This window comes from Vibrio sp. 10N.261.55.C5 (genome assembly GCF_041470505.1).
GTDB lineage: Bacteria > Pseudomonadota > Gammaproteobacteria > Enterobacterales > Vibrionaceae > Vibrio > Vibrio crassostreae_C.
In genome coordinates, this window is sequence record NZ_JBFRMS010000048.1 from 1 (window position 1) to 57,671 (window position 57,671).

General features: G+C 44.6%; 47 protein-coding genes, 4 pseudogenes and 1 riboswitch (1 of these 52 running past the window's edge). Of the genes and pseudogenes, 30 read left to right on the plus strand and 21 right to left on the minus strand.

Features of this window, described 5'->3' with window-relative positions:
- Nucleotides 1-45: 45 nt before the first annotated feature.
- The gene (locus tag AB4263_RS16805) at nucleotides 46-720 is read right to left on the minus strand and encodes a glutathione S-transferase family protein (RefSeq protein ID WP_102333929.1); all 675 of its coding nucleotides are present in this window, start codon (nucleotides 718-720) and stop codon (nucleotides 46-48) included.
- 497 nt (nucleotides 721-1,217) lie between these two features.
- On the opposite strand from AB4263_RS16805, the gene AB4263_RS16810 reads away from it, so the two are divergent.
- The 10 genes from AB4263_RS16810 (at nucleotide 1,218) to thiM (ending at nucleotide 9,986) form a co-directional block, all read left to right on the plus strand.
- The gene (locus tag AB4263_RS16810) at nucleotides 1,218-2,315 is read left to right on the plus strand and encodes an ElyC/SanA/YdcF family protein (RefSeq protein WP_372098576.1); all 1,098 of its coding nucleotides are present in this window, start codon (nucleotides 1,218-1,220) and stop codon (nucleotides 2,313-2,315) included.
- 107 nt (nucleotides 2,316-2,422) lie between these two features.
- Nucleotides 2,423-2,674: a DUF2999 family protein gene (locus tag AB4263_RS16815; protein WP_004731647.1), complete on the plus strand. Its 252-nt coding sequence runs from the start codon at nucleotides 2,423-2,425 to the stop codon at nucleotides 2,672-2,674.
- A gap of 245 nt (nucleotides 2,675-2,919) precedes the next feature.
- Nucleotides 2,920-3,648 carry an AraC family transcriptional regulator gene (locus AB4263_RS16820; RefSeq protein ID WP_102394459.1) on the plus strand — a complete coding sequence of 243 codons (729 nt, stop codon included), beginning with the start codon at nucleotides 2,920-2,922 and terminating at the stop codon, nucleotides 3,646-3,648.
- 89 nt (nucleotides 3,649-3,737) lie between these two features.
- The gene (locus AB4263_RS16825; protein WP_017061917.1) at nucleotides 3,738-4,655 is read left to right on the plus strand and encodes a DMT family transporter; all 918 of its coding nucleotides are present in this window, start codon (nucleotides 3,738-3,740) and stop codon (nucleotides 4,653-4,655) included.
- Nucleotides 4,656-4,753: 98 nt separating this feature from the next.
- Nucleotides 4,754-4,865: riboswitch (TPP riboswitch) on the plus strand.
- Between the two features lie 96 nt (nucleotides 4,866-4,961).
- Nucleotides 4,962-5,855: a bifunctional hydroxymethylpyrimidine kinase/phosphomethylpyrimidine kinase gene (gene thiD, locus AB4263_RS16830; protein ID WP_372098577.1), complete on the plus strand. Its 894-nt coding sequence runs from the start codon at nucleotides 4,962-4,964 to the stop codon at nucleotides 5,853-5,855.
- Nucleotides 5,845-6,603, plus strand: coding sequence for an ABC transporter ATP-binding protein (locus AB4263_RS16835; RefSeq protein WP_102428984.1), 759 nt, complete (start codon nucleotides 5,845-5,847; stop codon nucleotides 6,601-6,603). The genes thiD and AB4263_RS16835 overlap by 11 nt, the downstream gene beginning before the upstream one ends.
- Nucleotides 6,596-7,411 carry an ABC transporter permease gene (locus AB4263_RS16840; RefSeq protein ID WP_136978322.1) on the plus strand — a complete coding sequence of 272 codons (816 nt, stop codon included), beginning with the start codon at nucleotides 6,596-6,598 and terminating at the stop codon, nucleotides 7,409-7,411. The genes AB4263_RS16835 and AB4263_RS16840 overlap by 8 nt, the downstream gene beginning before the upstream one ends.
- A 114-nt stretch (nucleotides 7,412-7,525) precedes the next feature.
- A complete protein-coding gene (locus tag AB4263_RS16845; RefSeq protein ID WP_108203193.1) occupies nucleotides 7,526-8,482 on the plus strand; it encodes an ABC transporter substrate-binding protein in 957 nt (318 codons plus the stop codon).
- 8 nt (nucleotides 8,483-8,490) lie between these two features.
- Nucleotides 8,491-9,171, plus strand: a complete 681-nt coding sequence (gene tenA, locus AB4263_RS16850; RefSeq protein WP_017061912.1) for a thiaminase II — start codon at nucleotides 8,491-8,493, stop codon at nucleotides 9,169-9,171.
- A 29-nt stretch (nucleotides 9,172-9,200) separates the two neighbouring features.
- Nucleotides 9,201-9,986 (plus strand): hydroxyethylthiazole kinase, encoded by a 786-nt coding sequence (gene thiM, locus AB4263_RS16855; protein WP_017064406.1) that lies wholly within the window; start codon nucleotides 9,201-9,203, stop codon nucleotides 9,984-9,986.
- A gap of 123 nt (nucleotides 9,987-10,109) precedes the next feature.
- Here thiM and AB4263_RS16860 read toward each other — a convergent pair whose 3' ends face one another.
- Nucleotides 10,110-12,053 (minus strand): methyl-accepting chemotaxis protein, encoded by a 1,944-nt coding sequence (locus tag AB4263_RS16860; protein ID WP_017071986.1) that lies wholly within the window; start codon nucleotides 12,051-12,053, stop codon nucleotides 10,110-10,112.
- Between the two features lie 261 nt (nucleotides 12,054-12,314).
- Between AB4263_RS16860 and thiE the strand changes: the two genes are divergently transcribed.
- Nucleotides 12,315-12,932 carry a thiamine phosphate synthase gene (thiE, locus tag AB4263_RS16865; protein WP_372098578.1) on the plus strand — a complete coding sequence of 206 codons (618 nt, stop codon included), beginning with the start codon at nucleotides 12,315-12,317 and terminating at the stop codon, nucleotides 12,930-12,932.
- Nucleotides 12,933-13,032: 100 nt separating this feature from the next.
- On the opposite strand, the gene AB4263_RS16870 is transcribed toward thiE, so the two are convergent.
- Both AB4263_RS16870 and AB4263_RS16875 read right to left on the minus strand, forming a co-directional pair.
- Entirely contained in the window at nucleotides 13,033-13,377 is a 345-nt protein-coding gene (locus AB4263_RS16870; RefSeq protein WP_372098594.1) for a thiamine-phosphate diphosphorylase, read from the minus strand.
- A gap of 418 nt (nucleotides 13,378-13,795) precedes the next feature.
- A complete protein-coding gene (locus tag AB4263_RS16875) occupies nucleotides 13,796-14,698 on the minus strand; it encodes a LysR family transcriptional regulator (RefSeq protein WP_372098579.1) in 903 nt (300 codons plus the stop codon).
- 137 nt (nucleotides 14,699-14,835) lie between these two features.
- On the opposite strand from AB4263_RS16875, the gene AB4263_RS16880 reads away from it, so the two are divergent.
- The 5 genes and pseudogenes from AB4263_RS16880 (at nucleotide 14,836) to AB4263_RS16900 (ending at nucleotide 18,563) form a co-directional block, all read left to right on the plus strand.
- Complete coding sequence (locus AB4263_RS16880; RefSeq protein WP_017066716.1) at nucleotides 14,836-15,264, plus strand: PACE efflux transporter; 429 nt, start codon at nucleotides 14,836-14,838, stop codon at nucleotides 15,262-15,264.
- Between the two features lie 274 nt (nucleotides 15,265-15,538).
- Nucleotides 15,539-16,219 (plus strand): annotated as a pseudogene (locus AB4263_RS16885) (PAS domain S-box protein); the annotation flags it as partial.
- Nucleotides 16,208-16,780, plus strand: a pseudogene (locus AB4263_RS16890) (hypothetical protein); the annotation flags it as partial. The pseudogenes AB4263_RS16885 and AB4263_RS16890, both read left to right, overlap by 12 nt.
- Before the next feature lie 22 nt (nucleotides 16,781-16,802).
- Nucleotides 16,803-17,903 carry an AI-2E family transporter gene (locus AB4263_RS16895; protein WP_017061901.1) on the plus strand — a complete coding sequence of 367 codons (1,101 nt, stop codon included), beginning with the start codon at nucleotides 16,803-16,805 and terminating at the stop codon, nucleotides 17,901-17,903.
- Nucleotides 17,904-18,563, plus strand: coding sequence for a potassium channel family protein (locus AB4263_RS16900; protein ID WP_017064414.1), 660 nt, complete (start codon nucleotides 17,904-17,906; stop codon nucleotides 18,561-18,563).
- 112 nt (nucleotides 18,564-18,675) lie between these two features.
- On the opposite strand, the pseudogene AB4263_RS16905 reads toward AB4263_RS16900, so the two are convergent.
- Nucleotides 18,676-18,885, minus strand: a pseudogene (locus AB4263_RS16905) (hypothetical protein); the annotation flags it as partial.
- Between the two features lie 343 nt (nucleotides 18,886-19,228).
- On the opposite strand from AB4263_RS16905, the gene AB4263_RS16910 reads away from it, so the two are divergent.
- A complete protein-coding gene (locus AB4263_RS16910; protein WP_017061898.1) occupies nucleotides 19,229-19,822 on the plus strand; it encodes a hypothetical protein in 594 nt (197 codons plus the stop codon).
- 230 nt (nucleotides 19,823-20,052) lie between these two features.
- Here AB4263_RS16910 and AB4263_RS16915 read toward each other — a convergent pair whose 3' ends face one another.
- Nucleotides 20,053-20,262 (minus strand): hypothetical protein, encoded by a 210-nt coding sequence (locus AB4263_RS16915; protein WP_004731601.1) that lies wholly within the window; start codon nucleotides 20,260-20,262, stop codon nucleotides 20,053-20,055.
- Between the two features lie 928 nt (nucleotides 20,263-21,190).
- Here AB4263_RS16915 and AB4263_RS16920 point away from each other — a divergent pair.
- From AB4263_RS16920 to AB4263_RS16945, 6 genes are all read left to right on the plus strand, one after another.
- On the plus strand, nucleotides 21,191-22,123 hold the full coding sequence (locus AB4263_RS16920; protein WP_017061897.1) for a siderophore ABC transporter substrate-binding protein: 933 nt from the start codon (nucleotides 21,191-21,193) through the stop codon (nucleotides 22,121-22,123).
- A 100-nt stretch (nucleotides 22,124-22,223) separates the two neighbouring features.
- Entirely contained in the window at nucleotides 22,224-23,177 is a 954-nt protein-coding gene (locus AB4263_RS16925; RefSeq protein ID WP_017061896.1) for an ABC transporter permease, read from the plus strand.
- Nucleotides 23,170-24,120: an iron chelate uptake ABC transporter family permease subunit gene (locus AB4263_RS16930; protein WP_136978264.1), complete on the plus strand. Its 951-nt coding sequence runs from the start codon at nucleotides 23,170-23,172 to the stop codon at nucleotides 24,118-24,120. Before AB4263_RS16925 ends, AB4263_RS16930 begins: the two co-directional genes overlap by 8 nt.
- Nucleotides 24,121-24,132: 12 nt before the next feature.
- A complete protein-coding gene (locus tag AB4263_RS16935) occupies nucleotides 24,133-24,897 on the plus strand; it encodes an ABC transporter ATP-binding protein (RefSeq protein WP_372058138.1) in 765 nt (254 codons plus the stop codon).
- A 309-nt stretch (nucleotides 24,898-25,206) separates the two neighbouring features.
- Nucleotides 25,207-26,232 (plus strand): HD-GYP domain-containing protein, encoded by a 1,026-nt coding sequence (locus AB4263_RS16940; RefSeq protein ID WP_372098580.1) that lies wholly within the window; start codon nucleotides 25,207-25,209, stop codon nucleotides 26,230-26,232.
- Nucleotides 26,225-31,204 carry an ATP-binding protein gene (locus AB4263_RS16945; RefSeq protein ID WP_372098581.1) on the plus strand — a complete coding sequence of 1,660 codons (4,980 nt, stop codon included), beginning with the start codon at nucleotides 26,225-26,227 and terminating at the stop codon, nucleotides 31,202-31,204. The genes AB4263_RS16940 and AB4263_RS16945 overlap by 8 nt, the downstream gene beginning before the upstream one ends.
- Nucleotides 31,205-31,298: 94 nt before the next feature.
- On the opposite strand, the gene AB4263_RS16950 is transcribed toward AB4263_RS16945, so the two are convergent.
- On the minus strand, nucleotides 31,299-32,189 hold the full coding sequence (locus AB4263_RS16950; protein WP_017061891.1) for a LysR family transcriptional regulator: 891 nt from the start codon (nucleotides 32,187-32,189) through the stop codon (nucleotides 31,299-31,301).
- 251 nt (nucleotides 32,190-32,440) lie between these two features.
- Between AB4263_RS16950 and AB4263_RS16955 the strand changes: the two genes are divergently transcribed.
- The gene (locus AB4263_RS16955; protein WP_017064421.1) at nucleotides 32,441-33,616 is read left to right on the plus strand and encodes an MFS transporter; all 1,176 of its coding nucleotides are present in this window, start codon (nucleotides 32,441-32,443) and stop codon (nucleotides 33,614-33,616) included.
- 213 nt (nucleotides 33,617-33,829) lie between these two features.
- Here AB4263_RS16955 and AB4263_RS16960 read toward each other — a convergent pair.
- Nucleotides 33,830-35,293 (minus strand): annotated as a pseudogene (locus tag AB4263_RS16960) (PKD domain-containing protein); the annotation flags it as partial.
- Between the two features lie 3 nt (nucleotides 35,294-35,296).
- On the opposite strand from AB4263_RS16960, the gene AB4263_RS16965 reads away from it, so the two are divergent.
- Entirely contained in the window at nucleotides 35,297-35,425 is a 129-nt protein-coding gene (locus AB4263_RS16965; RefSeq protein ID WP_372098582.1) for a hypothetical protein, read from the plus strand.
- Between the two features lie 107 nt (nucleotides 35,426-35,532).
- Here AB4263_RS16965 and tkt read toward each other — a convergent pair whose 3' ends face one another.
- Nucleotides 35,533-37,539, minus strand: a complete 2,007-nt coding sequence (gene tkt, locus AB4263_RS16970; protein WP_137001017.1) for a transketolase — start codon at nucleotides 37,537-37,539, stop codon at nucleotides 35,533-35,535.
- Between the two features lie 87 nt (nucleotides 37,540-37,626).
- Nucleotides 37,627-38,577: a transaldolase gene (tal, locus tag AB4263_RS16975; protein WP_009845571.1), complete on the minus strand. Its 951-nt coding sequence runs from the start codon at nucleotides 38,575-38,577 to the stop codon at nucleotides 37,627-37,629.
- 459 nt (nucleotides 38,578-39,036) lie between these two features.
- Here tal and AB4263_RS16980 point away from each other — a divergent pair, with 459 nt between their 5' ends.
- Nucleotides 39,037-40,041, plus strand: coding sequence for a sugar-binding transcriptional regulator (locus AB4263_RS16980; RefSeq protein ID WP_017064428.1), 1,005 nt, complete (start codon nucleotides 39,037-39,039; stop codon nucleotides 40,039-40,041).
- Nucleotides 40,042-40,213: 172 nt separating this feature from the next.
- Nucleotides 40,214-41,584: a glycoside hydrolase family 18 protein gene (locus tag AB4263_RS16985; RefSeq protein ID WP_372098583.1), complete on the plus strand. Its 1,371-nt coding sequence runs from the start codon at nucleotides 40,214-40,216 to the stop codon at nucleotides 41,582-41,584.
- A 91-nt stretch (nucleotides 41,585-41,675) separates the two neighbouring features.
- Here the strand turns inward: AB4263_RS16985 and AB4263_RS16990 are convergent, their stop codons facing one another.
- From AB4263_RS16990 to moeA, 7 genes are all read right to left on the minus strand, one after another.
- Nucleotides 41,676-43,970 carry a putative bifunctional diguanylate cyclase/phosphodiesterase gene (locus AB4263_RS16990; protein ID WP_372098584.1) on the minus strand — a complete coding sequence of 765 codons (2,295 nt, stop codon included), beginning with the start codon at nucleotides 43,968-43,970 and terminating at the stop codon, nucleotides 41,676-41,678.
- 385 nt (nucleotides 43,971-44,355) lie between these two features.
- Nucleotides 44,356-45,204 (minus strand): sulfurtransferase, encoded by an 849-nt coding sequence (locus AB4263_RS16995; protein WP_017065718.1) that lies wholly within the window; start codon nucleotides 45,202-45,204, stop codon nucleotides 44,356-44,358.
- A gap of 123 nt (nucleotides 45,205-45,327) precedes the next feature.
- Nucleotides 45,328-45,642: a hypothetical protein gene (locus tag AB4263_RS17000; protein ID WP_017061706.1), complete on the minus strand. Its 315-nt coding sequence runs from the start codon at nucleotides 45,640-45,642 to the stop codon at nucleotides 45,328-45,330.
- A 206-nt stretch (nucleotides 45,643-45,848) separates the two neighbouring features.
- On the minus strand, nucleotides 45,849-46,484 hold the full coding sequence (locus AB4263_RS17005) for a hypothetical protein (RefSeq protein ID WP_372098585.1): 636 nt from the start codon (nucleotides 46,482-46,484) through the stop codon (nucleotides 45,849-45,851).
- Nucleotides 46,485-46,495: 11 nt separating this feature from the next.
- Nucleotides 46,496-48,631 (minus strand): LruC domain-containing protein, encoded by a 2,136-nt coding sequence (locus tag AB4263_RS17010; RefSeq protein ID WP_372058133.1) that lies wholly within the window; start codon nucleotides 48,629-48,631, stop codon nucleotides 46,496-46,498.
- Nucleotides 48,632-48,886: 255 nt separating this feature from the next.
- Nucleotides 48,887-49,636: a molybdopterin-synthase adenylyltransferase MoeB gene (gene moeB, locus AB4263_RS17015; RefSeq protein ID WP_372098586.1), complete on the minus strand. Its 750-nt coding sequence runs from the start codon at nucleotides 49,634-49,636 to the stop codon at nucleotides 48,887-48,889.
- Between the two features lie 12 nt (nucleotides 49,637-49,648).
- A complete protein-coding gene (gene moeA, locus AB4263_RS17020; RefSeq protein WP_372098587.1) occupies nucleotides 49,649-50,884 on the minus strand; it encodes a molybdopterin molybdotransferase MoeA in 1,236 nt (411 codons plus the stop codon).
- 215 nt (nucleotides 50,885-51,099) lie between these two features.
- On the opposite strand from moeA, the gene folE reads away from it, so the two are divergent.
- The gene (folE, locus tag AB4263_RS17025) at nucleotides 51,100-51,753 is read left to right on the plus strand and encodes a GTP cyclohydrolase I FolE (protein ID WP_017061725.1); all 654 of its coding nucleotides are present in this window, start codon (nucleotides 51,100-51,102) and stop codon (nucleotides 51,751-51,753) included.
- A gap of 303 nt (nucleotides 51,754-52,056) precedes the next feature.
- Here the strand turns inward: folE and AB4263_RS17030 are convergent, their stop codons facing one another.
- The 4 genes from AB4263_RS17030 to AB4263_RS17045 form a co-directional block, all read right to left on the minus strand.
- Complete coding sequence (locus AB4263_RS17030) at nucleotides 52,057-52,710, minus strand: hypothetical protein (RefSeq protein WP_372098588.1); 654 nt, start codon at nucleotides 52,708-52,710, stop codon at nucleotides 52,057-52,059.
- Nucleotides 52,703-53,242 carry a YaeQ family protein gene (locus tag AB4263_RS17035; RefSeq protein ID WP_017061727.1) on the minus strand — a complete coding sequence of 180 codons (540 nt, stop codon included), beginning with the start codon at nucleotides 53,240-53,242 and terminating at the stop codon, nucleotides 52,703-52,705. The genes AB4263_RS17030 and AB4263_RS17035 overlap by 8 nt, the downstream gene beginning before the upstream one ends.
- Nucleotides 53,243-53,359: 117 nt before the next feature.
- Nucleotides 53,360-53,569 carry a cold-shock protein gene (locus AB4263_RS17040; RefSeq protein WP_010430417.1) on the minus strand — a complete coding sequence of 70 codons (210 nt, stop codon included), beginning with the start codon at nucleotides 53,567-53,569 and terminating at the stop codon, nucleotides 53,360-53,362.
- Nucleotides 53,570-54,017: 448 nt separating this feature from the next.
- Nucleotides 54,018-55,103: a PQQ-dependent sugar dehydrogenase gene (locus tag AB4263_RS17045; protein ID WP_104216139.1), complete on the minus strand. Its 1,086-nt coding sequence runs from the start codon at nucleotides 55,101-55,103 to the stop codon at nucleotides 54,018-54,020.
- A gap of 270 nt (nucleotides 55,104-55,373) precedes the next feature.
- On the opposite strand from AB4263_RS17045, the gene AB4263_RS17050 reads away from it, so the two are divergent.
- Together AB4263_RS17050 and AB4263_RS17055 are read left to right on the plus strand one after the other, a co-directional pair.
- On the plus strand, nucleotides 55,374-56,567 hold the full coding sequence (locus AB4263_RS17050) for a multidrug effflux MFS transporter (protein WP_017061729.1): 1,194 nt from the start codon (nucleotides 55,374-55,376) through the stop codon (nucleotides 56,565-56,567).
- A 478-nt stretch (nucleotides 56,568-57,045) separates the two neighbouring features.
- A protein-coding gene (locus AB4263_RS17055) for a crotonase/enoyl-CoA hydratase family protein (protein WP_017061730.1) crosses the window boundary here: on the plus strand, nucleotides 57,046-57,671 show its 5' portion. The gene runs 187 nt beyond the window's last position; only the first 626 of its 813 coding nucleotides appear in the window; its start codon is at nucleotides 57,046-57,048; its stop codon lies beyond the right edge, outside the window.

Genomic DNA, 57,671 nt, shown 5'->3' on the forward strand with positions numbered 1-57,671 from the left:
TGGGTTCATGGGGCGTTTACAGTAGAGCGTTAACTTTCAATTTTTCTACTTCGCATAATTCGAAGGAAACAGTGCTCGTTTCGCTTCTTCATCACGTTCGGTTTTAAACTCAATGCCTTTGCCGATTTCGCGAGCACGCAGTGCAGCAGGGCGAGTGTTGATTGCGTTAAACCAGCGCTTCAAGTTCGGGTAAGGTTCTAAGCCTTCTTCACCAAGCACGACTGGTGCTTTGTCAATCCAACCCCATGCAGCGACATCGACAATGGTGTACTCATTTCCTACGATAAATTCACGACCTTCCATATGCTTCTCTAACACTTCGTAGTGACGTTGTGCTTCACGTAGGTATCGGTTCACAGCGTAGTCTAAGCCTGCTGGTGCAGCATGGCGGAAGTGTACCGATTGGCCTGAATATGGACCAAGGCCACTCGCGATAAACATCATCCAAGAGAGTAGTTCAGCTCTGTCTTCTGGCTGACCGCCAAGCTTGCCTGTTTTCTCTGAGAGATACAGAAGGATAGCGTTAGAGTCGAATACACGTTGTCCTTCATCTTCAATCGCAGGCGTTTTGCCATTTGGATTGATTAAACGATATTCCGGTGAATGCTGCTCACCCTTTAAGGTATCGACAGGAACAAGTTCAAAATCTAGGCCTGTCTCTTCCAAAAACAGAGCGATCTTCATTGGGTTTGGTGTTTGGTGAAAATAGAACTTAAGCATGGGGTAACTCCTTGTATTGGTAATTTATTAAAGCACCACTTGAACGATCGTTCAATGGTTGATTTTGAATTATTTGAAGATCTTCTGACTCGCATTCCAACTCTATGTGTTGAAGACCTCGTTATTTGAGCGAGGGGTAAAATCGCGCGATTCAGTGTGTTGGATTTTAAGTTGTTGAAAAAATGAGCTTAAAGTGGTTTTTTTGATTCGTTGCTTTATGCGGAGTTCGGATTTGTGATGGGTGGTTTTTGGCGGGATAGGGCGTATGAAATCCGCAGTCAGATATTCCAACAAAAACGTTGAGCACTGGTTCAAACCAGAATTATCTGGATGCACAGGCTTATTGGTAAGTTCAAAATCGTGATATGCTGCCACACCTTATGCAACAAATGAATATAAACGTTAGAGATTAAGGTGTGCTTCACGGTTTTTTAATCTTGGCGGCTTACATTGGTGAGCAAATCTGATGTGAACACTTAACGACACAGGATCTTTCCATGAAAAAGAACATTATCGCCCTCGCTCTTGGTGGCATGCTCGCTTTTGGCGCAACACCTTATTCTTTTGCTGCTAACGATGGCGCAGTACAGGCTTCAGCGGATTACGCGCAGTTGGTGACTAAGCGACAAGTTGTCGACCAATTACTTCTTGATGCGTTGCAGGCGTTTAAGTCTCCGGCAAGAATTTCACACGCGGGCTTCACGGCTAAAATGCCAAGCAACATGGAAATTGTGACTAACCGATTGTTAGAAGCGTACCAGCTAGAACCTTACCGTACTGACTTGTTGATCTCGGCAGCGAACGCTCAGATCTACAACAAGAATGCGGAGCGCGCTATTGAGTTGTTTGAACAAGCACTGACGGTTGCGCCAGACGATGTTGATCTTCACGCTTACCTTGCGGTTTGGCAGAGATTTGAAGGCAATGATAGTGAATCCAACAAGCACATGGAGAAACTGGAAAGCCTGAATAAGGGCCAAGCAGAAGACATCAAACGTATTTTTGCAACGGTCGACCGCGTGTTAGAAACACCGCTGAAAGAGTCTGCAGATAAGGGGCTGTTGAGCGACCACGGTGCCATAGTCACTTTGGGCTACGCACTTAACCCTGATGGTTCTATGCATCAAATCTTGATCGAACGTCTTGAGACAACGTTGGCGATGTCTAAAGCGAACCCAGATGCGATGATCGTGTTAACGGGTGGCGTGCCCAAGAACCACAAGACTGAAGGTAAGTTAATGGCGGATTGGCTTATCGAGAAAGGGGTAAGCAAAGATCGCATCATCGAAGAGAATTACGCGACCAGCACGGTAGGCAATGCCTTATTCAGTAGCTACGCACTTGCTCGCCATGATATTAAGCACGCGACCATTATTAGCTCGGCAAGCCATGTTCGTCGTGGTCAAACTCTGTTTGAAATCGCTAGCTGGCAAACCGGCCCTCAGGGCATTACTTTTGATACGGTTTCTTACCCAGACAAGCCACTCGCAGATCTTAAGAAGGCGAGTGATGGTGAGCTACTAGGTATCTACCGAGATGCGCTTAGAACCTATGGTATGTGGAGCTACCGCTCTTACCCATTAGAGTCTCGCTAGGCTTAGGGTTACTTCACAGTAGGCAAAGTATAAGTTGCTAGTGCAATCGAGCACAGCTAGATGGTATGCTGTGCTCCTACTTAATTTAGTGTTTCAAAGGCAAAAAAATGAACCCGATTTTAGCAATGTTGAAAGAGAACAATATTAGCGACGAGCAGATCAGCGAGCTATTCAAGACGTTGACCGAGAACCCTCTTGCAGCAATGGCGACGATCAGCCAACTTGGCTTACCACAAGATAAACTTCAAATGCTGATGGGCCAGGTAATGCAAAACCCTGCGCTAATCAAAGAAGCAGTTGAAGAGCTTGGCCTAGATTTTTCTAAGGTTGAAGCCGCTAAAGAGCAACTTCAAAAATAATAGAGTCTGAATGAGCGATTTTGTTAGGAAGTGATAGCCGATTCGGTTAACTGTTCTTGAGATTGCGAATTAGACTTGAGTAAAAAGCCGTTTGAGTATCAATACTTAAACGGCTTTTTTGATCCGACTTAGAAAGGCTAGAAAGAGATACGACAAAAATACTAGTCCGATGTGACTCCCTCGCTTAAATCATGTAATTTCTTTTTAACACTCATGTTTCAATAAACTGAATTCCGGCGTTGCTCATGAAATCTAGCCTAAGCATTCGATCTTACACCAAGCAATTTAATACTCATGCCCATGATGGCTACCATCAACTCGTGCTGCCTATTCAAGGGAGTATTAGTATTGAAATGGTGGGATATGTCGGCAAGGTGGCCGTAGGCGAATGTGTGGTGATTCCGGTAACCACAGCACATGCGTTTAAAGCGGACGAAGCAGCGCGGTTTATTGTCGCGGATATGGCTGTGTTGCCTCAGCATTTGTTAGAGCACGAGCTCTCGGTTTTCACGATAACGCCACCTTTGATGAGCTTCTTGTTGTTTGTTGAGAAGCAGCTGGAATATCAGGTCGATAGCGGTATTGAGTCATCCATCTTGGATGTGTTTTCACTGCTGTTAGAGCAACAACAAGTGAGCAAGAGCATCGACCCAAGAATCCGCGCTGTACAAAGGCTGATAGCGGATAATTACACACAACCATTATCCATTTCGCAACTTGCAGAAACGGCTTGTTTGAGCCCCACTCAATTCAAAAAACGCTTCAAAGAGTGCCTGGGGATCAGTGCGCTTAAATACATCACTCGCTATCGTATGGAGAAAGCCCAAGCCTTGTTAACTCATACCGATTTACCGGTTCAATTGATTGCTGAAAATGTGGGCTATAGTGATGTGTCTGCTTTCAGTCGTCGCTTCTCTCAGCACTTTGGCATGTCTCCAAGGGCGTTTCTAGGCTCAATGAAAGACAGTCTTTAGAAACAACAATAGCGTCCTTTCGGCAAACTCAACTTAGTATATGTTCACTATTATCTATTTCAGAAATGAAAATAGACTAGGTAATAGAAATGAATCTTGCCATCAATCGCGTTAACGAATTCCAAACGGGCACTTTAGCCATCGTGTTTGCTTCTGTTTTATGGGGCACGACAGGCACCGCCGCAAGCTTTGCGCCTGATCTCAGCCCATTAGCGATTGGTGCTTTTTCAATGGGCGTCGGCGGCTTAATGCAAGCAGTCTTGGCGTATCGAAAGATCTTATCTTCACTTGATAAGCTTTTGCTCAACAAAAAGTTGTTAGCGGCGAGTGCGCTGGCTTTGGCGATCTATCCTCTGGCTTTTTACTCTTCGATGAAGTTATCGGGTGTCGCAATGGGCACAGTGGTGTCGATAGCTACTGCTCCTTTCTTTTCTGCACTTTTAGAGTGTCTTATTAGCAAAAAGAATAATATCAACAAACGTTGGTTAACGAGCTTTGCCATTGGCGTGGTTGGTATTGGGCTACTGGTATTTTCAGAATCATCATCAGCGAATGATTCTGGTGACGATCTGAAGCTTTTGGGCATTGGATTAGGGTTGATTGCTGGGTTGTGTTACGCCATTTATTCATGGGCGACAAAAGCTCTGATAGACGAAGGCATTAAGTCGCAAGCAGCGATGGGCAGCATATTTGGGCTAGGAGCGATGTTGCTACTGCCAACGCTTTGGTTTACGGGGGATAACTTGTTCGCATCGAATACCAATATATTGGTGGTGAGTTACTTGGTGTTACTTCCTCAATGTTTAGGCTATATCGCTTTCAGTTTTGGGCTACGCCATGTCACAGCGAGTAGCGCCAACTTGATTACCTTACTTGAGCCAGTCGTTGCCGCCGTGTTGGCCGTGTGTATTGTGGGTGAGCTTATTCCATTGGTTGGATGGCTAGGTATGTTCTTGATAGTGATGTGTTTATTCATCCAATCTCAGCCAACTAAAAAGCCATTATAAGTATTAGTTAAAACGGGATTAATTGAATTAAATTCATGCGTGATTCTTATAATTGAATAAAATGAGTATCTCAGTTGCGAGAGTGCTGTTACTATCGTTATCAATAGTCGGGGGGCATATACCTTAGTTGGTGTTTGCTGAGATCGTTATTCGAGACCCGTTGAACCTGATTCAGTTAACACTGGCGTAGGGAACTATAAGCACTCGATCTGCGTCTGCACCCATGAAAACTTTCATGTGTTTATTGCGACTTCTCCTTCGATCGGTGTTCGTTCTCCTACGTCTTGTAAGATAGTAGGAGCGACAATGACACACAGTTCTAATTCAAAAGATTTAACGCCCAAAGCCTCAGTTTCACAGCACTCTGCTGAAGGTTCGATTCGAACGAACACTCCGATTGTATTGACGATCGCAGGCTCAGACAGTGGCGGCGGTGCTGGTATCCAAGCGGATATTAAAGCCATGTCGGCTACAGGTAGCTTCGCTTGTTCGGTGATTACCGCTATCACTTCGCAAAACACCCAAGGCGTGTCAGCCATTTTTCCAATCCCACTTGAGCATGTCGCTAGTCAGTTAGATGCAGTGTTTACCGATCTCAATATCGTGGCAGTCAAAGTCGGCATGTTGGCGGATTCTCAAATCATCAAAGTCGTTGCCGACAAAATTAAGCAGTACCAACCTAAACACTTAGTGATTGACCCTGTCATGGTGGCGACCAGTGGTGACCTTCTTCTAGAGAACTCAGCCATTACCACGCTAAAACAAGAACTGATTCCGCTCGCAGACATCATTACGCCTAACTTGCCGGAAGGCGCAGCACTAACGGGCAAAGCTGTGCCTGAAAGCGAAGCCGAAATGCAGGATATGATTGAAGACCTGCGTGCACTAGGTGCTAAAGCCGTTCTTCTCAAAGGCGGTCATTTAGAGAAGGATGAGAACAGTAACGACTTACTGATTCTGCCAACCACGTCTGCTTTGATTAGTGCGAAGCGTTTTCCTACCAAAAACACCCACGGTACGGGTTGTACGCTTTCATCTGCTATTGCTTCTTTCTTAGCGCAAGGCAACACGCTGTCAGAGGCTGTTGAGCTAGGCAAACAATACATTTCGCGCGCGATTGCTCATGCTGATGAGTTGCAAGTCGGCCAAGGTCATGGGCCCGTAAATCACTTCTTCGCTGGGCACGGGAATGTCCGTTAATACGGTGGGTGTTCAGCTCAGCAATGCCTCTTTACGTTATAACGACAGTGAGCACGCAACCTTATCGGGATTGTCGCTTAGCTTAAACGCAGGTAAGTGGACGGTATTGCTAGGTCGAAGTGGCTGCGGGAAAACCACGGTATTGCGTTATCTGGCAGGCTTGTTGGACGACAAGGTGGAGTGGCAGGGAACATTGACAACCTCTGATGAATTGCCTTTAACGGATCGCATCGCTTACATGGCGCAGCAGGATTTGTTACTGCCGTGGCTGTCGGTTATCGACAATGTATGTCTGAGTCATCGTTTTCAAAATTCAGCTTCTGACAAAGCACTGCAAACCAATCAAGCACTCGAGTTGCTCGCTGCGGTTGGTTTGGCTGATTATGCGAATGCGATGCCGGATCAGTTGTCTGGTGGTATGCGTCAACGTGTCGCTTTGGCTCGAACTTTAATGCAAGACAAGCCAGTGGTGCTGATGGATGAGCCATTCTCTGCGCTGGATGCGGTAACGAGACACAAACTACAGAGCTTAGCGTGTGAGCTGTTGAGAGATAAAACCGTCGTGTTGATCACCCATGATCCACAAGAAGCGGTGCGTTTGGCGGACAATTTGTATGTGTTGCAAGGCACACCGGCGAACGCTCAGTCTTTATCTGTGCCTCTCACTGCCACACCAAGAGTGTTAGATGGTGAGTGTGCTGAGTTACAACAAGCGATCTTAGATCAGCTGGAGCGTGACTATGAATGATCTAACGCGGAGCGAAGCTGTGGCTCGTTCAACTAACACACAGATCACAACTACACGTCCTCGTCAGATGAATCCCGTTATGCGTTTGGTTATCAGCAGTGCTGTGATTCTCGGTTTATGGCAGTTAGTTGTGGTTGTCTTCGAGATGCCGAGCTTCATTCTGCCAGAGCCTGCAGAAGTCTTTATTAAACTATTCGAACGCTACGATGTGTTACTCAAACACACTTGGGTGACTGCGCAAGAGATCTTACTTGGCTTGTTACTCGGTTTGTCGATGGGGCTATTTTTCGCCCTGCAGATGTTGATGTTCGAACCACTAAAACGCTGGCTGTTACCTATCTTAATCGCTAGTCAAGCGATCCCTGTGTTTGCGATTGCTCCAGTATTGATGCTGTGGCTTGGTTACGGCATCGCCTCAAAAGTGGTGATGGCGGCGATCATTATCTTCTTCCCAGTAACCACTTGTTGTTACGACGGCTTACGTAATACTCCGACAGGCTATCTCGATCTTGCCAAAACGATGGGTGCATCGAAATGGCAATTGCTGCGTTATATCCAACTGCCTGCTGCGCTGCCAACATTAGCGTCTGGCATTCGTGTGGCTGTGGTTATTGCCCCAATTGGCGCGGTCGTCGGGGAGTGGGTGGGTTCGAGTGAAGGGCTGGGTTATCTAATGCTACAGGCCAACGCGCGAATGATCATTGATGAGATGTTTGCTGCCTTGTTCATCTTGGCGGTGCTGTCTATCTCGCTCTACTTCATCACAGACAAGTTACTCAAAAAAGCTATCCCTTGGGAGAACCAGTGATGGTTCGATAACACTTGTTTAATAAAGCTTCGCTCACGCTATTTATCTAAACAAAACTTCGTTAAAAATTAGCTCTATAAACACAATAATAATATTCAAAAGGAAAGGTTAACCGTGAAAAATACAAAATTGATAGGTGCAGTGGCACTGCTTGCTTCATTGGTTTCAGGTCATGCTCTAGCGGACTCTGAACAAAAGAAACTGACATTGATGTTGGATTGGTTTGTAAACCCGAACCACGGCCCGATTGTGATCGCTCAAGAGCGTGGCTACTTTGCTGACCAAGGCTTAGACATTGAAATTCAAGAACCAGCAGACCCAAGCACACCTGCAAAACTGGTTGCTGCAGGTAAGGTTGATTTAGCGGTAACTTACCAACCAAGCTTAACCATGGATGTGGCAGCGGGTCTTCCTTTAGTTCGTGCATCAACCCTTATCGCGACGCCACTGAACACACTAATGGTACTGGATAACGGCAAGAACGATTCGCTAGCGGATCTTAAAGGTAAAAAAATCGGTATTGCGATTGCTGGCAACGAAGAAGCGACTATCGGTACTATGTTAGCGCAAGAAAACGTTGCTTTTACAGATGTGCAAACCATCAATGTTGGTTGGGCACTTTCATCTTCATTGGCATCTGGCAAGGTAGACGCAATCTGGGGTGGCTTACGTAACTTCGAAACTAACCAGTTAGCTCTTGAAGGCTTTAAAGCCAAAGCGTTTTTCCCTGAAGAGCACGGTGTGCCTGCTTACGACGAGCTTATCTTTGTTGCGAACGCAAAGAAACACGACGACGAAGCAATCAAAGCCTTCAACAAAGCATTGGAACAAGCAACGACTTACATTGTGAACCACCCACAAGAGTCATGGAGTGAGTTTGTGGCGTATTCACCAGATACGTTGAATAACGAGCTTAACCAACGCGCATGGAACGACACATTGACTCGCTTTGCACTTCGCCCTTCTGCTGTAGATATGAAGCGTTACGACGATTACGCACAGTTCATGTTCGACAAAGGTATTATCAAATCACTACCAAAAGCCGCTGACTACGTACCGACTTTTGACTAAGGAATCTCATGAAATACCAAGACTTAATCCAAGCCTGTCAACAAGATTGGCAAGACTACACCGAGCATGATTTTGTTAAAACGCTGGCAAACGGCACACTCGCTCAGCCGTGTTTTCTGCATTACTTGAAGCAAGATTTTCTGTTTTTAAAGCAGTATGCCCGCGCTTATGCATTGGCAATTTACAAGGCTAAAACCTTGGCTGATATGCGTCGTGCACTGCCAAGTGTTCATGCGTTGCTAGATTCTGAAATCTCTCACCATGTGACTTACTGTGGTCAGTGGGGTTTAACCGAATCGGATTTAGAAAACGAACCTGAAGATTTCGGCACTGTTGCCTACACGCGCTACGTTCTAGATGCGGGTATGACGGGTGATCTTGTCGACTTATATGCGGCACTGGCTCCGTGTTCAATCGGTTATGCCGTGATTGGTAAAGCGCTGTTAGAAAGCAGTGATACTGTTTTGGAAGGCAACCCATACGCAAGCTGGCTGCAACTGTATGGCAGTGAAGAGTTCCAATCTGGCGTAGCAACGGGCGCGGAATACTTCAATCAGTTGCTTGCTGAAATTGATATCAACAGCGAACGCGGTCAGAACATCGTTCATATCTTCAAAACCGCAACGCGTATGGAAGTGGCTTTTTGGCAGCAAGGGCTGAACGCTCTTGATGATTCAACAGCGGCTTAAAAGCGACTTTCACGAATAAGGATTTACCCATGCTTACTGAACAAATTATTCAATCGCTACGCGCAGTACGAGAGCAAAAACCACTGGTTGTGAACATCACTAACTATGTAGTGATGAACAACACGGCCAACGCGTTATTGGCGATTGGCGCTTCGCCTATTATGGCGCACTCGCAACAAGAACTGGCAGAGATGATGTCTTTCTCTGGTGCTTTGGTGATTAACATCGGCACGCTCGACAGTGTTTGGACGCCAAGAATGTGTTTTGCTGTTGAGCAAGCGAACGCGAACAACAAGGTTGTGGTTCTTGACCCTGTGGGTTGTGGGGCAAGTACGTTGCGTACCGAGACTTCTCGTGAAATTGCACGCTTAGCCGATAAGTTGATCATTCGTGGTAACGCGTCTGAGATTATCGCGTTAGCGGGCGAACAAGCGCAGAGCAAAGGCGTTGATGCGCTTGATAGCAGTGATGCTGCGTTAGGTGCTGCACAGTGCTTAGTGGCTGAATACGGTGCAAATGTGGTGATATCTGGTGAGACAGATTACGTTGTCACCAAAGACAGCGTGGTGACGTTAAACAATGGACACCAAATGATGCCGTATGTGACGGGTATGGGGTGTACTTTAACTGCATTGACGGGTGCTTTCGCGGCTGTTGGTGATGATAGTGGTTTAGCTGCAGCAGCGGTATTAGGCGTGGTTGGTGAAATCGCGGCTGAAAACTCTCGCGGCCCAGGTAGCTTGCAAATTAACTTGCTTGATGAGTTGTATCAGTTAGACGAAGAGACTCTGATTCAACGCTTGAAGATTCAGTAGGGCTAATCTAACTCTAAGCCACAAGTTAGAGTTAGATTAACTTAAAAAAGCCCCCGACACTTATGTGTAGGGGGCTTTTTATTACTGGTTTGGAACTGTGTCAGCTGTGTATAGACTGGCTGGCTAGGTTCTAAATCGGTTAACTTGGCTCTCTAGGTGATGAGCAACCTCGGTTAAGTCGCTCGCTGCACCTGAAATGCTGCTTACCGACTCTTGGTTGCTTTGAGCAATAGTGTTTGCACCTTGCGCGTTTTCACCCAGTGATTTGGTAAGACGATCCTGCTCATCAACCGACACCGCGATTTGGCTGTTGGCTTGGTTCAGATCTTGGATGTGTTGATTAATCACATGTAAGTTCTGAGAAGCTTGCTGCGCCTGCGTTGAAGCGTCTGAAACCGTGCTGTGGCTCTCTTTGATAGACTCTAACGCATCTTTAGCGCCACGTTGTAGTGAGGTGATGAGCTCATCAATCTGGCTAGCAGAGTCTTGGGTACGTTTAGCGAGCGTTCTTACTTCATCGGCTACTACTGCAAATCCGCGACCTTGTTCACCTGCGCGCGCAGCTTCAATAGCCGCATTCAATGCCAACAGGTTGGTCTGCTCAGAAACGCCTTTGATTACTTCAAGAATGGCACCAATGTTCATCGACTCTTTGTGTAGGTCAGTCACTTTCTGGCTGCTGACCTGCATGCTTTCATCGGCGCTGCCAATTTCATGCAGTGTTTTGTCTACTTCTTTGAGTCCCATCGCCACATTCTCGGTTGCTTGGTTAGCAACTTGAGACGCGTGGTTAGCACTTGCAGCAATTTCTGATGTGCTGGAAGCCAATTGATCAACGGCAGAAGAGATATTTATCATCTCGCTATTCAATTGTGTTGCGTTGGTCGAGCTGTTATTGGTCACTTGATTGAGTGACTCCGACATCTCACCAATACGCACGCTAGAACGGTTCACTTGGCCAACAATATCGCGCAGAGATTCAATGGTGATCTCCATATTAGTCAGCAGTTCGCCAATCTCATTTTTGCTCTCAATGTTCACTTCCACATTCAGGTTGCCCTGAGAAAGCTCGTTGGTGATCTGTTTAACTTGTGCGATGCCTTTAGTAATAGAGCGAGTCACCAACACGGCGCTCGTCATGCCAATAACTAAAGCCACACCCGTCAGCAATATGATGATTTGAATCGAGCGCTTTTCGCTGGCTTGCAGTTCTGGTGTTAATGCTTGTTTCTGTTGTTCTAGAATGCTCTGAGCATCAGCTACCGAAATCGCTAAGCTGTCACCAATAGAGGCGAGGGTAGCGGTTCTTTGCGTGTTCTCAATCATCTGTTGATGAACTTGCTCAAAGCCTTTCGCGTACGCTTCCCGTTGGTTAGAGAAATCTTCAATCAATTCACTTTGATAAGGAGATGATTTAAGAGATTCAATATCGCCTTCTATACCTGGCAGAGCATATTCAAAAATGTCTTTACCCGCTTCATAGGTTTTGAGGTCGTTGTTGTTTGAGTAACTCAGCACTGTGATCTTGGCTGCGAGGAAGTTCTCCATCAACATGCCTGCGTATAAGCTCGCGTTTGGATCATTGTTATTGTAAGACTCATACAATAAGCTCTGAGCCGCTTTCAGTGCGTTGGTTTCTCGTGTGACCATCTCCACGTTCACTAACTGGTCAATGAGCAGTTGGCTCTGTTTCATTGATCCATAAGCCGCATCAAAAGCTGCAACGCTGTCTTGCACTAATTGCAGGCTCGACAAGCTATCAGTATTGGTGGTGGTTTGGATTAAGTTGTTCAGCAGTTCATCAATCGCAAGTTTGCTCGATTGATAATTCGCTTCGTATTGATCATCCAATGACTCTAAGTAACGTTCAGAAGCTAAACGCATCTGAAGAAAGTGCACTTGAATGTTGCCTGACAATGTCGCCTTGTGGCTGAGGTCACTGTACTGGCTAAAGCCGTTCGACAAGGTTTGAATACCTTTGTAACTCACAAGGCCTGAAATGACGAAAAAGAGCAAGCAGATGGCATAACCCAGCTTGATCTTGAGCGCTATAGAAAGGTGACGCATAACTATCCCTATATTTACCTGATTCCTTCATAGGGGAGTATTTCATAAAACAGCATTCTGGGCATGCTAAAGCGAATAGTTTGTGTAATAAGTAACGCTTTTGTTAGAAAAATCGGGTTTTTCGACATGCTTTCAACGAGTTGCGTATTTGAATTCAACCGCCTAACTTAAGGAATTAAGTGCTAACTTCCATGCATAGGATGTGATTTGTCGGTAAAATGGCAGAAAACCAATTTTAGAAATCGACTTCAAAGGTACGCGATGAACCCTTATAAACTTTATCTGGTGACTGACGACCAACAAGATCTAGAAACGCTTAAATTCGTGGTTGAACAAGCGGTTGCTGGTGGCGTCACTATGGTTCAAGTAAGAGAAAAACATGGGGACGTAAGAGCGTTCATTGAGCGTGCAGAGGCCGTTAAATCGGTTTTAGCTGGAACGGGTGTGCCGCTGATCATTAATGATCGAGTCGATGTGGCATTAGCCGTTGATGCCGATGGTTTGCATCTGGGGCAATCGGATATGCCCGCAGAGTTAGCACGTAAGCTGATTGGTTCAGACAAGATTCTTGGGTTATCAATTGAAACTGAACAGCAGCTACAACAAGCAGATAGTTTGCCGATTGATTACATTGGCCTTAGTGCGCTGTTTGCGACACCGACCAAGACAAACCTCAAGAAACACTGGGGTTACGAAGGTATTCAAATGGCGTTAGAAACGACCAAGCTTCCGATTGTGGGTATCGGTGGAATCAACGAGTCGAACATTCCGCAGTTGGTTAACACAGGTATTCATGGATTAGCCTTGGTCTCAGCGATATGTCACGCTGAAAGCCCAAAACAAGCGACGCAGGATTTGTTGTTTTTGATGGGAGAGTGAGTTTGTGGTGGCTAGAAAACAAATGAGACTCGTCATTTGTTTTCTAGTTAGAGCGCATTAAAGCGCTCGATGCAGTAGCCAGTAAAATTTGTGGTCTAACTTACTGAATACACAGAGCAACCGTGCCGATGACCATAAGAACGATCGCAGCGTACCAACCGTATTGTGCTGTTTTATCAGCAACAAACACCTTAATGTAGTTGAGCTCTTCATGTGCCATTGCGATGAAGTCCGTGTAGTTAATCGATAACTCACGGCTAGCTTCTTTCAAGTCTTGCTGAAGTTTGTTGAAAGCCTCATCGATGAAGCCTTTTGTTTCTGAAACAGACGGAGTAGCAACCAAAGTTAAGCTATTCCAAACTGCCATACGCGATTCATATTCGCTTTCACTGACACAATTAAGTACGCGTAAATCATACTCTCGTTTGTTACGCTCTTTGCCCATTTTCTCAGGGCAAATATTTCTTAAAACGTTCACGACAAATTTTCCAAAAGGTTCATTTAGATATAAAAAAGCACTCGAAGAGGGCTCATAAACTGGGTGCGAATCAATATTCAAAAAGTGATCTATTTGAAACCGATATAAGCAACGGCAAGGCTGAGCGCTTATCTGGGAGATTTGAAGTTGGGTCAGTGGTGTTAAAGAGCGATTTGGGTTTGTCGATATCAGTTTGATAAGACAAACCCTTTGGGATCGCATACTAGTTATGTCACTTTGGGATATCAACTAGGGTGTTTTATCCACACGACAAAGAAAATTATCGGCACGAAAAGCGGAAATGAGGTAGTGCTGGAGAAAACACCACCGTTATTGACTTAGGATTCAGTTGCTGAAATAGGCTGAACTCAAGAATTGGGGGAGGCTAGTTGGCTTGCCATTGATTGTTCTCTAATGAGTGGCCTTTTAGTTTTTCAAGTAAACTTGTTAACACTGGCCCATTGATGTGGCTGCGAGACACCAAACAACCCACTGGAGTAATCCAACCACCATGCTCGTGTGCCACTGGCAGTGCTACGAGATCGCCTTTTTGAATGCCTTCCATCACCATCATCTCGGGCACATTTGCCCAACCCACGTTTTGTTCAACGAGATCAACAATGTTCTTGTGGTTGTTCGCATACCAACGCATCGAGCTAATACCATAGGTGAACCACAGTTCGCGCTGCTTTGAGCTGCGATGCACACATTGGCGATAGCGCTTGAGGTCTGAGTCTTGTACTACCGACATTTGGCTGAGTTCGTGAGTGGCAGAGCTAACGGTTAGGAAACGCGCTTGGCCCAGTAAGAAGAAGTCCATATCCACTTTAAGTTCACCATCCGCATAGATGATGCCAATCTGTGCTTTTCCGCGTCTTACTAGGTCTTCAACATCAAAGGTTGAGGTGGTAATGATATCGAAGTGTGTGATTGGAAATTGATCGGCGAGTGAGCTGATTATCTTAATAAAGTTCTTATCTATGATGCTTTCATCAACCGCAATGATCAGTTCGTGCTCATCTTCTTGGGTCAGCGATTCTACTTTTTGATCGAAGTACTTTTGCTGGTCAAGAATGGACTTAGCCACAGGCAATAACGCTTTACCTTTGCTGGTTAAAACGGGGATGTTTTTCTCTCGGTTAAACAGCTCTTGGTCAATGGCAATTTCGAGGTTGGCTATCGATTGGCTTACCCCAGACTGAGCGCGTTTCAGTTTGCGAGCGGCGGCAGAGAAAGAGCCACTTTCACACACCGTGACGAAGACTTTTAGTTGCTCAAAACTGTACATGTTATCTCTCGCTCAATACAAAATGGGGTACTTATACTTAAGCTATCACTAAACGTGATGGCTGTTAACTTTCTCTTATTGTTTTCGGTGACATAATTTCGGTAAGTCCACCATGTTATAAATTGCTATAGGAATGTATGAGTACGTTAGAGAGAGTTTTCCACTCGGTGTTGTTTGAAGTATTGGCCGTCACACTGTCAATTATAGGTTTAGCGATATTTACTGATCACGATGTGAATGCCTTATCAGGAACCATGATAGTTGTTGCGACTATCGCGATGATTTGGAACTACTGTTTTAACCGTATTTTTGATCGTTATTTCACGGGTGAAAAATCAAAGCGTTCGCTCAAATTACGTGTTTTTCATGTCGTGCTATTTGAGGCTGGCTTGTTGATCGCGACAATCCCTGTGATGGCATACTTACTTAACGTGGGGTTATGGCAAGCATTTTTGATGGACATCGGCGTGACCATTTTTATTACCATTTACGCGTTTGTGTTTAATCTGATTTATGACCATGTTCGAGCATTCTGGGTACGCAGAGGGGAGCTAGCCGTTCAGTAATCTACCAAGTCAGTAAACACGAGCTTGGCCACTAACCGTTTGTTTATTCGTTATTTTGACGGAGATATTCGGTTAGTAGGCCTAGGTAACCCGGCACTGGTTGGCATTAAAAGTGGCGGTCTCGAATCTTTTCAATCTCTTCCGCTTAATAGTTAGTGTAACCCTATGCACTTATTGTTCGATATGTAATTTGAATTTGTATGTGTCGTAAAATGGTAAATATCTTAATTAAAACTTAGCCATCATAGTCATTCGCCCATCACCAGAGCAAACTATGAACAAGTTAAGTTATGACCGAAAAATGCCGCTATACGTGGTGTCTGCACTTGTCCTCAATATGGCATTTAGCTTGTGGTTGCTGAGTATTGCTTCTACGCCAGCCATGTTTTTTTCGGTGTGTGCGTTGTTTTTACTTAGCACTCTTATTACCGCACGCCTTTATCGACATGAAATGGCTCAAAGCAAGAATAACTTGTCGGAAGCGATCATTGATGGTGTCGCAGGTTTTATTGTCCTCGATAGTCAATTGAGGGTCATACAAGTGAATCAACAATTCTCTCGGGTTTCAGGTTATGCCTTTGACCAAGTCGAATCTCGTCCGATTTCTGATCTCTGTTTTATGAATAACAGCAGCCTAATCACGACCATTACTCGCTCACTGAAGGAAAACCAGAGATGGAAAGGTGAGTTGAGTGGCGTCAGTCGACTTGGTGAGCAGTTTACCGTAAACGTTGTGGTGGAAAAGCTAACTGAAATTCTGCCGCACAATAACAAGTACGTGGTGACCTTTACGGATATTAGCCGACGCAAGATATTGGAGCGTCGATTAAGAATGCTGGTGGAAACGGATTCACTGACAGGGTGCTGGAATCGACGCCGCTTTGATAACGACTTAAAACATTATTCTAACCTGGCAGAGCGTTATGGTTACACACATTCCTGTTTTGCGTTAGTGCATGTGTTTTTCCCTGAGCCTAAATCGGCGTTCTCTGGCTTCGCTGCTGCGCCACTCGAAAAGAAACAGCGTTGGTATGCGGCCTTTAGAGCGATGATTATCTCCTATCCAGTGGTGTGTTTTTTCTTTATTTTTCAAATATCTGAAGCTTTGCTGACAATGATGTTCATTGCGTTGTTATCGTTGATGATTACGTCAGAGAAGTCGATAAAGTTGAGCGCTTTTCTGGTGATAAGTAACGGTATCGGGGGATTGCTGGCGATTGCTGCTTTTTCAATTCTTTCTATAGTACCCAACATTGTCTTCTATTCTTTGTTTATAGGACTTATTGCCATTCTTATGGCTACCAAGATCTACACGGTTCCCGAAAAAGCACCTATTTTCGCCACTGCATTTAGTACTTTGCTCGTACTTGTTGGTAGCACATTGATGAGCTCCGGTGATATCGATAGCAACACCCTTATACGCATATTCCAATTAGTGTTAATTGGGATATATATGATTTTGGCTTCTCTATTCCTAGAAACACGGAATTGGAAGTTCCTACAAAATCAGCCTTAATTTTGTCTAACAAGGACGTCTCATGAAGTTAACCGATGATTTTTCAAAACAGGCGATAGACGCTGCCATCAAGATCGCAGCGATTGCCATGCTCGTGTATTGGTGTTTTTCGATTTTGCGCCCATTCATTCTTTTGGTGATATGGGGTGCGATCATTGCGACTGCGTTGTATCCAGTGGCGGTCGCCATTTCAAATAAAACCGGGATGTCGAAAGGTAAAGCCAGTGCATTGCTGAGCTTTATTGGTGTGATTCTTCTATTTATTCCTTTGGCGGCGCTTTCTTCTGGTATCTACACCAGCGCGACTGACCTGATGACAGGCCTTCAAGATGGCACATTGTCATTGCCTAAACCGAAAGAGTCCTTACAAGATATTCCATTAATAGGGGAAAAGGTTTATTCAACCTTGGTTGCCGCCTCGAACAATATTGAAGGCACTTTCATAAAGTATGCAGACGAAGTTAAACAGTTCGCGACGAAAGCCGCTTCTGTTCTTGGCTCGTTAGGTGGTGGCTTCATTCAGTTCATTATCTCTACCATCATTGCTGGTGCATTCATGAGCAATGCGGATAAATGCAAAACTGGTGTGACTCACTTAGTGGCGCGTTTAACGGGCGGTAAAGGTGAAGAATTGGTAGAGCTTTCTAAATCGACCGTGCGAAGCGTTGTGCAAGGTGTGATTGGTGTGGCTGTGATTCAATCCATGATGTCGGCAATCGGTTTGGTGATTGCAGGCGTTCCTGCGGCTGCGTTTTGGGCGCTAGCTGTTCTGCTCATTGCGATAATCCAACTGCCACCGATTCTTGCTCTATTACCTGCGATCATCTACATGTTCAGCGTTGAATCGACACTGGCGGCGAGCTTGTTCTTAGTGTGGTGTATTTTAGTGAGCGGCAGTGACGCTATCTTGAAGCCAGTACTGCTGAGCCGTGGCTCTCACATTCCAATGTTGGTAATTCTATTGGGTGCGCTGGGCGGAATGGCGATGTCAGGCATCGTCGGTCTGTTTGTCGGTGCTGTGATACTGAGTTTAAGTTATGAGCTGATGATGGCGTGGCTTGGACTTGAAGAGAAAAATCAACAAGAAACTGAGAAAAAACCTGCAGAGGTCGAGGGAAAATAGATGAAGCCAGTCTCTAAAGACGACAACTTCTACTTCTTATTCTATGCGCTGTTGGTGTTGTTTTTTGGTTGCGCGGTGATGCAGCAGTTTTATCCGCAAGGCCAGAAAACAATCCTATTTCTTATCATTATTACGTTGGCGAGTTCAATTGCCGGTATTCATAAAGAGCGAGCCTTGTATCGCTCTTGGTACGGGCTGTTATTGATTACGGCGCTCGTGTCTGGCGTGTTTTCATTTTTGGAAGGCTATAACCTGTCGATAGTGACGCTATCGGCGTTGGCTGTGTTCTTGTTTTCACACATTTACTCGGCGTTGAAGCAGGTGATGAAAGCCAAAACGGTGACACCCAATCACATCATCGGCTCAATCTGTATCTACTTGTTGTTAGGGTTTGCTTGGTCGACCATCTACTTGTTAATTTTAGAGATCTTTCCGAATGCCTTTAACGGGTTAGAAGAGCAAGTCTGGTTAACGAACTTGTTCAATGCGATGTACTTTAGCTTCATCACCTTGACCACAGTTGGTTACGGCGACATATCACCAGCTCTACCTATTGCTCAATTCTTCGTGTTTATGGAATCCATTATCGGCAGTTTTTACTTAGCTATCATGGTGGCGAGTTTGGTGAGCATTCGACTTGCACAGTCTCAGTCCCAATAGAGCATTTACAAATAATAGAGCACATACAAACAAGCCCGGCAATCGCCGGGCTTGTTCTATTTTATGAGCTTCAAAGTCTGTTTAAGTTTGAACTTTTTGTGGGCGATGAACCTTAAGCTTCAGTGCCTTGAATCTTCTCTAATTCAGCAATAGTCGTTTGCGATATAAGCTGACCATCCATGTAATAGGTAACGTTTTGACCGTCTTTGATGCCCGTTAGAGTCGCTGTTTCACCAGATGTATAGACGATGTCCATTTGAATCGTGTTTTCATCGATCTTAATCATCTCACCGGTTTCAATGGTGCGATTGTTCGAAATTGGGCAATGGATACCATTGCTTCTGAACCAATGCTCACGCACTTATGCAAATCGGATTCTTTGTATTCTGAATAGGTCATCTGTTTTCTCATTTCTCGCGCTTGTCTTTCATATGTAAGTAACGACTCCTGTCTGGCGATATCCCCTGAGCGCGTAATGTACGAACTTTCGCCGATAGAGATTTACCATTTTATGCCAAGTGGGTTAATAACTAGCCAAAAGATAACGTATTGAGAGAATTTAAGTACGCACCTAGATATAACCTATCAAGTTACCGAAAAAACGAGGTTATATAGTGGTATGATCGCGGGCTCAGCACCATAAGTGATAAAGAATAGGAAACAGAATGACTCACCTTACCGAACAGCAAGAAGCTGCAATGGCGACGTTTAAAGAAAACTTACACCTTCCAAATGGTGGTTTTCATAAACTGATTATCGAGCTAAGTAAGGAGTATCAGCTGCCTTTCCAAAAGGTGCGTGCGGTTTTAAAGAAAGCTCAAAAAGATGTTGAACGACAAATACGAGAAGACTTTACCAGCGTTGATGACACAGTACTGAGCCAAGCGAATTGGGTAAACATCATTAAGTCGAAGCTTGTTGACTTAGCGGAAGAAAACCAAACGGTCATGGATAAGCTGCAACAAAACCTGAAGTATCAAAAAGTGTTGTCGGCAACCGAGGGTTCAATCGCAAGCGAAGACGAACGTGACGAGTTGATTGAAGAGTTGATTCAAGCTTATGAGAAAGAGGTGTTCAAACCGTTACTGGCGATGTTGCATACAACGAAGCTGTATTGGAAGTTAATGCTGGTGGATGAGACATGTAAGATGAATGAGGAGAATCGTGAGAAGTTCAGTGATTACCCTCAACACATGCAAGCTGCAGAACACTTATATACTCTTGATCAGAAGTTAAGGTCGATGCCGTTAACTTATTAGTCCATGAATGCACTGATAATGACTCAATGGTGATTTAGAGTTTGATATAAGTTGGTTTCAATAGAAGTACGATAACCTAGCTAGCGTTAGCCGCGTGTGAAATGCAAAAAGGGCTAGGTTTCAGATCTGTTTTACTTCTACTCTATTTTGTTCTGCTAGAGCGAATTGAGGGTGACATCTTTTACATCTTTGGGACTAGATGGTGTTTCTTTTGTAGCCTTTGGGAAATGCTATAGGAGTGTGAAATGTCCTAGGGTGTTTCCGTTGCCTGAAACGATAGTTCCGATGCTTTCTCGTTCATTAAATTCAAAGTCGATGAGATAGCTGTGATGTTGTAGCTTGGGCAATATGTGGCGGTGGAGTATATCGCTATTGAGCTGTCGAATCTCGGTGACCCATGAAATCTCTTCTTTGTGTAAATCTATTTTAATCTTGAGCATTTATTACCTTTTAGTTTATTGACTGTTTTTTCGCGTGATAGTTGGTACCAATGGGTTTGTCGTGTTGTTCTGCGTGACATAACTGTGCCTTGTGTTTATTACATTTGTATTTAAGTGCTCGATCTATTCTGACTTCGCTGACAAAAGAGCAAATGACGATAGATCGGTAGTAGGATCGAATTTAAAAGCTATTGAATGACTATCTGGGTGAAAGCTGACGCAGAGATGGTGTAACGAGGGAATCGAGAACTGTCTATGTGGAACTTGGACTTACTTTAGCATTAACAGCTCTATAGATTAGAGCCAGGTGGCGAACTATACGCCTAGTTTTCAAAATTACAACCCTATTTTCAATTAAATTCAAAAATATTTTTGGGTGATTTACCATCGGTTACTGAAGGTTAAATGAGCGAAGGTCAGGGATTTGACCATGATATCTGACTGAGTCTTGTCTTTTCAGCTGTTCGTATTCGTTGTCATTAGTGGGTTTAATTGATCAGCTAATTTGGTGATGATTAAGTCTCTGTTGTATATGATCTTTACATTGTAAATTACAATCCATGATTTTGGGGTTCAGCGTTGTAATTACAGGGTTTTTGGGTGCTTTCCCCATCTGTTTTTTTCTTCAGGTTGATGAGTATTTTCCTCTTCGCGTCTTTTTGATATTTCTGATTCCTAATACCTCTCCTGACTACGCAAAATATGAATACTCACTTTTACATTTCTGAATAATAAAGTTGTTGTATCGCCAATTTAGTGCAAATATAATTGATAATAGTTCTCACTTGCGTTACAAGTTTGTTGTCAATCCAATGACAGACTTTAAATTATCGTTATTTAGCAGTTGTGTACGCCCCATGCTCGTCTATGAGTAATGTGACTTTCATTGTCATGAGTGGTGGTTTGTATCAATGGCAAAGGAAGAAACATGAAGAAAACAATCAATTCAGTTCGCCAGTTATTGAGCGGGCTTGCCATCGTTCTAGCATCATCATTCATGATGACCGCGCATGCGGAAACCGTCACCATTGAGCATGTGAAAGGCACAGCGCAGTTTACTGAAGTACCACAGCGAGTGGTGGTTCTAGGCCACGGTAGCTTAGACGTGCTCGATAAAATTGGTGTACAGCCAGTTGGCGCGCCTCATAGCTTGCTGCCTGATTACCTAGCTTCGTACAAAGATACGACGGCAAATACAGGCTCTTTAAGCGAACCTGATTTTGAAGCTATCTACATGTTGAAGCCTGACATCATCATCGCGGAAAACCGCATGCTTAAGGTTTACGACAAACTGGCACAAATTGCTCCTACTGTCATGTTTTCTATTGAAGGCGACAAGTACTGGGCTGATGCTCAGCAAAACTGGCGTGTGCTAGGCGACATCTTTGGTAAGCAAGCTGAAGTCGAAGCGATCATTAAAGAGACTCAAGCTTCTATCACAGCGGTAAACGACAAAGTAGCGTCTGACGAAACTTCAGCAATGATGCTAATGAACAACGGTAACAACATTGCGATGTTCAACAAAGGCAGCCGTTTCTCAATCATCTTTGATGACTTTGGTTTCGTGGAATCAAAGAGTGCAACTGTGGCTCCGATCAAAGGAACACACGGCAACCTAATCTCTTTTGAATACATTGCTGATGCAAAACCTGAAGTGCTTTACGTGCTTGACCGCGAAAAAGCGATTGGTAAATCAGAAGGGCGCGCACAACAACTGTTTGATAACCCACTGGTTGCGGCAACACCTGCAGCGCAGCACGGCAATATCGTTTACCTTGATTCAAGTGCTTGGTATTTGGCTGGTGGCGGTGTGACAGCGATTCATAGAATGCTTAGTGACATTGAACGTACGATTCAATAGTTACTAACCATCAGATTTTCGGGCTTATAAGAGTGTTCTTATAAGCCCTTTTTCACTTTTTTATACGGGCTACCCGAGACCTATCTTTAGTATTATTCCTATGTTGAAACCCATTGCAGCTGCTGTATTTCTTGTTGTGTTATGCGTTGCGTCATTGATGATTGGAGTCGCTGAAATCAGTTTTAGTGACTTCTTCAATGGCAACCAACACGCCAATTCTATTTATATTGTTAGTCGGATTCCTCGACTACTCGCGATCGTGCTTGCCGGAGCGGGATTGAGTGTTTCTGGCTTGATCATGCAGCAAATCGTACAGAACAAGTTTGCCGCGCCTTCGACGATGGGCACCATTGACTGTGCGATGTTGGGTTACATTGTCGGCATTCTAGTGCTAGGCAATGCTGCGCAATGGAGCTACTTAGGCTTTATCTTCGCGTTTGCAGTGTTTGGCACCATGCTATTGGTTCGCTTCCTACAACACCTCAAGTTTAAGAACGCGGTATTGGTGCCTTTGATTGGCATTATGTATGGCAACGTTGTTTCGTCTCTAACAACCTTTATTGCTTATAAGTACGACTTAGTACAAACCATGTCGGCATGGACTATGGCGAACTTTGCGAGCGTGTTGCAGGGCAGCTATGAAATCCTTTATCTCGCGGTGCCTGCTTGTGTATTGGCTTACTATTTCGCGAGCCAGTTCAGTGCGGCGAGTATCGGTGAGAGCTTCGCGAAAAACATCGGTTTGAATTATCAGAAGATCGTCTTCATTGGTGTTGCGTTAGTGGCTATCAGTGCCTCCTCTGTGGTGATGATCGTTGGTGTTATCCCATTCCTTGGCCTTATCGTGCCGAATATCGTGTCGCTGATGATGGGCGATAACATGAAGAAGATTCTGCCTTGGACTGCCTACTGGGGGGTGATCTTGGTGTTGGCTTGTGACCTGCTAGCTCGAATCGTCATCTTCCCTTATGAGATTCCAATCTCGATGGTAATCAGCATCTTTGGTGGCATGATTTTTATTTACCTAATCATGAGAGACAAGTCGAATGCGTGATTCAGTAAAAATTGCGATTCTGGCTATCGCGTCTTTGGGTATGACAGCGCTATTCATCGGGCAGGGGCTGACGTGGGATAACTACGAGTTCTTCTTGTCTCTGCGCCTACCAAAACTGCTGTCGATTGTGTTGGCGGCGGTGGCGATTTCGGCATCGTCATTGGTTTTCCAAACCATCACGAATAATCGGATTCTAACCCCTTCCATCTTGGGCTTTGACAGCTTGTATATGCTGGTTCAAACGGTCCTGTTGTTTGTGTTTGGCAGTGCTAGCTTCTGGGTGATTGACTCGATCGCAAACTTTTCGATGTCTGTGACTGTGATGATCTTGTTCTCGTTTGCTCTGTTCCATTTCTACTTTAAGAGCAAGCGAAACAACGTATTCACACTGCTGTTGATAGGCATCGTATGTGGCAGCGTATTCTCGAGTTTGTCTAACTTCTTGGCGATGTTGATTGACCCGAACGAGTTCGCGGTGCTGCAGAATGTGATGTTCGCAAGTTTCAATAACGTGAAAGGCGAGTTGGTTTACCTCAGCCTTATTCCTTTGGGTTTGAGCTTGCTTGGCCTTTGGTTGTTGGCGCCTAAGCTTGATGTACTTTGGCTTGGTGTTGATAACGCGACAAGCCTGGGTGTGAACACCAAACGACTGACTCAGATTACCTTGGTGATTGTGTCAGTGATGGTCGCGGTGTCTACGGCTCTGGTTGGCCCTGTGCTGTTCTTTGGCTTGATCACCGTAAGCTTAGCTCGCCAGATATTCCGATCTTATCAGCATCGTGTGCTTATCATCGCAAGCAGCTTACTAGCGATCGTGCTATTGGTTTCTGGCCAATGGTTTATCGAAAAAGTGATGGCGTTTGAAACCACTGTGAGTGTGATTATTAACTTGGTCGGCGGTTTGTATTTTATGTTCTTGTTGTTACGCACCAGAATTCAGTAAAGGTAGTAAGTAGTGATTAAATTAACAGGTTTAAGTAAGAAGTATGGCAAGTCACTCGTGGTTGATGATGCCAGTGCTATGTTCCCGAAAGGCGAAGTGACTTCTATCATTGGCCCAAATGGTGCGGGTAAAAGTACACTGCTTTCAATGGCGAGCCGCTTAACCGACAGCGACGCGGGTGAAGTGGTCATTGGCGATAAGTTACTGGCTGAGTGGGATACCAAAGAGCTAGCGAAGCACCTTGCCGTGTTAAGACAATCAAATAACATCAACATGCGATTTACGATTCGTGAATTGGTCTGTTTTGGTCGTTTCCCACACTCTCAAGGTCGCTTGAAAGACGAAGATCATAAGATCGTCGATACAGCACTAGAACACCTTGGCATTACTGACATCCAAAACAAATACCTTGATGAGTTGAGTGGCGGTCAGCGTCAAATGGCGTTTATCGCGATGGTTGTGTCGCAAGATACGGATTATGTGTTCTTAGATGAGCCTCTGAATAACCTTGATATTAAACACTCGGTTGAAATCATGCAGACGTTGCGTCGTTTGGCGCATGAGTTCAATAAAGCGGTCGTTATCGTGATTCACGACATCAACTTCGCTTCTTGCTACTCGGATAACATTGTCGCGATGAAGAAAGGCAAAGTGGTTAAGTCGGGTAAGGTTTCGGAAGTGGTTGAAAAATCAGTGATGGAGTCTATCTACGAGATCCCATTTGAGATTCGTGAGTTCGATGGTGTTCGAATCTGTATGTATTATTCTGGTCGTTAGATTACTGAATAACTCGGTTGTTTTGCTTTCTAGCCGTTGAACGAAAAGAGCTCCCATATGAGGAGCTCTTTTTGTTTTCGGATAGTATCTGTGTTGTTAGTGAAATGTTGCAATGCAAAGGTAATTCCCCTTGTATAATAATAACTTAACTGACGTAATATTGACTGGTCGTACTTCTAATAACGCCAGTTTGAAGTCACTCACAGATCTACTCTTCATTTTTGAAAATCAATTGCTTTTTTTCTGCTTAACCTCTGAAAACCGTTCTACACTATGGTTATAACTGTTTGATTTTTATACGAGGTATCAATGAGTCGGAAACCTATAGTGTTAGTCGTAGATGACACCCCAAGTAACTTGGATGTGTTAACGGCAATACTCAAAGATACCTATCAAGTGAAAGTGGCGATTAACGGCACCATTGGTATCAAGATTGCGAAGATGGTGCCGCAGCCAGACCTTATCCTCCTTGATATCATGATGCCTGACATTGATGGTTACGAGGTTTGCCGCCAACTTAAAGCTCAGCCGAATACGGCTCACATTCCTATCATTTTCGTGACCGCCACAATTGGTCCAGAAGCCGAAGTAAAAGGGCTCTCCTTGGGGGCTGTCGATTACCTAACCAAGCCGATAACCCCTGCAATTGCACTCCAGCGTGTGAAAACGCATATCGCACTTTATGACCAACAACGCGCGTTGTTTAGTCAGGTAAAAGAGAAAACTCAAGAGATCAATCTCGGTAAGCTAGAAACACTGAACATACTGGGTAGAGCTGCTGAATTTAAAGACAATGAAACAGGCATGCACGTTAAGCGTATGAGTCACTACTGTGAAGTGCTAGCTAAAGCCTTGGGAATGACTGACGAAGATGCCGAGACGTTTCGTGATGCAGCACCAATGCATGATATTGGCAAGATTGGCATTCCTGACAGTGTGTTACTGAAGCCAGGGAAATTGGATGCCGATGAATGGACTACCATGCAGAAACACGTCGAGTTCGGTGTTGAAATCCTTGGTAGGCAGGGCGATTCCAAACTGATGCGTATGGCCATTCAAGTCGCGCAGTATCACCATGAAAAGTGGGATGGCAGTGGTTACCCAAAGCAGATAGCCGGCGAAGATATTCCATTGGTTGGAAGAATTGCGGCTGTTGCTGATGTGTTTGATGCCCTGACCGCAGAGCGCCCTTATAAAAAAGCTTGGAGTGTCGAAGATGCTTTGGCTTTAATCACTGAGCAGAAAGGTAAGCATTTTGACCCGACTATCGTTGATCTGTTTTTCATTAAATTGCCAGAGATTCTAGAGATTAAAGAGAAGTTCAAAGATGAGTGACCTCTGGCAGATGTGGGGTAAGTGGGGTAAGCGTTATGTCATCGCCATAATTTTGTTTGTTGTATTCGTTGTTCGTGCCGCTAGCGTTAACGCTGAGGCTGCTCCGGATCAACAACCAAACCTATGGCAAGATCCTGATCGTGAAATCACGTTTGTTACACTATCCAGTCATTATCCTTACTCATTTATTGGTGATGACGGAAAAGTCGACGGGATTATTCGAGATTGGGCTTACGATCTTGAAGAGCGTTTCAACGTAAAAACCAACTTCATCAGCGTAGATTCTCATGCTGAAGCAAAGCAAGCTTTGTTAGACGGGAAAGGCGATGTGTTTCCGTTTCAACAGTTTGATCCCAGCGAAGGAGGACGTTTCCTTCAAACTGATCCTTATATCTCGTACCAAATTGCCGTCATTCTTCCTACCGAAGATCATCTCAATAATAAAATAGAGCAAGAGGCCAAAAGGCGAATTGCCATGGTTCGAGAAAGCATCGACCTAAAGCGATCTGGCGTGCAGCTTAGTTCGATTGAGAGAGTTGAATTCGATACGGCCATTGATGCTATTCGTGCATTAGAAGATGGGTCGGTTGATGGCTTACTGGCTGAACCTGTAACCACCATGGATCTTGCTCATAAAAGCGGAGTCGAGAATTTAGCGGTCAACCATGTACTTGATCGCTGGAAGAACATCAAAGCAGCCATGGTTATTCGTTCAAACGACAATGAGCTGCTTAACTTATTGAATCAACAGATTGCAACGTTTGATATCAGTAAAAAGAACCGCATTTTATCTAAATGGTTAGATGACTCGCCTTATCGCTCTCCCATTAAAGGTGTATTTGGATTCGGCAACCCGCCTTACATGTATCCAGACAGTACTTCTGTTGGCTTAGAGCATGACATTATGCAAAGGGCATTGAACGATATGGGGTATAGATTGGGTGATGTTGTCACTTTGCCTCGTACTGCAGCTCGTCAAGCTATCGATAACAACAACTCAATATCATTTGTTTCTGGCGTTCAACTTGATGACTCTTCATTGCACTTTGTCAGTGACAAGGTGATGGATGTTGATTTTGTGCCAGTGTCATTAAAGAGGCGTAAGCTGGATTTGAAGTCGGCAAAAAATTTGTCCTTAGGTGCATTGTTGTTCGATGAAACATCGCCGATTAAAAACTCCGTAGAAGTGTTGGAAAGCCAATTGAGCATTGATCGGATAGATGATCTCGACAGCTTAGAGTCGGCGTTTTCCCAACTGAGAGCTCAAAATGTTGATCTCCTGATGGTAGAAAGGCGCGTATTAACCTGGTTTGTCACCAATACCCGGTTTATTGAAATGCGCGAGATTCAGATCCATGAAGATTATAAAGTCAGTTATCCCATCTACGTGGATTTCAGGGGGGCTGAGCTAAGAGACCGCTTCAATGCCGCATTGGCAAACCTGAAAAGGGAAGACGGGGAGTTTGAGCCAATTCTTAGAAGACAAATTAAGAACGACCTGACTCCGGTTCTGAAGAAGGCCGATATTATTGCTCAAATCTCAGCGTACTTTATTGTTAATGATCGCTTTGACGAATTGCCTAAGATTTTTGACATATTTGATGCAGATAATACTTTCATGGTTATTTCGGCACTGGCTGATAATAATAAGCGACCGCTTGAATCTTGGTTCCTAGGAGATGTATCAACGCCATCATTGGACAAGAAAAACACCTCTAAATTGTCATCCGTAACGAAAGGCGTTGGCTATAAAACGCAGACGGGCAGCACCAATGCTGGGTTTATGACGTTCTATTTCGATGTGGATTCCGTGGAAGGAAGTTATGTTTATTTCCCTGCCATTGAGCAGTTTGATTCATTCGGAGATGGTGCAAAACGTTATATTTCAGATGTTTATCAATCGAACAGTTTAGCCGGTGAACTTCTTAATCTTAGTCAAAATGAACGTCAGTGGATAAAATCTCATCCAGTATTGAAAATCGGTATTGATCCTAACTCTTTGCCTTATGAAGCCGTATCGAGCAAAGGGGAATACATCGGCATGATCGATGATTACCTAAAACTGATCGAGCAGAAAACAGGTTTACGCTTGGAACATGTTGATGTCGGCAGTTGGCAGGAGACTCGACGACTCGTTGACCATAGAAAAGTGCACCTTGTGTCGGCCGCTGTGGAGAATCGTTCGCTTGGCGAGGGCGTGAAGGCGGGTAAGCCGTTATTTTCTAGTCGTTTGGCTATTGCCTCAAGACGAGATGTGAACAGCCTTGTCTTAGAAGAAGCTGCAGGTTGGAAAATAGGTATTTTAGAAGGGGGAGCCAACACAGAAGCTATTGTGGATAGTTACCCTGAGATCAATTGGTCGATGGTGTCATCGACTAATGATGGATTAGAGCTCGTCGAATCGGGTGAGTTTGATGCGATGATTGATACCGTTGACGTCTTAAATTACTTAATCGACTCATTTGGCTATCGAGGAATTGGCATCATCGGTCGATTAGACTTCTTCCTGTCGCCAACTCTGCATGTCATCAAATCTGAACCTTTGCTGTTGTCTATTGTGAACAAAGCGATAGGCAGTATCTCAGCTGAAGAACACCAGAAGATCTCTGCAAAATGGGCTGCACCCAAAGCGATAGAAAGAGTTGATTATCAATTGGTTTACACCATTTCGGTTTTTTCTCTGGTGATCCTTCTTCTTATTATTTTCTGGAATCGTAAATTAACTAAGCAGATCAGTATTGCTAAGGAAGCAACCGAAGCTCTGGAAAAGGCGCAGAACCAACTCTACAACATGCTAAATAGCTCTCCAATTGCAGCCAGCGTGGTATTTGAAGAAGAGGTTCGTTACGCGAACGATACGGCAAAACGTTTGTTTGGCGTGGAAGATCAGGCGTTGTCTTCTATCGACGTTGCCGCTATCCATGACTCGCTGAGCGTTCGTGATGGCGTGCATGAAGAGCTCGACCTTAACGGTAAAGTTGAAAATAGGGAGTTAGTACTCAGAAAGTCTGATGGAACCCGATTTGTTGCTTTGGTCAGTTACTATCTTTTTGAGATTGATGGTGAAGTCGCCACACTATTTTGGGCATTCGATATTTCAGAAATGAAGCGCCTTAACGAACAATTGGAAGAAGAGAAACAGAGAGCCGATTTGGCGAGCCAAGCTAAATCGGAATTCTTAGCCAATATGAGCCATGAGATAAGAACCCCAATGAACGCCATTATTGGCTTGTCTTATCTGGCGATTGGCGAAATATCTAATCCTGTCGCTCGAAATTATATTGAGAAAGTGCACCGTTCTGGCCATTCGTTACTCGGTATCATCAATGACATCCTTGATTTCTCAAAGATAGAAGCTGGACAACTTGTTATTGATAACGTCCCGTTTGATCCCGTAACGACCTTTAAAGATGTGATTGAACTAATGGAGTCGAAAGCAGCTGAGAAACAACTCAATTTGTCGATGGTCATCGACCCAGAGTTAGACACGCCACTGCAAGGCGATCCCTTGAGGTTGTTCCAAGTCATACTCAACCTTGTGGGCAACGCGATTAAGTTTACGGAACAAGGCAGCGTAGCATTAACGATGGAGCATGTTGACTCGAACGACAGCAGCCTAACCATGAGAGTGAGTGTGATGGATACCGGGATAGGCATTTCGGATGAGAACCGTCACAAGCTGTTTGAAGCCTTTAGCCAAGCGGATACCACAACGACACGTCGGTTTGGCGGTACAGGGCTTGGGCTCAACATTAGCCAGAAATTAGTTCATGCGATGGGCAGTCAAATTACGGTAGAGAGTGTTTACGGGCAAGGCAGTGAGTTCTCCTTTGTACTGACATTGCCACGCTCAAGCTCGGATGCGTTAGCCGACTTCAAAGCTCAAGAGTTGCAACTGGATTATCAGATAGAGTTCAAAGGGCAAAGAGTGCTATTGGTTGAAGACAATGAGCTGAACCAAGATCTCGCCTTAGCATTTTTCAGTCGCTCTAAATTAAATGCCGATCTTGCTGAAAACGGAAAGGAAGCGCTGGAGTTAGCTAAAAACAACGACTACGAAATAATCTTCATGGATCTTCAAATGCCGATTATGGACGGCTTTGAAGCTACCCGTTTGATTCGTGAATTCGATATAGATGTACCGATTATTGCAATGTCAGCCAATGTTTTTGATGATGCGAAACAACGAGCGAGGGCGTCGGGCATCACGGACTTCTTGGATAAGCCTATTGTTATTGATAAAGCGATGTCTTTGATTACTCGATACATTGTTCCTGAGGTCTTAGTTGAAGGTCGAGCGCCATCAGACACCTCTTCAGATGCGATCCAGACAGGTGATTCTGGTGAGAGTGCGGAATTGCACTCCGATCCCCAAATTGAGCCGCCTGTTTTCTCTCAGTCGAGGTTTGAGCAACTGACTTATCATGATGTGAAGCTGCAAGCCAAAATGCTTGATAGGTTCTGCCAAGGATCGCCAGACATTATGTCGGATGCTTTTGATAACTTAGTACAAGGCGACTGGGAGACGTTAGAGCGTAATCTACATACCTTAAAAAGCATGGCAGCTTCGATTGGTGGATTGCGATTGGCAGAGTTACTCAGTGATTTAGAAAGCAAAGCGCATAACAAGGCGTGTGATGAAGCAGATCTTAAGCAAGGCGAACTTGGGTTAATCGAACTGATTAAAGCAGTTGAGATCAGCTTTGATGTGTCTGGTGTTGGGGGATTCAATACGACAAGTACTGAAGAAGCCGATGCGAGTCTTGCTGATACCTCTGATTCACCGAGCATCACGTCAGAACAGCATGCTCAGTTGCTATCACTGCTGGATGCTTATGATAACGATGCAACTCAATATGTGACTGAGTTACTGGCACAGTATCCACATTCTGTTGTTCTCAAAGATGTTCGAAGTGCGTTAGATAATTATGACTTTGAACGAGCAAAAGAGGGGCTTGGCGCTTCTGAGTAGTTGTCTTTTATAAATATCACTTCAACATTAAAGCCTTTAGCTCTTATAGCGAAATACCGAGCTAGCTAAAGGCTTTAAATCTATCTATACCGAACTAACGACTCACGTTCTGTTTGATTAGCTCAACAACCGTATCGTAACGGTGCGGCAGTTTTCGGTTTCGTTTTTGAACCAGATACAGCGTTTCCTCTACTTCTACCTTTGGCGGCACAACGTGTAGCTTGTCTCTATCTGGGAAGTGTTCAACCGCGCCAGCCGGTAACACGGTAAAACCTAATCCTTTTGATACGGGTAGCAAGATCTGGTGAAGCTGATTGATGTAGCCAGATCTTGGTATCTCATTAACGTTGATGTTCGCTAAGTCTTTATCTCCGCAAAGGTCGAAATACAAAGACAGATAATGTGCAGAATCTGGGTGGGCAATCAGGCCAATGTCATTCAATACTTGCGGCGTTATCTCTAAATCAGCAAGGCTGTGGTGAACAATAAGACACAGTGCTTCTTTGCCGATGACTTGGCTTTGGTAGTAGCTGTCGTTCGGGGAATGCCTAACAATGCCGATATCGGTAGTGCCTTCGCTTAGGTCATTCAATATCTTTTTGTTTGGAGCGGCTTCTAAGTTAATGCTGAGCTCTTGGTGTTGCTGTTGAAGTTCAAGAAGCTTGGGATACAGACGCAAAGAGAGTGAGCCAGAGCAAGACAAGTGACATTGCCCAGCATAAGGGTTATCAAAACTCAGAGACTCAAAAAGATCTTCTTGGTCTTTCTCTAGTTTGATCGCATAGCGATACATAATCCGACCCTGTTCGGTCAGTTCGAAGCTCTTGTTTTCTCGAGATAGCAGGTCACAATTACAAGCTTGTTCAAGCTTCTTGATGTGTTGGCTGACTCCAGGTTGTGTCATATACAACTTTTCTGCCGTTTGGGTGAAATGGCCAACTTCAACCAGAGTCTTAAACGTATTGAGCCAAAGTGGATTAATCATACTCACCTTCAAATACTAAAGCCTATAAATAACAAAGCCAATAAATAACAGAAAATTATTATTATCTTAAGTAATGATAATTTCAACTCTAGCGTCTTAAGTAACGCTAATCAAAGTCATGTGGTGGTAGCACTTTATATTGGTATATTGGTCTATTGGTCGCTTTGTAGAGTTGCTATGAGTAACAAAGTGTTGCGACTTTGTTGAATTTTTGGTCTATTGACCAACTGTGCTCATATTTAGGAACGAAGATGAATAGAAATGTTTGGCTGCTTTCACTGTGTCAGGCCTTGTTGATGACGGGTAACATATTACTGATCTCTGTGATTGGTTTGATCGGTAAGCAGATTGCACCCAGTGTCAGCATGATCACCTTGCCGGTTGCACTGCAGTTTTTGGGTCTAATGGCAGCCACTATTCCTGCATCTTTAATTTCAGGCAAGTTAGGGAGAAAGAGAGGATTTAGCATTGGTAATGTGGTTGGCATTACAGGAGCTAGTCTTGCCACCTACGCACTGTCTCAGCAAAATTTCTATCTGTTTTGTTTCGCTACGTTCTTACTTGGGATAGGCATAGGTTTTGGCACGCTTTATCGTTTTGCTGCAATCGAGGTGTGTGATGAAAATGCCCGTCACCGAGCGATCTCTATCTCGATGGCTGGTGGCGTTTTAGCCGCGGTATTAGGACCAAATTTGGCGATTATGTCGCAACAGTGGTCGCAAGATGGCTTGTACATTGGTGCTTTTGCTTCTTTGATTGGATTGAACATTCTTGCGTTACTCATCTTACAAACAATTCAGTTTCCAAAAGTCTCTTTTAATAGTCAGGCACCTAAATCCGATCCTCTCAGTGTGATAGTAAAAGCGCCTAACTTTATTGGCGCAGTGTTTGCTGCCATGGTCGCTTATGCGGTGATGAATATCCTGATGACAGCAACGCCATTGGCAATGATTGGTTGTGGCTTTGACTTTACCAAAGCAGCGGGCGTCATTGAGTGGCACGTATTGGGGATGTTTGTTCCTGCATTCTTTACTGGTTCACTTATCGAGAAGTTTGGCTCAAGAATGATGATCTTGGCAGGCGGGGTTCTGTTCGTCGTCTGTATCGCGATTAACATTCATGGCGAATCTATCTGGCACTTCAGAGCGGCTCTAGTTGTGCTTGGTGTCGGTTGGAACTTTATGTTTATCGCGGCAACAGGTTTGTTTAGTCAGTCCTACCAATCGCAGAATAAAGCTAAGGCACAAGCGTTTAATGAATTTATTGTCTTTGGCTGTGTGACGATTACAGCGATGCTCTCTGGCTGGCTAGAATCGACAGCAGGGTGGCAGAACCTCAATATCTACGTATTACCATTCGTGTTAGCTGTTATCTTGCTGTTCGCATTCAGTGCTCGTAAATCGCGTATTCAAAAGCAGCCTGTGTAATGGCTCATCGAATGGTGGTTCAGTAAATTTGTTACTGTGATTAAAACCCTAGTATCTCGAACTGCGACCAATAAAAAGCCCTACCAATAAGGTAGGGCTTTTGCTTACGGCTTAAATAATAACGTTTTCTTAAAACTGCTGTCTTGGCTTATATCCTGTGACAACAGTACTTAAGCTTGTGTTGTAAATACGCATGACAGAGCCAGCGATGATTTACAGGTCGACCAAAATTGTCTTAGTGGTAATCCCACCTTGGTCATCGATTATCTTCAGTGTCACCTCGTGCTTTCCGTATGAAGGGAAGATTGACGTGAATGTGCGACCTCGTTTCACCTTTCCGTTTGGAAGTGTCCACTCGGTATCAACAATACGACCATCGCTGTCTGAACTTGTAGACCACATGGTTACCCAGCGGCCCAAGTGAATGTACTTCGCGCTCGCTTCTGGAAGGGCGTTTGGAGATTCAACACTCACTACGGAGCTAAATGAAGCGGTAGCGCCTTTGTCGTCGACAACAGTCAAGTTCACCGTGTATTCGCCCGCTTGCTCGTAAGACCAAGTTGGTGCCACTTCGTTACTTGTTGTGCCGTTCCCAAAGTCCCATAGGTAACGGGCGATCTCACCGTCTTGGTCTGAGCTGAAGTTGTTTGCAGAAACAGTCAGACCAGTCACATTAAGCTCGAAGTTCGCAGTAGGAACGATGTTGTGTTGGCTTACTTTAGATAAGCGAACCACACCGTATTCGTTGTTATCACTCTGATTCACAATATCGACCGCTAAACCAAACTCCGTCAGGATGCGTCCTGAATCAGGCGCTTGAGGCGATGTGTAATCTTGGTCATCCGAGAAGCTAGCATTGCCAACCAAACTGGTATCTTCGAGTACATCGTTGTCGCTGTTTACAAGACGCATTGGAGTATGATCTTTGAGTGAAAACGCTGCGTCTCGAACTTGGTAGCGTGTTTGAGCCGCTTCACCAGAGTTTGCCCACACCATGGCATTTTGGTCTGCATCGACCACGCCTAACCAACCTTCACCAGGGTGTTTACCTACCCAGTTGTCGGTGAGTGATTCGTCGACGTACCAAATGATCAAGCCAGGGTCGAATGACATCAGTTGTCCCATGCGTTTGATGTTCGCTAGGCCTTCATCAACATCCATGTGGCTGCGCCATTGCAATAGATAGTAGTGCTGCGCTTGATGGAATCCATTACTCAGCTTGTAACCATTAAGGGCGAAGGTGGAGTTGCTTTCACCATCGTCTATTGAGGTCACTTCACCATCGACAACAACAGCAAGGTTATCTAAATAGAAGCCTTCCATTGCTAAGCCGCCATCGGTGATGTATTCAAAAGACAGTTCCACTTCTTGGCCTGCCCATTGTGAAACGTCGAACTCAGCGTCGACCCATCCGCCAGATTCGCCGACAATAGCAGGAACGAGGCCCGTGTTGTATGGATCGTCCATTGAGGTAATGTTTCCTGCAATGGCTTGTCCGTTGATTAGCACGCGAGCAAAGTCGTAGTCTTTTTCAATCTCATACCAAGTTTTGAAAGACAGCAGTGCAGAATCACCCGCTGGGATCACCAACTTGCGAGTCATACTGTTTTTCAGATCATCACCTTTTTGAGAGTGGAATGAATACTCGCCCTCAAAGGGTTTCAGACTTTCAATCTGCATATGCAGTCTATCGCGTCTACGGCAGAACAAAATTTGGTTGCTACGCATTCAGTGAAAGACCACTCCACAGAGCTAAAAGAACAAGTCAATGAGTTCTACCAACTGGCAAAGCGTTTCGAAGAAAAATAGCCGTTAGATTTAATCCGAATGAGAGAAAAGACAAAAAAGCCCCGCATTTTGATGCGGGGCTTTCTGTATGCATCAACCCATTTAAGGGCGAGACAGTGTATTCAAGATTAAGCTAGAAGCTCTTTCGCTGTGTTTACTACGTTTTCAGTAGTGAAACCGAACATCTTGAATAGCTCACCTGCAGGTGCAGACTCGCCGAACGTTGTCATACCGATGATCTTGCCACCGAAACCAACGTACTTGTACCAGAAGTCAGCGATGCCAGCTTCTACAGCGATACGTGCCGTTACGTCAGATGGAAGTACAGACTCACGGTACTGCGCGTCTTGTTTGTCGAACGCATCAGTAGCAGGCATAGAAACTACGCGTACTTTCTTACCTTCAGCCGTTAGCTCAGCAGCAGCGTTAACCGCTAGCTCAACTTCAGAACCCGTTGCGATAAGGATAAGCTCTGGCTTGCCTTCACAATCTTTCAGGATGTAACCACCCTTAGCGATGTTTGCTACTTGCTCAGCGTCACGATCTTGTTGTGCAAGGTTTTGACGAGAGAAGATAAGTGCAGAAGGACCATCTTTACGCTCGATTGCTAGTTTCCAAGCAACAGCAGACTCAACTTGGTCACATGGGCGCCATGTGCTCATGTTTGGAGTTAGACGTAGAGAAGCGATTTGCTCAACTGGTTGGTGAGTTGGACCATCTTCGCCAAGACCGATAGAGTCATGCGTGTAAACTTGGATGTTCTGAGTTTTCATCAGAGCAGCCATACGCATAGCGTTACGCGCGTATTCCATGAACATTAGGAACGTTGCGCCGTATGGTACGAAACCACCGTGTAGAGCGATACCGTTCATTATAGCCGTCATACCGAATTCACGTACACCGTAATGGATGTAGTTACCAGAGAAGTCGTTCGCTTCAAGAGACTTAGAACCAGACCACATAGTTAGGTTAGAAGGCGCAAGGTCAGCAGAGCCGCCCATGAATTCTGGTAGCATAGCACCGAACGCTTCTAGAGCATTTTGAGATGCTTTACGTGATGCGATGTTTGCTGGGTTAGCTTGAAGATCAGCGATGATTGCCGATGCTTTCTCTTCCCACTCAGCTGGTAGGTCACCGTTTACGCGGCGTTTGAATTCAGCTGCCAGCTCAGGGTATGCTGCTTCATAAGCTGCAAGTTTCTCGTTCCACGCTGCTTCCTTAGCTGCGCCTGCTTCTTTCGCATCCCACTCTGAGTAAACTTCCGACGGAATTTCAAAAGGACCGTGCTCCCAACCTAATTCTTTACGTGTTGCTGCAATTTCTTCAGCGCCTAGTGGAGCACCGTGACAGTCGTGCGTACCTGCTTTGTTTGGAGAACCAAAGCCAATCACTGTTTTAGTGCAGATTAGAGTAGGGCGAGGGTCTGCTTTAGCCGCTTCAATCGCTGCGTTGATAGCGTCAGAATCGTGACCATCTACCGCTGGGATTACGTGCCAGCCGTAAGCTTCGAAACGCTTAGGTGTATCGTCAGAGAACCAACCTTCAACTTCGCCATCGATAGAGATACCGTTGTCATCCCAGAAAGCAACCAGCTTACCAAGACCAAGCGTACCTGCTAGAGAACATGCTTCGTGAGAAATACCTTCCATCAGACAGCCATCACCCATGAATGCATAAGTGTAGTGGTCTACGATGTCGTGGCCTTCTTTGTTGAACTGAGCAGCTAGCGCTTTCTCAGCCATAGCCATACCAACAGCGTTAGTAATGCCTTGACCTAGAGGACCAGTCGTTGTTTCGATGCCTGGTGCGTAGCCGTACTCTGGGTGACCTGGAGTCTTAGAGTGCAGTTGACGGAAGTTCTTAAGATCTTCAATTGAAAGCTCGTAACCTGCTAGGTGCAGCAGAGAGTAAATCAGCATTGAGCCGTGGCCGTTAGACAGGATAAAACGGTCGCGGTCAGCCCACTCTGGGTTTGCTGGGTTGTGGTTTAAGTGAGAACGCCAAAGTACTTCAGCGATGTCAGCCATACCCATAGGTGCGCCTGGGTGACCAGAGTTTGCTTGTTGTACGCCGTCCATGCTTAGAGCACGAATAGCGTTAGCTAGATGCTTTCTGTTTTGAGGAGATTGATTCATAAGAACTTCCGAATAAAAATTAAGAAAAACAAAATTGATAAAAGTAGGGGAACTGAACGTTCCCCTATTTGAATTTGGTGAGAGTGATTACAGCTTAGCTGCGATCATGTCTTCTAGTTTGCCTTGGTCAACGGCGAAGTTGCGGATGCCTTCAGCCAGTTTCTCAACAGCCATTGCATCTTGGTTGTGGTCCCATAGGAACTCAGCGTGAGTCATCGCTGCTGGACGCTCTTTAGTACCGTTAGAGTCGATAAGTTTCTCAACTACTTCGCCTTCTGCTGCTTCTAGGTCTGCTAGAAGTTGAGGAGCGATAGTTAGACGGTCACAACCAGCAAGTTCAAGGATCTCGCCGATGTTACGGAAGCTTGCGCCCATAACAACAGTTTTGTAACCGTGGTCTTTGTAGTAGTTGTAGATATCTGAAACTGAGATTACACCTGGATCTTCTGAAGCTTCGAAATCACGACCTTCTTTCGCTTTGTACCAGTCCATGATGCGACCTACGAAAGGAGAGATTAGGAATACGCCAGCTTCAGCACAAGCACGAGCTTGAGCGAAAGAGAATAGAAGCGTTAGGTTACAGTTGATGCCTTCTTTCTCTAGGATTTCAGCAGCGCGGATGCCTTCCCAAGTAGAAGCCAGTTTGATAAGGATGCGGTCGTTAGTGATGCCAGCGTCGTTGTACATTTTGATAAGTTGACGAGCTTTAGCAACGCTGCCTTCCATGTCGTAAGAAAGACGAGCATCGACTTCAGTAGAGATACGGCCAGGTACAACTTTTAGGATTTCTTTACCGATGTTCACGTTAAGCATGTCGCAAGTATCTTGAACTTGCTGTGCTTTATCACCGCTTTGCGCTTTTGCGTATTCGATAGAAGCATCGATTAGAGGAGCGTACTCAGCAATTTGAGCAGCTTTAAGAATTAGAGATGGGTTAGTTGTTGCATCTTCAGGAGTGTACTTGCTGATAGCTTCGATATCGCCAGTGTCAGCTACAACAGTTGTTAGTTTACGAAGTTGCTCTAATTTATTGCTCATTTTGATCATCCTATGTATCGCATAACACCTCATTAATGGGAGAGGTGTGGGCATTTGCAAGCTAACTAATGAAGTTCTCAATGGTTGTACCAGTGAGCCAAACTTACATTAATTTAAATTTTTCTCCGAACGAATATTTGCACAGAACATTTGATCGCTCGATGAGTAAATGATGTAGCCATATTTATCCGATCTAGCCCCAAAGTCAACGGTAAATAGTGCTGTATGGTGACTTCAGTCAAATATATTTCACTCTAGTAATCATGGGGTATGCAAGCAAACGTTTAACGAGCAAAGTGAGGTGAATTAATCAACAACAAAACCATGGTTATGACAATGAGCAAATGTACCTTGCTGTTACATATGTTCGGGGTGTAAACTTGTGTATCACTTGCTTAAGCATCGAACATTTGTTCTTCAAGCAGGTAAAATAATTGTTAAATATTGGTTGAGTGGTATATGAGTAAGAATATCCAAGATGTTTCCGAAGAAAACACTGATCTCCTCACTGAAGTCGCGGTTGCTTATTATCAAGATGGTGCCACGCAAGAAGAGATATCTAAAAAGTACTCTATCTCCCGTGCAAAGGTTGGTCGAATGCTCAAGCAAGCCCGAGATGAGGGCATTGTTGAGATCACCGTGAAATACCACCCTGTCTTTAGTGCGAAGATCGAGCAACGTTTGATCGAACGATTTGGTGTAAAGCGTGCGCTTGTGGCACTAGACCAACCGAATGAAGAGAAGCAACGACTCCAAGTAGCCGGTTTAGTGTCTAACTATCTTACCAGTACACTGAAAAACGGTATGGTGGTGACAGTAGGGCAAGGGCGAAACGTATCGTCTGTTGCTCACCACACTGGCGTAATTACGCCACGAGACTGTAAATTCGTGTGTGGTATCGGCGGTATTCACCCAAGAGGCGGTATGTTTAATGCCGACCATATATGCAGGCAGCTAGCCAAAAAGTACGGTGGATCTTCTGAAACCTTATACGCGCCGGCTTATGCCGAGAATAAAGCGCAAAAAACCGCATTTATGGAAAACAGCACCGTTAAGCAGACACTCGATCTCGCTCGAAAAGCCGATGTTGCATTAGTCGGTATCGGTGATATGAGTGAAAACAGCTATATGGTCGACTTAGGTTGGTTTACCGCAGGTGAGGTCGTTCAATCTCGTTTATTGCAAGGAGTCGTCGGTGACTTTGCGGGTTATGACTTTTTCGATGTTCACGGTAAAACAGCAAACACAGTAATGAGTGACCGTGTGATTGGTTTGGCCTTGGAAGAATTCCGCCCAATTGCAGAAGTCATTGCCATTGCAGCCGAGAACAGTAAACCACTCGCTTTGTTAGGTGCACTAAGAACCGGCGTGGTAGACGTGATCGCAACCAGCGTAAGTAATGCTTTAACGGTACTTAATTTGGACGAACAACTTAGCGTGAATAAACCATACGGCAGTGAATAGTAAGATATTTGTGCTTCGTTGAATTCACTATTTGAGTAATCATGGAAAATCCCCCTAATGAAACCAGTGCAATAAGGGGGATAACTATTAGACATGACTCGAATAGTGAATTTGTTCAGCGGTTGAAAGAATTATCACTCTTTAATGTTAAGCCACACTAAAGGAGATAATTATGAAACTGTCATTTATCACACACGCTATTTCTAGCAACAGTGACCAATCAAGTTCTATCTTTAAATCTATTTCTATCTTTGGGCTTAGCTCAATAGCCACGGCTTGTATGCTCACACCTACAGTACATGCCGATGATAAAGTCGTCGCAGGGTATTTTGCGGATTGGCAATATCTGAATAAAGACAACCCTTATACCGTTGACGACATACCTGCAGACAAGCTCTCACATATTATTTACGCCTTCTTGAGCATGTGTGGTCCTCATAGCGGTGCTGGTGAGCCCGTCCAAAAACAAATTCAGCAGCAATGTGCAGACAAACAACCATATACCGCGATTATTGTGGATAAAGAAGCTGCGTTAGAAGTCGATTTCGGAGACGTGGATGTTGATGTCGCCTACAGAGGTCACTTTGCCCAGTTAGCTCAACTGAAGGCCGACAATCAAAATATCAAAATCTTGCCATCATTTGGTGGGTGGACAATGTCTGAACCTTTCCATGCGATGGCGAAAGATCCTCAAGCCATTGCGCACTTTTCAAGAACTGCTGTTGAGTTGATCCAAAAATACGACTTCTTTGATGGTATTGATCTTGATTGGGAATACCCAGGAGGCGGCGGCTTAACCACTTCGCCTTGGAACCCAGAGACTAAACTAACGGATGAGCAGAAAGCGCAAGAGCGTGAAGCTTTCACACTTTTAGTAAAAACAATCAGAAGTGATTTGGACGCTCTATCAAAGACGACTCAAAGAGATTACGAGCTTTCAACGGCTGTCGGTGTTGGTGCTAAGGCAGCTCAAATTGACTGGAACGCAGCTAGCCCATATTTGACGAACATGTTTGCGATGACGTATGACTTCCTCGGAGGCTGGGGAACTCAAACAGGTCACACAACAAACTTACATGCCACAGAGCGCAGTTGGTGGGGAATGGGAGCTGATGTCTTCATTAATCAGATGATAGAGCAAGGTATTCCTAGCGAGAAGCTCGTGATCGGGGCGGCTTTTTATGGTCGAGGCTGGCAAGGGACAAAAGACTTTGCTGGAGAGCTGCCTAAAGGTGACCTAGTTTCTGAACAAGGGGCGCAGTTTGGTACCGGTGAAAACGGTTACTTCATGTTTTGGGATCTTATGAATAACTACAGCAGTAAACAAGGTTATGAGTATAAGTATGATGAGCAAGCTCAAGCACCTTATTTGTGGAACCCAGATAAAAAAGTATTCATATCTTTTGAAGATCAGCGTTCTATTAAAGCAAAGGCAGAATGGGCGAAGAAATCAGACCTAGGCGGCATTTTTACTTGGGAATTATCAGGAGATCCTTCCGGGCAGTTGATCGATGTTATGCATAGTGAAATGAATAAAAAGTGAAATGAATAAATAACTGAACAGAAAATACCTAGAAAATAAGGTAGGTGTTTAGCCGCCTACCTTATTTAGCTCGTCTATTTAACTCACGTTCTTAAACAGAACATTCCGCGTGCTCGGTCACTTTCTTGTTTAGGTGAGTAGCCAGCTCATCATAAGGAATAGGGCGAGAGAAGTAATAGCCTTGCATTAAGTCACATCCACATGCCTTTAGAATTGCGAAGTGTTCGTTTGATTCTACGCCTTCTGCTAATACCACCATGCCGAAGTTCTTACCGATTGCGATGATGTTTTGCACCATGGTGAGTGACTGCTGATCGACAGCAATGTTCTCAATAAAGCTCTTATCGATTTTAAGTTCATCGATAGGCAGTGCTTTCAACATACCTAGTGATGAATAACCTGTCCCGAAATCATCTAAAGAGATCTTTATATTCTTCTCTTTGAGGGCTTCAAAAGTCGGTTTCACCAAAGTCACATCTTCAATGAACAAGCTCTCGGTAATTTCTAGCGTTACACAGCTAGGAGAGAGTTGATACTTTTCTAGTGTCGCGAACAAGTGCTCAGAGAAGGATTGATGAGAAAACTGACGCACTGATATGTTGATCGACAGCCCGATCTTTTGTTCTGTTGTTCGGTGCAAGTGGGCGATCTGCATAATGCTGGACTCAATAATAAAAGTCCCCAGTTTTTGCATTAAACCCGTGTTCTCTGCTATCGGTATAAAGACATCTGGCGGAACAAAACCCAATTCCTCATCAATCCAGCGCACGAGTGCTTCTACACCATGAATACTTTCATTTGCACGAACCAGCGGTTGGAAAACCATGAACAGCGTTTGTTTCTCGATAGCGATGCGTAGCCTTTGTTCTACTTTCATTTTGTAGAGATGAGCATCTTGCATTTCCGTTGTGAAAATACTGTACGAGTTTTGCTGCTGTTTCGCTTTGTACATTGAAATATCGGCAGAACGTAACAGGCTATCCAGATCTTTTCCGTGTTCTGGGAAACGCGCTACGCCGATGCTGCAACCTAACAAAAACTGAGCGCTTTCAACTTCATAAGGTTGAGAAAGCACTTCAATAATGCGCTTGGCGAGTCGTTTAATTTCAGCTTCATTCGACAAGGGCGTCAAGAACAAAAACTCATCACTGGATTCACGTACCAATAGGCTGAGGCGAGATCGGAACCTCATCAAACGCAAAGCGATCTGTTTGAGAACCTTATCTCCAAAGTCATGCCCGTGGGTGTCATTGACGCATTTAAAGTTATCGATATCGATAAACAACAGCGAAAACGGCTCTGACTCATCGTCAATCCATTTACCAATGTTTCTACGCATGTACAAACGGTTTGGCAGAGAGGTTAAAGGGTCATGGTTCGCCTGATAAATGAGTTGGCTACGAGTCCGTTGTTCATTCTTGGCAATCGACTTAACCAAAAAGTAGAAACCAAACTGAAGAAAAATAAAGGCAACGAAAAGAATGCTGAACTCTTGTATGAATATACTATCGACGTGAGTTAGATCCGTACGTCCTACCACCCATAATTTGTAGTTTGGGATGTATTTCGCGCTCATCAAAGAGTGGTACTCTTCATCGTCGACGACAAAAGAATAGGTTTCTTGCCCATTCATCGCTTCTTGTACGCTAATTCCGAAGTGGTCGGTAAAGATACTTGCAATACGCTGTATGACATCTTTGCCGACTGGAGAGGAATAGGCACTCTCAGATTCAATATCACTTGAATAAAACTGGCGATAGCTGTCTTTTCTGATCAGGCTTAGTGTATTGAAACTTCCGGCGTGAGCATTATTTTCAAATACGATCGTTGCGTCTAATCGTAGCCCTGCGGTCATTACTGCATCGGTTTTCTTGCCATCGATTGAAATGGATTTTCTCAGCGGGATGACTAAGCTATTCAACGAATCTTGAAAATAGGTACGGCCAAGCACCATGCTACTGCTTGATAGGGTGTCTAGGAAGGAGCCTCTGGTTGGCGGGTATTGCAGCAAGTTCCTTTGATTCGCAAGTTCGAGATTTGAGCTAATCGAGAGGTAATCACCGTCGGTGTTCAACAAGCCAAACGCTGCTATCGCAGGGTGGGTCTCAAGTAGCTTGTCTAATATTGGCCTAATCTGGATAGATGCAGTACGTGTGAAATCAGACTGTTGAGCCAGTTGATGGCCAACCACTTCTAACAAGGCTTCTTGACTGGTCAGCAGCGAGTTGACGGAGCTAGAAAAAAGCTCAACCTGAATGTGTTGCTGCTCTATGAAGTCGTCTCTGTTTGCTTTCCAGTTTGTTATTCCCAACGCGGCGAAAAGTATCAGGGTCAGTAGTACGACAAACGCGTACAGCGACCAGATATTTTGCTTAAATAGAGCCATGAGATGCCTTTGTTGGTTACTACTTTTAACAGACTGCAAGTGACAAACTATTGGGTTGTCAGCGCGATTCATGCAACGAAAAATACAAACATCAATGATGAAAGTATTAATGATTAAATAGTGTAACGACTACGAGCAGAGATTCTTGAGTGAAAAATTAGTATTCATAACGTCGATAACGATTAGTTTATGATTAATCACGAATTATGGTTAGCAAGTTGATGTGGGTTACAAATCAAACGGCGTGAATCGAGTCTTGGTCTCAAATGAACATAGCTTTGACTGCGACATAGAGGCTTACTTCATGAGACGTGGGGCCATCATTATCAGTAAGCTCTTTATGCATGCGCAGTATATTCTAATAGTTGCATTAAGCGAAGTTGAATTACTTTTTAGTCACGGCGATAGGGAGTTTGTCGTTAGCACCCCATTCCGTCCATGAACCATCGTAAACACCCATTTCACCGTTATAGCCAGCGAGTTTAGCGGCTAATAATATGATGCAAGCTGTTACGCCAGAGCCACAGCTAAAGAACATAGGTTGAGAAGGCGTTAATTCTAGCGTTGAAAAGATATCAATAAGCTCTTCTTGGGACTTTAACTTGCCGTTTTTGAGTACTTGGGCAAATGGTAGGCAAATAGAATTCGGTATATGGCCACTACGCAAGCCTTCACGTGGTTCAGGAACTTCTGAATCGAAACGAGCTTGAGAACGAGCATCTACAATGTTTGCGCTCTTGTCAGTTGAGTAACCTTCAATCTGCTGAGCACTGACAAAGTAGTTGTCTTGAATATGGCCTTCAAAATTGCCCGCTTTTACTTCGGTGCGATAGTCAGTCTCGGTCGCGTAACCGGCTTCGATCCAAGCTGGCAAACCGCCATCTAAGATGAATACATCGTTGTGTCCCATTGCCATAAACATCCACCACGCACGAGGAGAAGCGAAGGTTCCGGAGTTATCGTAAACCACAATCGTACTGTCTTGATTGATGCCAATTTCTTTTGCGCGAGTGTTGAAGTGTTTTTCGCTCGGAAACATGTGAGGAAGCAGAGTGTGCTTGTTACAAAAGTCTTTGTCGTAGTCAAAACGAATAGCACCAGGAATCATTTGTCCTTTGATCTTTTCTGACTCGCTTGGAATTTGAAACTCGATGCTGGCGTCGAGGATGATGATATTGTCTTCTGCTAGCAAACGTTGTTGAAGTTGTTGTGGTGAGATGAGTGGCTGATTCATTATTGTTATATCCATTCTTGTTGTTTTAGCGATTCTTACTGTTTTAGCGAATACAGTGGTAGAGCGATTACTGTTGCTTTTGCGAATACAGTTGCTTTACGAATACCGTTGTTGCATCGATGGCTACTGTGCAGCTCGACAGTGGATGAACTGATAACTGCTTTGTCCGGTTATTTGATTGTTTAATGTATCAAGCGCGACCACAGAATCAATAGGGCAGTCTGTGGTAGGAGCAATAGAGAGCCGAAATACGTCATTATCTTTTGTCTGAACCGTCAGATAACGCCTGTGCCCATCTAAGGATTGAGTAAGCGTGTTCGAAATTACTTTGGCTTGAATACGTTGCCCCGTCTCTGATGTTAGCGGGAAATAGGCAAGGGCAACTAACACGCCTACGCCACACATTAAGATAAATAGACCTATTTTTAACTGTTTCATGAGAGTAAGTCTTTGAAGGTTATGTTGAAAATATAAGTGAGGTTGGTGGTAAAGTGAATGCTACTCGCTAAGAAAGCTGAATTAACTGCTCTTCGACGAAAATAAAAAAGTGAGCATTTCTGCTCACTTCCTACTTACAAACAATCCATTTTGACTCTGTTTCGTCAGAGATCTCGCTAACGACAAGTTACCTGCTGTTAAACAATTTACTGCCAGACAATCTGAGAGTCGCCGCTAGAAACCACTTGTTGTAATGGAGGTTGACCATCGTAAAACCAAATCTCTATCAAGAGTGCGTCATGGTTTACTGGTGCTGCAAAGTTGGAGGCGAACACACCGTTATCTAGTGGGCCCGCAATGACCTTGCTGGAGTAATCCGGCTTCAAGGTTGAGTCATCTCTTGTACTAAAGCGGCTATAAACGGTCACAAAAGAACGGTCTGTCGAAATGCTGCTGATGTCAATGTTGAGATCAAACTGTTCAACAGAGTTGTAGTCAAATCCATTAGGTACCACCAAATCACTCATCGTATAGCTCTGCGCTGCTACCGCACTTGTCGCGGGAGACGGCGAAGGCGTTGCTGTTACCGGAGTCGTTGCTGTTACCGGATTCGACGGAGTTGCAGGTGTCGAGGGTGTAGATGGTGATGCCGTAGATGTACTTCCGCCCCCACCGCCGCCGCCTCCACAGCCGGCTAATACTAATGGCGCTGCAGCTAAAATAACGGCTAGTGACTTCTTGATGTTCCAAGTGCTTTGTACAGACATACGTTTTTCCTCAAAGAGATTGCGACTTGAATCAACGCAATGATTGTCTCGATATTGTTTAGTGTGAATAGTCATAACGTCTCTCCTTATGGTTCGTAACGTTGGTTGTCTGCAGGTGATTGGTACCATGTTTGGTTCGTTTCACCGCCGGATTCTGCGTATTCTTTAAACCCTGGGTAAGCGGTAACAATATCGACGTACTCTAAAGGCCACTCCCATTCGTCATCCGAAGTCACTATTAGTGCCCAAGGGTGGTTTTCTACTGTTTTGAAGTATTTACCTGTTGATGGATTACTGTCATCGACGCCTAAACCAGCTTCAAAGAGGTTAGTGGTATCAAATGCTTCGGTTGGAGCTTGGTCTGGCAAGTGAACCTCCCAGCTGCGTCCTGGATGTAGAGGTAGGTTTTCACCATGATAATACCCAGGCGTTGCGAAGATGAACGGGTCGTAAGGCATATCGGTCCAGCTGCCAGTACTCACACCGTCACCGGCTAAAGTAATACCAATTTGGAACGAGAACTGCTCATCTTCTTTACATCCATTACTGGTGCGGTAGAAGGTACAGCCAGTGCTGATTTTTTCTGTCAGGTCATTGGCGATAACAAAGATTGCTTCGCTACGTCCATCTTCTAGGTCAAGGTCAGTGAATACGCCGTTGTGTTTCATGTAAGAGCTACCACTACTCACCAAGCTCGGGTCGAGGTTAGGAAGTCGAACAGCAAAACCATTTCTGTACGATGCCCCGACAGCAGCTAGGCGGCCGTCGATAGTTGATTTAACGACTTTTCCATCTTTAAGGATTTCAGTAATACGATACATAAGAACAGCATCGTTCATGTCGTAGTCAGCTTTATAAGGCCAGTTATCTTCGTACGCGAGCGTTGCGTAACCAGAAGCACTTGGGAAGTAACGAGCAGTGGCACCATCGTTAAGAACATCGACTTGAATATCGACCACCTCACCAGAGGTTGAACCGCCAAAGTAACTTAGGTTGGTTTGTTGACTGAATCTAAAGCGAGCCCACGTCGTACCGGTCAGAGCGTTGATATCGACATTTAGGAACAGATCGTTTTCACCCGTATCTAACAGGTAATCGGTAAATACTTGCTCGTTGGCGCCATCGAAACTGCCATCTTGGTTCCAGTCTATCCAAGCTGAAAGGTAACCGGTTGTTGAAGCTTCAATTACTACTTTTGAATCAAGCCCTGCTTCAAGTGCGGTAACAAAACCGATACCACCGTTTGCCCATTCATCATCCACCCCGACAGTTTCATCTGATTGAGGTGTGACATAACCATCTAAATCCGCATCTGGAGGAGTTGTACCTAACCATGTGATGCCATCGAGTTCATGTCGAGGGCCATTGCTCGCCAGTAACGTTAGGTAGCTGTCTGGAGCATCACCGAAGTCGATGTTTGAGTCTTCATCAACAACAGGTGCATTAGCACAACGAGCACCATCGTTTTGACCAGAAGCTGGGCCATTCGAAACAAATTCAACGGCTGGAACAATACCTGCCGCGATATTGGCAGCGTTGTCTGGAGACAGATTGATACGGTAAATTTTACCGTCTTGGTTTCGAGATACGTAGTAGTAGCCGTTTACATCAAAATAGCCAGCACCGAACGTACCTAACTCGCCGGTGTCTCCGATGTAGGTTTCGGCACCAGTTGTAGGGTTGAAGCTGTATAAGCCACCAGAGTTATTATCGATACCATATAAAGAGCCATCACTTGGATGAAAGGCGAAATCAGTCAATTTTACAGTTGCTGGGCTGCCTCCGATTTTGTTGACCGTGACGGTCGCATTCGGATCAGAGTCTAAAGGAGAGAGGTCAACAGTAAATAGTCCCTTACCTGTACGATACAAGTAGTAAACATGGTCATAGACGTCGCCGACATAGAAAGTGTGATCGGTTGGTAAGCCACTGGTATTGATAACTTCAGCTTGGAAATCCTGTCCAAGGCGCACCAAGCGTTTGTTGGTGGTGTCATAGCCATAAATATATCTGTCTTGAAAGTCGAAACCAACACCATTGATATTGGCATTCATACCCGTATCGTCTTCTAACAGAGTGGTTGAACCTGTTACTAGGTTTACACCCCAAACTTCAACGGGTTTCGACTGAAAGAGGTATGCTTGACTAGGGCAGGTATCGAATGGCGCTGCGTTGGCGACTAGAGGGGCACTTAATAGCAAACTTAACGTTGTAATTCTCATATCTACATCCTTGTGATGGAAGGTACAAATATAGTTACAAGTTATGTGCCAAATTTAACGCGTTGATTTTTAACGATTATATTTTGTGGTGCTGATTTTTTTATTGTATTCTCAAAATGAGAACTCAAATGAAACTAATCTCTCATAGAGTATTTCAAATTGATAAAGCGAGTTGAGATGCTGACGTTGAGATATAAAAAAGCCCCAACATATAGTCAAGGCTTAAGTTTTCGATAAGAGGGGATATGATTTAGCTTATCCACACACCGAACAATTAGGCATCTTCATTAAATTCATTTCACGCCAGCTGTGAGACATGGCATCGAGAATCAAAAGCTTGCCTTGCTTTGGTTGTCCAAACCCGGCAATAACCTTGATAGCTTCCAAAGCCTGAGCCGCGCCTACCATGCCAACAACAGGTGCCATCACACCGGCTTCAACACAGCTTAGAGCAGCGTTGCCAAATAGAGCGCTTAAACACTGGTAACAGGGTGCGTCAGCATCTTGATAAGTGAAGACACTAATCTGACCTTCCATGCGAATCGCAGCGCCCGATACAAGTGGCGTTTTTGAGGCGTAACACAAACGGTTAAGTTGATTGCGCGTTTCAACGTTGTCGCTGGCATCAAGTACTAACGAATGCGCTTCAATGAGCTTTGCTAGTGCCTCGTCATCAAGTCTGTGGTCGACCGTTTCAACTCTAAGGTGTGGGTTTAACACCTGTAATGATTCAGCGGCTGAAACGACTTTCTTCTTACCAATATCAGCATCGGTGTGAAGCACTTGTCGTTGCAAGTTTGAAAGCTCGACAACATCGTCGTCGATCAGCATTAGCTTACCAATACCCGCAGTCGCAAGGTATTGAGCAGAGGCACAGCCTAAACCACCCGCACCTAACACCAAAATCGAGCTCTGTTTCAGCGCTTCTTGACCCTCAAAATCAAACTGCTTGAGAATGATCTGGCGGTTATAGCGAAGCATCTCTGCGTCAGACAGTATTTCCATCAGCAAGCCTCGTTAGTAAAGCGTGGAGTTAAACAGTTGAATCTGAACCGTTTCACCGACTTCAACACGGCCACGTTCGCGCTCTAGTACCACAAAGCAGTTTGCTAAGCTCATTGAGCGGAAAGCGCCAGAGCTTTGGTTACCTGTTGTTTCTACTACAAACTTACCGTTTTCAATCGAGTAGATGCCACGTTGGTAATCAGTACGGCCTGGGCCTTTTTTGAATGCAGATTTAGTGATAGCAGGAATCGACTCTGGTGCTGTCCATGCTGTGTGACCAGCTAATTTAGCCAGCATAGGCTGAACTAACACATACATAGTCATCATTGCTGACACTGGGTTACCCGGTAGGCCACAGAACCAAGCGTTGTCTAGCTCACCAAATGCGAATGGTTTACCTGGTTTGATTGCTAGTTTCCAAAAGCCGATTTCGCCAAGCTCTTCAAGAATGTCTTTGGTGTAATCAGCTTCGCCGACACTTACGCCACCAGAAGTGACAACTACGTCTGCCAGTTCTTGCGCTTTTACAAAGGTTTCTTTAAGCGTTGCAGGGCAATCAGGAATAATACCTAGGTCAATTGCTTCGCAACCAAACGCTTCAATCAGTGGTTTGATACCGTAGCGGTTGCTGTCGTAGATCTGACCATCTTCAAGAGGCTGACCTAGTGGCTTGAGCTCATCGCCAGTAGAGAAGAAAGCGACTTTAGGTTTGTGTGCCACAGTTACATGACTCACACCGAGCGAAGCAATCATTGGAATGTCACGAGGTGTTAAACGTTCGCCACGGCTAAGAACGATATCGCCTTGCTTGATGTCGTCACCGGTAGGGCGAATGTTATTGTTCAGCTTGATGTCGTCTTGCTGAATCTCAATGCCAGCGTCAGTTTCAGCAGTGTTTTCTTGCATGATTACGACGTCACAACCTTCCGGGATCTTTGCGCCAGTCATAATGCGAATACAGGTGTTTGCTGGCCATTCACCTTCAAAAGGTTGACCTGCAAAGGACTTGCCCGCTAAAGGCAGCACTTCACTGTTTTCTAGGTCTGCTAAGCGCAGTGCATAGCCGTCCATTGCTGAGTTATCAAAAGGAGGTACGAAAATAGGGGATAGAATATCTTCAGCAAGTACGTAACCCAATGCTTCTGCCAATGGCAGTGATAAGGTCGTTCGAATAGGTTGAATTGGCGATAGCAGCTTATCTAGTGCTTCTTCAATTGGCATCAAGCCCGGAGCGTCGCAACAGCCCATAATTGAAATCCTTTGATCGTTATTGTTTTGATTTTGTGGTTGGCAATGGTGGTTAAATAATGATCAGAGCACCTGATTCGCCAACGAAATTCTAGCCACTCTAGCACAGTTTAAGCCCCGTAAATAATGACCTCCCTTAAAATATGGGTGTATTTATTCAAAATTCCGAGTATCCTTGTTTGCCATCCAGAAGGGGTAATAAAAGAGGAAGTTCAATGTCAGGTCTTAGCGAATCAGCGAAGTTGGTTAAAGATGCGCTAGCAAGCCGTGGTTTAGAGACACCAATGAGTCCAAACCAGGTTAGCCGAGAAGAGAAAAAGGAACGAATCGAACACCATATGCGTGAGATTCTCACTCTCCTTGAACTTGATCTTACGGACGATAGTCTGGAAGAAACACCGCAACGTATTGCTAAAATGTACGTGGATGAAATTTTCTCTGGTTTGGATTACGCCAATTTCCCTAAAATTACGGTAATCGAAAACAAGATGGGCGTTCGTGAGATGGTACGAGTAAAAGACATTACCGTGACCAGTACTTGTGAGCACCACTTAGTGACGATTGATGGTAAGACTGCGGTCGCTTATATCCCGCGTGGAAAAATCATTGGTCTTTCAAAGATTAACCGTATTGTTCGATTCTTTGCTCAGCGCCCACAAGTTCAAGAGCGTATGACGCAGCAGATCCTTGTTGCACTGCAAACGCTACTCGAAACTGATGACGTTGCTGTCACCATGGATGCGGTTCACTACTGCGTGAAATCACGCGGTGTAATGGACGCGACTAGCGAAACGACAACAACAGCTCTGGGCGGTATCTTCAGATCAAACCCAGCAACGCGCCACGAGTTCTTACACGGCCTGCGTTGATTCACTGCATTATTAGATGAATTCAATTTAGCCTCTGTAAATTGATGTTCATTGAAATATATTCTAAGCCTCGCTTTATGCGGGGCTTTTTTACGCCTGCAATGAAGTCAACTGTAATGGCTGAGAATGCTGTTATTCCCTAAAGTGAAGAATGAGCGACTTATTCACTTTCGCCATTCCCTAAAGTGAGGAATGAACGTAATAGGGAATCTGTTGCGGCCAAGCAGAAAAAGCACGCTCTATATCTTAACGTTTGTTGAAAGCATATAGAGCGTAACTAGAATCAGTCGCTGGTGGGAGTGCTTAAGAAAGGTTAAACAAACGCTTTAAGTGGTGAACAATACCTGATGGCTTGTTCTCGGCTTGATAGATGTTCAAACCATCGTAAAAACTGGCCATGAACTCTACGCGAATCTCATCATCACTGCTTCTCGATATACGAGACAATAGCGTAGCGGCTACAGCTGCGTGATCATTGGCTAGGCTGTAATCCATTCCTAGTCGTCCTTGAATGAACAACCACAAATGCGTGACTAGTTTTAACTGTTGAGCGTTAGAGTTTTGAAACTTGTCACTGTGCTCAGTGCCCACAGTATTATCGAATACATTTTGCATCGTCTCATTCGCTTCTTTATAGCTTTCAAAGCGATAGCTTGCATCGATATGTACCTTGGTTAACAGGCCAAGCAACGTCTGACGTGCAGAGTTGTCAGGCTTGTTCTCGCAAGCGTGTTTGAACAGAGCGTGGTTTTCATCAATAAATGACGACAGCTCTTTCTCGTAGCCTGTCGAGAGCGCTTTGACTGAACCTAAACCTGCTTCTTTTAAACACTGGTGAAGCTTGGTTCTAGCTTGTTGTTTAGCTTTGATTTCTTGCCGCGCGTCGGCTTGTTGCTTGGCTTCTTCTAGCTGGCTAGCTGCTGTTTGCGAATTATTCGGGGTTGGACGCTCAGTCATTACTCTGTAGCTCTTCCCACGTTACTTCTGCCGATTGAGTATCGCTGTTAATGAAAGCAGAGTTACCCGTCAGCATGACTGAAAGATCCATCGTACGTTGTGTCATCGCCGCTAGCTGCTCAATACCATCGTTGTCTAGACGAACGATCTGAGCTTTTAGGTAGCCGAATTTACCTTTGTTCTGCTCCCACCAAACGTTTGATTTAGTGTTGAAGCTGAATACGCGTACTGATTTAGATAGGCGAGTTGCCTTCTTAACACGCTCTGGATCGGGTTCGCCCACATCGACCCATTCTAGGATTTGATCGTCTAACGACTTCTGCCATAAATCGGGTTCTTCAATGCTAGACAATCCTTTAGTGAACTCAAGTTCAGGAGATGCATTGATACAGAAAGCCATGATTCGAGCCATCATTCGCTGTTCTGTTTCAGAAGGGTGTTGTGCAACCGTTAGATTGAAAGAGTCGTAATAGTCGCGATTCATATCGGTTAAAGAGATACGAAACTTGTAGATTGTCGGTTTAAGAGCCATTGAGAGGGTGTCTTAGGTAGAAATAGTGAAGGGGAATATTACCTTAAATCTCTGAATAGCGGGTAAAAAAATAGCCAGCAGAGGCTGGCTATTTTTAGAAAGCTTTAAAATACTAAATTAAAGTACTTTGATGCTGTCAGCTTGTGGGCCTTTTTGACCTTGAGATACTACGAACTCAACTTTTTGGCCTTCAGCAAGAGTTTTGAAACCGTCGCCAGTGATAGCAGAGAAGTGTGCGAATACGTCTGGGCCGTTTTCTTGTTGAATGAAGCCGAAGCCTTTAGTTTCGTTGAACCATTTTACTGTACCAGTAACTGTGTTAGACATGATGATATCCTAAAATTAAATTTTTATTTTGAGCCAATTGTGGCACTGATAGCGCGGAAAAGTTTATTGCTATTGCGTACAACACAACGGGGTTACTAGTAATCCAACGAAATGTTTATATACAAAGAACTTTCTTTCTAGCCGGGAACGAGTCTAAATCAAATCAGGGGATAGTCAATCGAATACATAGGGAAAGGTTGCAGAAACTTGGGGGTAGTCAAACTTTGCATTCCTTAAATATCATGGAGTTACAGTTGTATGGTGATTTGTTGTAGTTTTTGTGAAAAAGGTGGTCGAAATTGATGACGAATTTGGAGTAAATGCACTGTTTTAGCGCATTCATTTTTGCAAATTTAAAGCCGCTAACTGGGCGTTGAGCCCACTTTTAACGGCTTATATTTATAAATGTCGTTGTAAGGTAAGTGCCTTTACTTGAACGAGGTCTCGGCTACTTTTTCAAGCGGTACAGGTTGCCATTATCAGTGCTGAAGAAGATGTCTCCGTTTGGTGAAGTTTCGATGTCTCTTATCCTTTCGCCCAAGTCCTCTAAAATGCGTTCTTCCTCGATTGCCTCACCTTGTTCATTGACTGTCACAATATTGATGTGAGTAAGTTTTAGTGCGCCAGCCAGCAGTTTGCCTTTCAGCTCTGGGTATTTGTCTCCTTGGTAAACAAGCAAACTGCCCGGAGCGATTGAAGGAACATAGACTTTTTTTGGCGCTTCAATACCATCTTTGGTTTCCGATTCGCCAACGCTGATAGGGCCCCAATACTCTTTTCCGTGTGAGGTGACAGGCCACCCATAGTTGGCACCCGCTTTTATTAGGTTAATTTCATCACCACCGCGAGGGCCGTGTTCAATCGACCAAAGCTTTTGAGTCGGGAAATCGTAATACAGACCTTGTGGATTACGATGGCCAAAGCTCCAAATTTCATTGAGCACTTTGTTGTTATCCGTGAATGGGTTATCGCTTGGTGTGCTTCCATCGGCATTCAGTCGTAATATTGATCCGGCGTGAGTCATGGTGTCTTGGCCGTTGTCTCGATCACCTCGATCACCGATTGAAAAGTACAGGTGGCTATCATCAAAGGTGATACGGCTACCAAAGTGACGTCCTGTGTCCGTTCTGGATTTAGTTACAAACACGTCTGTCCAATTGATGACTTCATTATTGCTGTAATTAGCAGAAGCCAGTGTTGTTACGCCTTCATCATCGATGTCTTTACTGTAAGTGACGTAGAACTTTCCGTTTTCAAAAGGGGAAAGTGCGATATCTAATAATCCACCTTGGCCTTTCGCCCATACATTGGGCAGCCTGAAGAGTGTGTGTTGATCGCCAGTTTTTAAATCGACATGTTTAATGACGCCTGATTTTTCTGTGACTAGCATGGACTTATCGTTGACATAAGCCAGTCCCCAAGGGATCACGAGTCCGTCGGTGATCTTCTCTGCCTGCCAAGCAAAGGCTGACGTTACAGGACCTGAGGCAAGCAGCGCCAAAGCACATGAAAAAATACGGTGATGAGTGTTCATTGAAGTCCCTTGATTATGAGCATCTAGTGTTAGTCTAGCGCTTGTGGCCGATAGGCGGAAAGCCGAGGTTGCTGAAAAGTGACTATTCACATATTTAGTTGAACGCCTATTGTATGATTATACAAGCTCACGTATGTTTACTCTGCCTTTCTCTATTTGATCCCGTCGGAGCATTATGAACAACTCACCAGCAGCATTTTCGCTATTTTCTCAGTTTTTATGTTGTGAGTTAGATACGCACGATTTTTCTTCGAACGGACCTATTAAACGATGAGTCGTGGATTTGATTTTAAATCGATCTTACTTGCGTGCTTGGTCATCAGTATCGGCCAGCTCAGTATGGGCTTGGTGTTTCCTTCTTTACCTTGGATCGCAAAAGATTTTGATGTCTCGCTAGAGCAAGCTCAGCTTTTGGTGAGTGTGTATTTATTAGGCTTTGGCCCTTCCCAGTTTATTTATGGCCCTATTTCCGATGCTTTGGGACGCAAGAAGGTACTGTTAAGCGGTTTGTTGATTGCCATGCTTGGGTTATTGATGATCATCTTCTTCAGCCATTCGTTTACTAGCATGGTGATGGGGCGATTCCTGCAAGGCTTAGGAACCGGTTGTTGCGCGGTACTTGCTCGTGCTTCTACGCGAGACAGATTCAGTGGGGCAGACTTGCCTTTGGCGATGTCTTACATTGCTATGGTTGCGTCTATAACACCTTTGATCGCGCCCGTTATCGGTGGATTCATTAACTTCCACTTCGGTTGGAGCATGGTGTTCATCTCACTACTTGGCTATGTCTCATTGGCTTGGGGTGTATTGGCGTTCAAGTTTAAAGAAACTGTCACTCAGGTTTCGGCGATCCCTTCACCGAATAAAATGGTTTCTCAATATAAAGAGCTACTCACTTCTCGTTATTTTATGAGCTTTGCGAGTATCGGTTGGCTTAACTTTAGCTTGATGATCACCACTGTGTCGGTGATGCCATTTATCATGCAAAACCAGATTGGTATGACGTCAGATGAATACGCGATGTGGGCGGTGATTCCAGCATTAGGCATGCTTGGCGGAACAGGCTTATGTAACCGTATTCGCCCTATGCTGGGTAACAAGAAAACTCTGTTATGCACACCTGTATTGCACGTTGCTGCGGCCTTGTGGCTGTTCTTCTGTCCACTCGAACCTTTGTATCTCATGCTTGGCCAGTTCTTGATGATCCTTGGTAATGGTATTGCGTTACCTTGTGCTCAGGCGTTAGTGATGTTGCCTTATAAGAAGAACGCTGGCGCGGCGGCTGCGATGTCTGGTGGCGGGCAGATGGTGGTGTCTTCAATGGTGAGTATGGGCCTGGTTCAGTTAGGGTTAGGGGAAGCGTGGCATTTATCGCTCGTTATCATGCTGTTCACATTGATTACCCTGTTTAACATTTTGCGTGGTTTCAGTAGCCAAGAAGCGAGAGAGTCTCAGCTCAGTTAGTTGCTTAGGTAATTAGCTAGCTGCCTGGCTAGTAGGAACGAGAAGGCCATTGAAATGATGAATTTCAATGGCCTTTTTAATGTTCAGCGCTTTGGTTTAAGTTACCAGAATATATGCTATTTTCTGACTGCTTAGGGCAAGTGGTAGTGTTCCGAGCGCAGCTTGCGGCAGGGACGTTAGTTTCCATTATTGCTGGCAGCTACTTTATCTTCTTGCTACTGAAATCTCGAAGAACATAGGTTTTGCTCATGACCGAAAGCCATTGCTAATCAAAGCTACTGGCAATCAAAGCCATTGGCGATAAAAGCTACGGATGAAAAGCAGTGAATGGAGCGATCCATCACTGCTTTTTTGTTGATGTCGTTTGTGTAAAGGGAAAGACGTTAAGCAACACAGGTCTCGCTTCTTAATGTGCAAGTTTGGCATATGTTAATAAAATGTATAACCTAAAGGTCTGACCACTGATAAGGTAGCCACCATGCCAAACCTCGATCGTATTACTTGTTCTATCGATAAAAACCAAATTGCGACGGTTGTGTTGAATCGACCCGATAAGCTCAATGCTATTGATATGGCAATGTTTCAAGGCGTGAATAACATGGTGACTCAGCTGAAAAAGAACACCGAGATTCGTGCCGTAATAGTAAAAGGTGAGGGTTCTGATTTTTGTTCAGGGCTTGATGTTAAGTCCCTATTAACCAGTAAATCTGGGGCGATGAAGCTCTTGTTTAAATGGCTACCGACATTGCCTAACGCTGCACAACGCTTTTCATTGGGTTGGCGAGATATTCCATGCCCTGTCATTTTTGCGATTCATGGTCGTTGTTGGGGAGGCGGCCTGCAATTGGTCAGTGGGGGTGATTTTAGAATTGCTAGCCCGGATGCGAACTTCTCTATATTGGAAGCAAAGTGGGGTCTGATTCCAGACATGGGAGGCGCTATCGCTTTTAGAGAGCTGATGCGTAAAGATCACACCCTTGAAATGGCGATGACGGCCAAAGTGATCGACTGTGAAACCGCTAAAGAATATGGGTTGGTGACCAAGATTGCCGAAGATCCTTACGCTGAAGCCTATGCGTTGGCACTTGAGTGTGCGAATCGGTC

Excerpts from the sequence above, each read along its gene's own strand:
- AB4263_RS16805 (WP_102333929.1), bottom strand. The coding sequence starts at position 720 with ATGCTTAAGTTCTATTTTCACCAAACACCAAACCCAATGAAGATCGCT.
- AB4263_RS16810 (WP_372098576.1), top strand. The coding sequence starts at position 1,218 with ATGAAAAAGAACATTATCGCCCTCGCTCTTGGTGGCATGCTCGCTTTT.
- AB4263_RS16815 (WP_004731647.1), top strand. The coding sequence starts at position 2,423 with ATGAACCCGATTTTAGCAATGTTGAAAGAGAACAATATTAGCGACGAG.
- AB4263_RS16820 (WP_102394459.1), top strand. The coding sequence starts at position 2,920 with ATGAAATCTAGCCTAAGCATTCGATCTTACACCAAGCAATTTAATACT.
- AB4263_RS16825 (WP_017061917.1), top strand. The coding sequence starts at position 3,738 with ATGAATCTTGCCATCAATCGCGTTAACGAATTCCAAACGGGCACTTTA.
- thiD (WP_372098577.1), top strand. The coding sequence starts at position 4,962 with ATGACACACAGTTCTAATTCAAAAGATTTAACGCCCAAAGCCTCAGTT.
- AB4263_RS16835 (WP_102428984.1), top strand. The coding sequence starts at position 5,845 with ATGTCCGTTAATACGGTGGGTGTTCAGCTCAGCAATGCCTCTTTACGT.
- AB4263_RS16840 (WP_136978322.1), top strand. The coding sequence starts at position 6,596 with ATGAATGATCTAACGCGGAGCGAAGCTGTGGCTCGTTCAACTAACACA.
- tenA (WP_017061912.1), top strand. The coding sequence starts at position 8,491 with ATGAAATACCAAGACTTAATCCAAGCCTGTCAACAAGATTGGCAAGAC.
- thiM (WP_017064406.1), top strand. The coding sequence starts at position 9,201 with ATGCTTACTGAACAAATTATTCAATCGCTACGCGCAGTACGAGAGCAA.
- AB4263_RS16860 (WP_017071986.1), bottom strand. The coding sequence starts at position 12,053 with ATGCGTCACCTTTCTATAGCGCTCAAGATCAAGCTGGGTTATGCCATC.
- thiE (WP_372098578.1), top strand. The coding sequence starts at position 12,315 with ATGAACCCTTATAAACTTTATCTGGTGACTGACGACCAACAAGATCTA.
- AB4263_RS16870 (WP_372098594.1), bottom strand. The coding sequence starts at position 13,377 with ATGGGCAAAGAGCGTAACAAACGAGAGTATGATTTACGCGTACTTAAT.
- AB4263_RS16875 (WP_372098579.1), bottom strand. The coding sequence starts at position 14,698 with ATGTACAGTTTTGAGCAACTAAAAGTCTTCGTCACGGTGTGTGAAAGT.
- AB4263_RS16880 (WP_017066716.1), top strand. The coding sequence starts at position 14,836 with ATGAGTACGTTAGAGAGAGTTTTCCACTCGGTGTTGTTTGAAGTATTG.
- AB4263_RS16895 (WP_017061901.1), top strand. The coding sequence starts at position 16,803 with ATGAAGTTAACCGATGATTTTTCAAAACAGGCGATAGACGCTGCCATC.
- AB4263_RS16900 (WP_017064414.1), top strand. The coding sequence starts at position 17,904 with ATGAAGCCAGTCTCTAAAGACGACAACTTCTACTTCTTATTCTATGCG.
- AB4263_RS16910 (WP_017061898.1), top strand. The coding sequence starts at position 19,229 with ATGACTCACCTTACCGAACAGCAAGAAGCTGCAATGGCGACGTTTAAA.
- AB4263_RS16915 (WP_004731601.1), bottom strand. The coding sequence starts at position 20,262 with ATGCTCAAGATTAAAATAGATTTACACAAAGAAGAGATTTCATGGGTC.
- AB4263_RS16920 (WP_017061897.1), top strand. The coding sequence starts at position 21,191 with ATGAAGAAAACAATCAATTCAGTTCGCCAGTTATTGAGCGGGCTTGCC.
- AB4263_RS16925 (WP_017061896.1), top strand. The coding sequence starts at position 22,224 with ATGTTGAAACCCATTGCAGCTGCTGTATTTCTTGTTGTGTTATGCGTT.
- AB4263_RS16930 (WP_136978264.1), top strand. The coding sequence starts at position 23,170 with ATGCGTGATTCAGTAAAAATTGCGATTCTGGCTATCGCGTCTTTGGGT.
- AB4263_RS16940 (WP_372098580.1), top strand. The coding sequence starts at position 25,207 with ATGAGTCGGAAACCTATAGTGTTAGTCGTAGATGACACCCCAAGTAAC.
- AB4263_RS16945 (WP_372098581.1), top strand. The coding sequence starts at position 26,225 with ATGAGTGACCTCTGGCAGATGTGGGGTAAGTGGGGTAAGCGTTATGTC.
- AB4263_RS16950 (WP_017061891.1), bottom strand. The coding sequence starts at position 32,189 with ATGATTAATCCACTTTGGCTCAATACGTTTAAGACTCTGGTTGAAGTT.
- AB4263_RS16955 (WP_017064421.1), top strand. The coding sequence starts at position 32,441 with ATGAATAGAAATGTTTGGCTGCTTTCACTGTGTCAGGCCTTGTTGATG.
- AB4263_RS16965 (WP_372098582.1), top strand. The coding sequence starts at position 35,297 with ATGCAGTCTATCGCGTCTACGGCAGAACAAAATTTGGTTGCTACGCAT.
- tkt (WP_137001017.1), bottom strand. The coding sequence starts at position 37,539 with ATGAATCAATCTCCTCAAAACAGAAAGCATCTAGCTAACGCTATTCGT.
- tal (WP_009845571.1), bottom strand. The coding sequence starts at position 38,577 with ATGAGCAATAAATTAGAGCAACTTCGTAAACTAACAACTGTTGTAGCT.
- AB4263_RS16980 (WP_017064428.1), top strand. The coding sequence starts at position 39,037 with ATGAGTAAGAATATCCAAGATGTTTCCGAAGAAAACACTGATCTCCTC.
- AB4263_RS16985 (WP_372098583.1), top strand. The coding sequence starts at position 40,214 with ATGAAACTGTCATTTATCACACACGCTATTTCTAGCAACAGTGACCAA.
- AB4263_RS16990 (WP_372098584.1), bottom strand. The coding sequence starts at position 43,970 with ATGGCTCTATTTAAGCAAAATATCTGGTCGCTGTACGCGTTTGTCGTA.
- AB4263_RS16995 (WP_017065718.1), bottom strand. The coding sequence starts at position 45,204 with ATGAATCAGCCACTCATCTCACCACAACAACTTCAACAACGTTTGCTA.
- AB4263_RS17000 (WP_017061706.1), bottom strand. The coding sequence starts at position 45,642 with ATGAAACAGTTAAAAATAGGTCTATTTATCTTAATGTGTGGCGTAGGC.
- AB4263_RS17005 (WP_372098585.1), bottom strand. The coding sequence starts at position 46,484 with ATGACTATTCACACTAAACAATATCGAGACAATCATTGCGTTGATTCA.
- AB4263_RS17010 (WP_372058133.1), bottom strand. The coding sequence starts at position 48,631 with ATGAGAATTACAACGTTAAGTTTGCTATTAAGTGCCCCTCTAGTCGCC.
- moeB (WP_372098586.1), bottom strand. The coding sequence starts at position 49,636 with ATGGAAATACTGTCTGACGCAGAGATGCTTCGCTATAACCGCCAGATC.
- moeA (WP_372098587.1), bottom strand. The coding sequence starts at position 50,884 with ATGGGCTGTTGCGACGCTCCGGGCTTGATGCCAATTGAAGAAGCACTA.
- folE (WP_017061725.1), top strand. The coding sequence starts at position 51,100 with ATGTCAGGTCTTAGCGAATCAGCGAAGTTGGTTAAAGATGCGCTAGCA.
- AB4263_RS17030 (WP_372098588.1), bottom strand. The coding sequence starts at position 52,710 with ATGACTGAGCGTCCAACCCCGAATAATTCGCAAACAGCAGCTAGCCAG.
- AB4263_RS17035 (WP_017061727.1), bottom strand. The coding sequence starts at position 53,242 with ATGGCTCTTAAACCGACAATCTACAAGTTTCGTATCTCTTTAACCGAT.
- AB4263_RS17040 (WP_010430417.1), bottom strand. The coding sequence starts at position 53,569 with ATGTCTAACACAGTTACTGGTACAGTAAAATGGTTCAACGAAACTAAA.
- AB4263_RS17045 (WP_104216139.1), bottom strand. The coding sequence starts at position 55,103 with ATGAACACTCATCACCGTATTTTTTCATGTGCTTTGGCGCTGCTTGCC.
- AB4263_RS17050 (WP_017061729.1), top strand. The coding sequence starts at position 55,374 with ATGAGTCGTGGATTTGATTTTAAATCGATCTTACTTGCGTGCTTGGTC.